Origin of the sequence: Paenibacillus sp. VTT E-133280 (assembly GCF_002264385.1) — a bacterium.
Lineage (GTDB): Bacteria > Bacillota > Bacilli > Paenibacillales > Paenibacillaceae > Paenibacillus_AQ > Paenibacillus_AQ nitricinens.
Window position 1 is genome coordinate 1 of record NZ_NFUX01000065.1, and the last position, 42,926, is coordinate 42,926.

General features: G+C 45.2%; 34 protein-coding genes and 1 pseudogene. 4 read left to right on the forward strand and 31 right to left on the reverse strand.

What is annotated here, in order from left to right; genetic code table 11:
- Window positions 1–296 precede the first annotated feature (296 nt).
- Entirely contained in the window at window positions 297–728 is a 432-nt protein-coding gene (locus CA600_RS31915) for a class I SAM-dependent methyltransferase (protein WP_256989983.1), read from the forward strand.
- Window positions 729–1,051: 323 nt separating this feature from the next.
- Here the strand turns inward: CA600_RS31915 and CA600_RS23735 are convergent, their stop codons facing one another.
- Window positions 1,052–2,275, reverse strand: coding sequence for a CynX/NimT family MFS transporter (locus CA600_RS23735; RefSeq protein WP_094873349.1), 1,224 nt, complete (start codon window positions 2,273–2,275; stop codon window positions 1,052–1,054).
- Between the two features lie 267 nt (window positions 2,276–2,542).
- On the opposite strand from CA600_RS23735, the gene CA600_RS23740 reads away from it, so the two are divergent.
- A complete protein-coding gene (locus tag CA600_RS23740) occupies window positions 2,543–4,258 on the forward strand; it encodes an ABC transporter ATP-binding protein (RefSeq protein WP_094873351.1) in 1,716 nt (571 codons plus the stop codon).
- Between the two features lie 1,126 nt (window positions 4,259–5,384).
- Here CA600_RS23740 and CA600_RS23745 read toward each other — a convergent pair.
- Both CA600_RS23745 and CA600_RS23750 read right to left on the reverse strand, forming a co-directional pair.
- The gene (locus tag CA600_RS23745) at window positions 5,385–6,830 is read right to left on the reverse strand and encodes a DEAD/DEAH box helicase (RefSeq protein ID WP_094873353.1); all 1,446 of its coding nucleotides are present in this window, start codon (window positions 6,828–6,830) and stop codon (window positions 5,385–5,387) included.
- An 85-nt stretch (window positions 6,831–6,915) separates the two neighbouring features.
- Entirely contained in the window at window positions 6,916–7,569 is a 654-nt protein-coding gene (locus CA600_RS23750; RefSeq protein WP_094873355.1) for an HD domain-containing protein, read from the reverse strand.
- A gap of 350 nt (window positions 7,570–7,919) precedes the next feature.
- Here CA600_RS23750 and CA600_RS23755 point away from each other — a divergent pair, with 350 nt between their 5' ends.
- Window positions 7,920–9,200 carry a histidine--tRNA ligase gene (locus tag CA600_RS23755; RefSeq protein ID WP_306440412.1) on the forward strand — a complete coding sequence of 427 codons (1,281 nt, stop codon included), beginning with the start codon at window positions 7,920–7,922 and terminating at the stop codon, window positions 9,198–9,200.
- Between the two features lie 150 nt (window positions 9,201–9,350).
- Here the strand turns inward: CA600_RS23755 and CA600_RS23760 are convergent, their stop codons facing one another.
- From CA600_RS23760 to CA600_RS23770, 3 genes are all read right to left on the reverse strand, one after another.
- Window positions 9,351–11,384 (reverse strand): methyl-accepting chemotaxis protein, encoded by a 2,034-nt coding sequence (locus tag CA600_RS23760; RefSeq protein ID WP_094873359.1) that lies wholly within the window; start codon window positions 11,382–11,384, stop codon window positions 9,351–9,353.
- A gap of 215 nt (window positions 11,385–11,599) precedes the next feature.
- Window positions 11,600–12,625 carry a bile acid:sodium symporter family protein gene (locus CA600_RS23765; protein WP_094873361.1) on the reverse strand — a complete coding sequence of 342 codons (1,026 nt, stop codon included), beginning with the start codon at window positions 12,623–12,625 and terminating at the stop codon, window positions 11,600–11,602.
- Window positions 12,626–12,800: 175 nt separating this feature from the next.
- Window positions 12,801–13,748 carry a radical SAM protein gene (locus CA600_RS23770; protein ID WP_094873363.1) on the reverse strand — a complete coding sequence of 316 codons (948 nt, stop codon included), beginning with the start codon at window positions 13,746–13,748 and terminating at the stop codon, window positions 12,801–12,803.
- A 725-nt stretch (window positions 13,749–14,473) separates the two neighbouring features.
- Between CA600_RS23770 and CA600_RS23775 the strand changes: the two genes are divergently transcribed.
- Window positions 14,474–15,022 carry a hypothetical protein gene (locus CA600_RS23775; RefSeq protein ID WP_256989984.1) on the forward strand — a complete coding sequence of 183 codons (549 nt, stop codon included), beginning with the start codon at window positions 14,474–14,476 and terminating at the stop codon, window positions 15,020–15,022.
- A 467-nt stretch (window positions 15,023–15,489) separates the two neighbouring features.
- Here the strand turns inward: CA600_RS23775 and CA600_RS23780 are convergent, their stop codons facing one another.
- From CA600_RS23780 to CA600_RS23895, 25 genes and pseudogenes are all read right to left on the reverse strand, one after another.
- On the reverse strand, window positions 15,490–16,743 hold the full coding sequence (locus tag CA600_RS23780) for a stalk domain-containing protein (RefSeq protein ID WP_094873366.1): 1,254 nt from the start codon (window positions 16,741–16,743) through the stop codon (window positions 15,490–15,492).
- A 158-nt stretch (window positions 16,744–16,901) separates the two neighbouring features.
- Window positions 16,902–17,852, reverse strand: a complete 951-nt coding sequence (locus CA600_RS23785) for a nucleoside hydrolase (RefSeq protein ID WP_094873368.1) — start codon at window positions 17,850–17,852, stop codon at window positions 16,902–16,904.
- Between the two features lie 42 nt (window positions 17,853–17,894).
- Entirely contained in the window at window positions 17,895–18,203 is a 309-nt protein-coding gene (locus CA600_RS23790) for a hypothetical protein (protein WP_094873370.1), read from the reverse strand.
- A gap of 117 nt (window positions 18,204–18,320) precedes the next feature.
- Window positions 18,321–19,502 (reverse strand): MalY/PatB family protein, encoded by a 1,182-nt coding sequence (locus CA600_RS23795; protein WP_094873372.1) that lies wholly within the window; start codon window positions 19,500–19,502, stop codon window positions 18,321–18,323.
- Window positions 19,503–19,628: 126 nt separating this feature from the next.
- The gene (locus tag CA600_RS23800; protein WP_094873374.1) at window positions 19,629–20,699 is read right to left on the reverse strand and encodes a dihydrodipicolinate synthase family protein; all 1,071 of its coding nucleotides are present in this window, start codon (window positions 20,697–20,699) and stop codon (window positions 19,629–19,631) included.
- A complete protein-coding gene (locus CA600_RS23805) occupies window positions 20,699–21,715 on the reverse strand; it encodes an NAD-dependent epimerase/dehydratase family protein (protein ID WP_094873376.1) in 1,017 nt (338 codons plus the stop codon). Before CA600_RS23805 ends, CA600_RS23800 begins: the two co-directional genes overlap by 1 nt.
- 479 nt (window positions 21,716–22,194) lie before the next feature.
- Complete coding sequence (locus tag CA600_RS30995) at window positions 22,195–22,392, reverse strand: hypothetical protein (protein ID WP_143812192.1); 198 nt, start codon at window positions 22,390–22,392, stop codon at window positions 22,195–22,197.
- 296 nt (window positions 22,393–22,688) lie between these two features.
- Window positions 22,689–24,458 (reverse strand): IlvD/Edd family dehydratase, encoded by a 1,770-nt coding sequence (locus CA600_RS23810; protein ID WP_094873378.1) that lies wholly within the window; start codon window positions 24,456–24,458, stop codon window positions 22,689–22,691.
- A gap of 49 nt (window positions 24,459–24,507) precedes the next feature.
- Complete coding sequence (locus tag CA600_RS23815; RefSeq protein ID WP_256989985.1) at window positions 24,508–25,350, reverse strand: amidohydrolase family protein; 843 nt, start codon at window positions 25,348–25,350, stop codon at window positions 24,508–24,510.
- Between the two features lie 9 nt (window positions 25,351–25,359).
- Complete coding sequence (locus CA600_RS23820; protein ID WP_094873382.1) at window positions 25,360–26,259, reverse strand: fumarylacetoacetate hydrolase family protein; 900 nt, start codon at window positions 26,257–26,259, stop codon at window positions 25,360–25,362.
- A gap of 20 nt (window positions 26,260–26,279) precedes the next feature.
- Window positions 26,280–27,050: an SDR family NAD(P)-dependent oxidoreductase gene (locus CA600_RS23825; RefSeq protein ID WP_094873384.1), complete on the reverse strand. Its 771-nt coding sequence runs from the start codon at window positions 27,048–27,050 to the stop codon at window positions 26,280–26,282.
- Window positions 27,051–27,067: 17 nt separating this feature from the next.
- Window positions 27,068–27,958, reverse strand: a complete 891-nt coding sequence (locus tag CA600_RS23830; RefSeq protein ID WP_256989986.1) for an SMP-30/gluconolactonase/LRE family protein — start codon at window positions 27,956–27,958, stop codon at window positions 27,068–27,070.
- 21 nt (window positions 27,959–27,979) lie between these two features.
- Window positions 27,980–28,741, reverse strand: coding sequence for an SDR family NAD(P)-dependent oxidoreductase (locus CA600_RS23835; protein WP_094873386.1), 762 nt, complete (start codon window positions 28,739–28,741; stop codon window positions 27,980–27,982).
- A gap of 24 nt (window positions 28,742–28,765) precedes the next feature.
- Window positions 28,766–29,422, reverse strand: coding sequence for an RraA family protein (locus tag CA600_RS23840; RefSeq protein WP_218832794.1), 657 nt, complete (start codon window positions 29,420–29,422; stop codon window positions 28,766–28,768).
- Between the two features lie 40 nt (window positions 29,423–29,462).
- Window positions 29,463–30,467 (reverse strand): Gfo/Idh/MocA family protein, encoded by a 1,005-nt coding sequence (locus CA600_RS23845; protein WP_094873388.1) that lies wholly within the window; start codon window positions 30,465–30,467, stop codon window positions 29,463–29,465.
- Window positions 30,464–31,465, reverse strand: coding sequence for a Gfo/Idh/MocA family protein (locus CA600_RS23850; protein WP_256989987.1), 1,002 nt, complete (start codon window positions 31,463–31,465; stop codon window positions 30,464–30,466). Before CA600_RS23850 ends, CA600_RS23845 begins: the two co-directional genes overlap by 4 nt.
- Window positions 31,466–31,497: 32 nt before the next feature.
- On the reverse strand, window positions 31,498–32,403 hold the full coding sequence (locus CA600_RS23855; RefSeq protein WP_094873390.1) for a Gfo/Idh/MocA family protein: 906 nt from the start codon (window positions 32,401–32,403) through the stop codon (window positions 31,498–31,500).
- 47 nt (window positions 32,404–32,450) lie between these two features.
- Window positions 32,451–33,518, reverse strand: a complete 1,068-nt coding sequence (locus CA600_RS23860; RefSeq protein WP_094873392.1) for a glycosyltransferase family 4 protein — start codon at window positions 33,516–33,518, stop codon at window positions 32,451–32,453.
- A gap of 34 nt (window positions 33,519–33,552) precedes the next feature.
- Window positions 33,553–35,418, reverse strand: a complete 1,866-nt coding sequence (locus CA600_RS23865) for a hypothetical protein (RefSeq protein WP_094873393.1) — start codon at window positions 35,416–35,418, stop codon at window positions 33,553–33,555.
- On the reverse strand, window positions 35,415–36,479 hold the full coding sequence (locus CA600_RS23870; protein ID WP_094873394.1) for a zinc-dependent alcohol dehydrogenase: 1,065 nt from the start codon (window positions 36,477–36,479) through the stop codon (window positions 35,415–35,417). Before CA600_RS23870 ends, CA600_RS23865 begins: the two co-directional genes overlap by 4 nt.
- Window positions 36,480–36,541: 62 nt before the next feature.
- Window positions 36,542–37,420, reverse strand: a complete 879-nt coding sequence (locus CA600_RS23875; protein WP_094873395.1) for a carbohydrate ABC transporter permease — start codon at window positions 37,418–37,420, stop codon at window positions 36,542–36,544.
- A 77-nt stretch (window positions 37,421–37,497) separates the two neighbouring features.
- The gene (locus tag CA600_RS23880; RefSeq protein WP_094873396.1) at window positions 37,498–38,463 is read right to left on the reverse strand and encodes an ABC transporter permease; all 966 of its coding nucleotides are present in this window, start codon (window positions 38,461–38,463) and stop codon (window positions 37,498–37,500) included.
- A gap of 108 nt (window positions 38,464–38,571) precedes the next feature.
- Window positions 38,572–40,227: an extracellular solute-binding protein gene (locus tag CA600_RS23885; protein ID WP_094873398.1), complete on the reverse strand. Its 1,656-nt coding sequence runs from the start codon at window positions 40,225–40,227 to the stop codon at window positions 38,572–38,574.
- Between the two features lie 567 nt (window positions 40,228–40,794).
- Window positions 40,795–42,204, reverse strand: a complete 1,410-nt coding sequence (locus tag CA600_RS23890; protein WP_094873400.1) for an extracellular solute-binding protein — start codon at window positions 42,202–42,204, stop codon at window positions 40,795–40,797.
- Between the two features lie 253 nt (window positions 42,205–42,457).
- Window positions 42,458–42,926 (reverse strand): annotated as a pseudogene (locus CA600_RS23895) (collagen-like protein); the annotation flags it as partial.

Below are 42,926 nucleotides of genomic sequence, written 5' to 3' on the forward strand. Positions count from 1 at the left end.
GCGTCTGCCAATTCCGCCACGACCGCACATTATGTACACCAATGAAATAATCACTGTACATAAGACTATACATTTTTTTCGGATAAATAGCAACTTATTTTTAAATTGTTGTACAGATGAATCCAACAACAACGATATAACCGATTTAACATATTCAAATCCCCATAGGCATAACCAATCACAGTTATTCAGTTTATATATTTCACTTATAAGAGGCTGGTATGATACAACATAATTAAAGAATGTGCTACATCAGAAATATCACTGTAATTCCAAACCAGAAAGGACGAGTACGTATGAACCACCAGTGGAATACCGGAATCTATGATGCTGATATGGCCTTTGTATCTCAGTTTGGAGAATCCTTAATTGAGCTGCTTCGCCCCCAGCCTGGTGAACAGATTATGGATTGGGGCTGTGGAACTGGCGATTTGGCAGCAGCCATCGCGGCTAGAGGTGCAATTATAACAGGAATTGATGCCTCGGACGAAATGATTCAGACTGCCCGTGACAAGCATCCTCAGCTAACCTTCATCTTAGCAGATGGGCAAAATTACACTGCGGAACAGCCGGTCGATGCTGTGTTCAGCAATGCTGCTCTACATTGGTTGACCGACGCGAATGGAGCTGCCGCTTCTATTGCAGCTAGCCTGCGGACAGGTGGACGTTTTGTCGCTGAGTTCGGTGGGCTGGGCAATATGCATCACTATTGGAACAGCATGGACTGACAGTAGACCTCGCTCTTTGTTTCGACCGTCCAACCCCGCTAGAGGCTGGAGAGCAAGGGTTCCAGCGCTGGTTGAACACTTTTGCTAATGGAATCTTAAGTGTCCTCACCCCCTCTGAACGAGAGGAAGTCCTCACTTACATGGAACAGAAACTGAAGCCCACGTTATTTCAAGCTAACCGTTGGGTGATGGATTATCGAAGAATCCGTGTGTTAGCTTACAAACGGGTCTAATTCTGAGGGGAGTTTCTTCCTATGCTACAAAAAAAAGAGTGTACCGGTGCAGTGTCGCACCCATACACTCTTTATTAATTACAATAGATGTTACCTTTTATCTCCAATATATCGATCACTACCAGCACCAAGTCCGACAACTAGCAGCAATACGCTTGCACAAAGCAATAAAACTAGCGGCATTGTCCAGCTATTCGTAACATCATGCAGCCATCCAAATAATGCCGGACCCATTGCAGCAAGCACATAGCCCACGGATTGCGCCATACCCGACAGTTCCGCGGCTTCTTGAGTGCTTCTAGTCCGTAGACTGAAGAACATCATCACAAGGCCGAAGGCGAATCCTCCGGCAATCCCAAAGCATATCGCCCAGACTGCCATTAAAGCACTGCTACCCAGCCAAATTCCACCTATTCCTATGAAATACAAAATAGCCGTGATGATTACCAGAATACGTTGGTTCTTCATCCGACCTGCCCACAACGGCACAAAGAAAGTAAACGGCAACTGCGCCATTTGCATCAGCGATAGTAACCAGCCTGCATGGCTTGATGACATTCCTCGCTCACCAAGGAGAACAGAAAACCAAGCTATAAAGACATAATAGAGCAGTGACTGTAGTCCCATAAAAATCGTTACTTTCCACGCAAGCGAAGAACGCCACATATTCCCACTGGAGACCGAGCCCTTAGCCCCAGTCCCTTGATCAAGCTTACGCATTTGCGGAATCCAGAACAAAGTTGCCAGTGCAGCGATCATAAACCAAATTGCCAAAGTCCCTCTCCAGCCAAATCCAGCATTACTGGCTAGCGGTACACTAATTCCTGAAGCGATGGCTGCACATAAATTCATAGAGACCGTATAGACACCTGTCATTAATCCAATTTTGTGGGGAAACTTCCCTTTAATAAGCCCTGGAAGCAGTACATTACACACTGCAATAGAAAGCCCGAGTATCGCCGTACCTGTGAACAACAATCCCGTTCCAGATCCAGACCGAATTAGAATCCCCATAGCAAGCATAACCATGGCAATCAATAACACATTAGCCATCCCGAAACGGCGGGCTAGCTTTGGAGCAAACGGGGACAAGATCGCAAAAGCCAACAATGGTAAAGTGGTAATAGCTCCTGTTAAAGTATTCGATAAGCCTAGATCATCCTGAATCATTTGTACCAGTGGACCAACGGAGGTGAAGGGCGCTCTAAGTGCCGCTGCGATAAACACAATCCCCAACACTAGCAGCCAGCGATCATATTTGGTGTCCGTTAAACCTCTATTCTGAATGTTTCCTTCTCGTTGCGATGCTTTCATCATGTATCCTCCTAAATTACAACAAGCATAAACGCCCTTGACATCCCTGTAAGGACGGTGAGCGATTACGCCAGAAATATAAAAATGTTTATTACATGGCATTAAGACCTATCATCCACTATTATTATAAAAGTTACAAGCCTTAAGTAATTTCATAACCCTATTATTGACAAAATCGAATGACATCTTTAGTATCCATATAATCAAGACAATTGAGAATCAATTTCATTCGATCCCTACATATTCCTATAGAAAAGAGTGAACAGAATGCTTCGAAGGTTTTTTTCCTACTATCGTCCGTATAAAAAACTATTTATATTGGACTTCTCCTGCGCTGTTTTTGCAGGTCTGCTAGAACTAGCTTTTCCGGTAGCTGTCAATAAATTTATTGATGATTTGCTCCCCGGTCAAGATTGGCCGCTGATACTCATTGCTTGTGTCGCGCTTCTAGCTATTTACGCCTTGAATACGGTAATGCAATATATCGTTACTTACTGGGGCCACATGCTTGGTATTAACATCGAGACCGATATGCGTAAAAAAATGTTCAATCACATCCAGAAACTATCCTTCCGATTTTTTGATAATAATAAAACAGGTCACCTAATCGGACGTATCACCAACGACCTAAATGATATCGGCGAGGTGGCGCACCATGGTCCTGAGGATGTATTCATTGCCATCATGACACTCGTCGGAGCTTTTATCCTGATGGCTGATATTAACCTGAAGCTGGCGATTATTACTTTTATTATCGTTCCAATTATGGCTTGGGTGATCATCTACTTCGGACGCAACATGACTTCCACCTACCGCCAGCTATTTGGGAATGTAGGTAGTTTCAATGCCCGTATCGAAGATAATGTGGGCGGAATCCGGGTTGTGCAATCTTTTGCCAATGAGCAGCATGAACAAGCGCTATTCGCCGTAGATAATCAAATGTTCCGTAAAACTAAGCTTCTTGCTTATAAAACCATGGCCAAAAGCTTATCCGTCAGCTATATGATGACCCGCCTCATTACGATCCTTGTGATGATCAGCGGTGCTTGGTTCTTCATCAATGGCGAACTTCAAATCGGTGAGTTTGTGGCATTTATTCTGTTGTCCAATATCTTTTTCCGTCCGATCGAGAAGATCAATGCCGTTATCGAGAGTTATCCTAAAGGAATTGCCGGCTTTAAACGTTATCTAGAAATTATTGATACGGAGCCGGATATCAGCGATAAGCCGGATGCCGTAGAGGTAAGCACTTTACACGGTGATATTACCTTCCAGAATGTCTTTTTCGGTTACGACGAGGACCGTCCGGTTCTACAAAATATCAGCCTGAAAGTGAAGGCTGGCGAAACGATTGCCTTTGTCGGGCCTTCTGGTGCAGGAAAAACAACCATTTGTAGCCTGCTTCCTCGTTTCTATGATGTCACTGGCGGGGCTATCACCATAGATGGCATCGATATCCGTGACATGAAGCTAGAGTCGTTACGTAAGCAGATCGGGATCGTGCAGCAGGATGTATTCCTGTTCTCCGGTACGATTCGTGAGAATATCGCCTACGGAAAGCTGGATGCGAAGCTGCCTGAAATCTGGGAAGCTGCCCGGCGTGCCCATCTGGAGGATCTCATTCAGAATCTACCCGAGGGCATGGATACAGTGATCGGAGAGCGCGGTGTGAAGCTGTCCGGTGGACAGAAGCAACGCCTAGCGATCGCCCGCATGTTCCTGAAGAATCCGCCGATCCTGATTCTGGATGAAGCTACTTCCGCACTGGATACAGAAACGGAAGCCGCGATTCAGCAATCGCTGGCGGATCTGTCCGTGGGTAGAACCACACTCGTCATCGCCCACCGATTGACGACGATTAAGAATGCCGACCGGATCATGGTCGTGAACGAAGAAGGCATTGCCGAGCAAGGCCGCCATGAAGAGTTAGTCCATGCCGGCGGCATATACAGCCGGCTGCATCAGGCGCAGTATAACGCCTAAGGACGTTATCTAGAGCTTCTGAAGAATGATTGATTCAGCTTCTGGGATTTTCAAAAAAAGCAAGCCTAGTCCCACGTCATTGGCGACTAGGCTTGCTTTTTCGTACTTCTCATCTATTTCCTGCATGAGGGCTAAATTGGTGAGTTAGGGAGTATTGGAGTTAGGAGTATTGAAGTTAGGAGTATTGGAGTTTAAGAGTTATAGGGAGTTATGGGCTTTTGGATTCGTGGGAATGAAAATTAGGGAAATCCTCCCCAATTTCATCGATATTACGGTCCTGATTTCAACAATTAGGGAATTCCTCCCCTTAAATTCACCTAATTAGCTCATTACAGTGGATTTCAGGCGATTTTCAGGGAGAAATTCCCTATAAAGCTTAAAATCCAGCGAAAATCCGCAATTTTTAGGGAGGATTTCCCTAAAATCAAAGACAACACAATCTAAACACTCGCTCAAACACAAACTATTTTCATCTGCGCCCAATTCGATAATTAATCCTCCCAAAACTAAGTTTTTTTAGGATAGAGCCTCATCGTTGCGTTTAGGGTATCAAACGACCAAACTCATCCGTCCCTTAGCATAAATAGAAACTTTTCAATGGTTTTGAAGGACGAAAAGTGAATCTCGTATTTCCAATCTTAATGTACAGATGTTAATCAATTACTGGTTTTTCCTTCGATAATATCATTATTAACATTAAAAATATTAAAATAGAATTCTCAAGCTGGGTAAAGTACTGATAACTAACCATGTAATATTGTACCTTAGCTTCCTCGTCTTTAAAGCCATCATGCAAGACATATATGTAAGAAATATTGATGCTGAATACATTAAGAACATCTGCCTTACTATTTCTTCATCCCAATCTTCAGTTTTCAGCTTATAAAATGCAAAAAAACAACAAATAGAACTTGCAGAATTGCTTTAATCCTAGTGTTCTTAAATTCACCTTTCACTCTACCACCTCTTTATTTAATAACAGTTCTGATTACCGATAGATTAATCCTCTATTTTAAATCTTTTTAAAAAAAGAAGGAGCCGTGTAATAAACACGACTCCCTCTTAGTATAAACCGCATCAAAGGCGGCATATGTGATATGATCAGCGATAGACCGCAATCCACCGTTTATTTCTTCGCAATATGCACTTTAAGCTGCTTGCCCTTTACGGTCGTCTCTCTCATCGCTTGCAGAACCATAGCACCCTTACCGTTCAAAATATCCACATATGTCACATTGTCCTGAATCGAGATAATGCCGATATCTTCGGCGGACATCCCCTCAAGCTTCGCGATAGTTCCTACAAAGTCCACGGCTCTTAGCTTCTTTTTCTTGCCGCCGTTGAAGTACAGCTTCATGATCTCTTTGTTCAAGCTTTCGCTTTTGTCCTTCTTGCGGACAGGCTGCTTGTTAATCTTCTGCTCAAACGCTTCCTTCGCGTAAGCAACGGCATCATCTGAAGGTGCTTTCATAGTTGGGATGCTGAAGCCTATATAGCCTTCAATGTCCTTCACCCACTTTTGCTCATTTGGAGTGACAAAAGTGATCGCTTTACCCGTCTTACCTGCACGAGCGGTTCTGCCTGTACGATGTACATAGCTTTCTTTTTCCAGCGGAATATCGTAATTAATCACGTGGGTGATGTTCTCGATATCAATCCCTCTAGCCGCCACATCTGTAGCGATTAGATAACGGAACTGCCCTCTTTTAAAAGCGTTCATGACCTCAAAGCGCTCGTCCTGCTCCATTCCCCCGTGGATCTTATCACAGGGATATTCCAGATCAGCCAGCCCTCTAAATACCGCATTCACCTGTTCTTGTGTGCGGCAAAAGATAATACAGCTGTCCGGATTCTCCACCGTAATAATATCGCTCAGTAGCGAGAACTTGGCAGCTTGTCTCACTTCGATCAATGCATGCTCAATTGTAGCGGTTGTAATTCCACTTGCTTGTATCTCAATTTCCACCGGATCGCTCATATATTTCCGGCACAAATTCTTAATCACTTCCGGTAATGTAGCGGAGAAAACACAAGTCACTCGTTCTTTTGGCAGCTGCTTAATGATCTTTTCGATCTGCTCAATGAACCCCATGCTCAGCATTTCGTCTGCTTCATCGATGATCAAATACTGGATCCGATTTAGCGGAAGCGTACCTCTTTCAATATGGTCGAACACACGTCCAGGCGTACCTACGACAACATGTGTTTTTTGAGTAAGCTCAATTTTTTGTGGAGCAAAGGGCTGCTTACCGAAAAGAGCCACAGCCTTAACCCGTTTAAATCGTCCAATGTTGGTGATATCCTCTTTCACTTGCATGGCAAGCTCCCGAGTAGGCGTTAGAATCAAAGCCTGCGGCTTATTCTCCACCCAATCCACCAAATCACAGACCGGGATTCCGTAAGCTGCCGTCTTTCCACTACCCGTTTGCGATTTAACGATCAGATCCTTTTGCTGAAGAGCTACAGGGATCACTTTACTTTGAACTTCTGTTGGCGTCTCATATTTCAGAACATCCAGCGCTTTAATAATGTCTTCGTTTAACTCATAATCTCTAAATTGCAATTCACTCATCGTTCAACCTCTTCTATGCCGATTGTTCTGGTTAAAGCGGAAACTCCGCGATCCTTCATCTTGTGCATACTTATCATTATAACAGCTATTGGCTCCCTTGATTCCATTCCTTATAGAACTGGTCCAGATAATTAAGCATAAAATCATGCCGTTCTTCTGCTAACTTGCGTCCATAGGTTGTATTCATCAGGAATTTTAATTTTAATAACTTTTCATAAAAATGATTGATAGCTGTTCCTTTGCTGTAATCCCTGTACTCCTTTTGAAGCGATTTATCTCTTGGAGACACTTCCGGATCATAAGCCGGACGACCTTTCGCCCCTGAGAAAATAAAGGTTCTGGCAATCCCAATGGCCCCAAGTGCATCAAGTCGATCGGCATCTTGGACGACTTGGCCTTCAAGAGTCTGCATCGGTTCTCCCCCGCCACCGCTAAAGGACATCGTCTCAATAATCATCATAATATGATTAATTTGTTCCTCATTTGTAAGAGATGAAGAAAGCCAAGTACGTACTTTATGCAAACCTTCTTCTTTAGACGGATTAAGCTTCTCGTCAGCAACATCATGCAGCAAGGCGGCCATCGTGCAGACAAATACATCTGCGCTCTCGATCTTGGCAATTTCAGCGGCGGTGTTGCGCACTCTGTCGGAATGCCACCAGTCATGACCCGTAGTATCTTGTCCCAGTTGTTCTTTAACAAAATCTTCGGTCCGAGCTATAATTAAAGATTTATCCATCGTAGAAAAACTCCCTTTCCGTAAGGAATATCGAAGCCTTATTATAGCTGATAACTTATCCATTCGCCCACTAGAAATCGAACCTAATATAAATTCTTACTTGCATGACTCGGAATGATCCGCTATAATCGGCAGTATCAAATTTTCGAAGGGAATTGGTTCTGGTGAATACAAATACAATCATGCTGAATCAACTTCATTATTATCACAAACAGCGTTAGCATTCCTGAATTTTTTCAGGGAGGCTAACGCTACTCGCGTTGGCCTCCCTGCGGCATAGATACGCGCAGGACCAAGAGGTCCTGCGCGTTTTTTATTTTCTAAACTATGCCAATTCAAAGGAGCTACTAATGATGCAAAACATTAAAGGAACTTATGACTACTTCGGTAAAGAGCAAGCGCTCAGAAAGAACATTCAAAAAACGCTGCAGGATTTGTTCGAACTCTATGATTTTGAATCTATGGACACCACATTATTAAACGAACTGGAATTATTAACCTCGAAATATGCAGGTGGAGATGAAATTCTCAAGGAAATGTACCAACTCTCGGATCAAGGCAACCGCAAGCTAGGGTTACGCTATGATCTGACGATTCCTTTTGCTAAAGTGATCGCATTAAATCCAGGGATAGAGTTCCCCTTCAAAAGGTATGAGATCGGAAAAGTGTTCCGAGATGGACCCGTAAAACGCGGGCGTCTGCGTGAATTCCTACAATGTGATGTCGATGTGGTCGGCATTTCCGGCCCTGAGGCTGAAGCTGAGCTAATGCAACTGGCTACCGAAGCTTTCCGCAAGCTGGACATTCCTATCATCCTAAAATGGAACAATCGACGTTTTCTCGGTGAGATTCTAGCATCCATCGGCGTACCTGCAGAAGCGCAACTTTCCGTTATGCTCACCCTTGATAAACTTGAGAAAATCAACATTAATGGAGTGGAGAACGAGTTAATTGGCAAGGGGCTAGAATCTGCAACCATCGCAGCGATTCTTGCGCTTATCGAAATGGACAATCCAAGCTTTGAGCAGTTATGCGACAAATACAATCTTACAACACAACCGGGTGCGTCAGAGGTTCTCGTCCTACAAAATCTAATCCACAACATTGGACTACAAGATACTTGCCGCTTCGATCCTTTCTTATCACGAGGTCTTTCATTCTACACAGGAACAGTTTACGAGATCTTTGATGCATCGGGTTCCTTTCCCTCAAGCTTGGGTGGTGGAGGCAGATATGACGCGATTATCGGACAGCTAGTGGGCAGAGAGGATATTGAATATCCTACGGTTGGGTTGTCTTTTGGTATGGAGTCAATCATGGCGCTCCTGGCAGAACGACCTACCCAAGAAAATAGTGCAGCTAATGTTATGGTCATTCCCATTGGTGAGACACTACCACAAGCTTTGATTGCAGCGGCTGAGCTGCGTGCTTGTTCTATAAGAACCACTCTCGCATCTGGTAAAAGAAAATTAAAAAAGCAACTCGCCACAGCCTCATCCAAAAACATCCGTTACGTAATACTGATCGGCGAAAGCGAAGCAAGTGATGATAAGGTGCGTTTGAAGGATATGGCGGAACAAACAGAGGTTATCGTTCCGCTGGATGAAGCTATTTACCTCATCACTGGCTAAGCTGGTATTCACTTTAAAAAGATCTCATAAAAAAAGACCCCGCCGACGGCCGGCGGGGTAAAGTTTATATTTAAGGGAGGTTATATATGTACTATAACCTTGCAAGCTTAATATTTTATGAATGACGGATAAAGATTCCCTTAATCCTTCTTAGATCTTAAACCGATCTACCAGCGCCTGTAGCTCCTTGGCACTTTGGGTATTCTCGTCAGCCACCGTAACTTCATGAAATGTCTTCTCAACGATATCAGCCGTCTTCACCGCAATATCCTGAATCCCAATAGCCCCCTCATTTACTGTAGCAGCCACTTCATTGACCGCTATAGAAATACTAGATACCGCCATACTTAGATGATCGGCCGCGGTCTCGAATTGATTCATCAGCAAATTCACTGTAGTAGCATCTCTGTTATATTGCTGACTTACCTCCGTTAACCGCTCATAATCTCCAAGAACATTCTGGTCAATAAAAGCAAGTAACGCCTCTGAATTTTCCTTCATTAGTTCAACAGAAGCATATACACCTGAAACGACCCCTTGAATCCCAGCCGCAGTCTCTGACGATTTCTCAGCCAACTTGCGGATTTCACCAGCTACAACAGCAAAACCTCTACCCGCCTCACCTGCTCTAGCCGCTTCAATCGCTGCATTCAAAGCAAGCAGATTAGTCTGACTAGTAATCGATAGAATCGTATCCGCCAGTACATTAATCTCCGAGATCGCATTCGACTGTTCAATTGCTTTTTCCATATCGATACGAACAGATTCATACACTCGCTTCGCATTATCCGTAGACTCTAACGCCTCATCTTGTAACTCCATCGCCCGCTCACTGATCTGTTTGGAAACTTCCGCGCCTTCCTTTACATTAATGGAGATCTCGGATACATTAACATCAATTTCAGTAATCGCTGCCGTCATCTCTTGTGTTGAAGCTGCTGTCTCTTCCATCCCTGCCGAAAGCTGCTGTGTTGTTGCCGAATTGTCATGAGCATTCTCCCGCACATCTATAGACAGCTTTTCAAGAGTCTCCGCATTATCAAGCACCTTGGTCGAGATCGTGATTAGACTACTCGCCATATCACGAAGAATAACCCGTGTTCGGAGCATCGCAATGGCTATCGTACCTGTTTCATCTTTGTTTTTCGTCAGATACTCGTACTGGGAGTCATACGTCAAATTCAGCTCTGCCGTTCTATTTATCAAATCTGTCAGTTTAGTAATCGGTGAAGAGATTTTTTGGGCAAAATATAAAGCAATCAACAATGCAATAATCAAACTTCCAGCACCCAGCAACAGATTAAAGCTTCTCATCTCGTTCACTGGTTTTACAATTTCATCTAAATTTGCGGTTAGCCCAAGCAACCAGTGGGTCTCAGGCATAACGGTGTAGGCTGATTTTTTATCCACATCATTATATGTATAGCTAAGTAGGCTATCTTCTACTTTTTCACCAGATTTCACACGCTTCACCACAGCCATGATCTGATCATTGGCAACAGGCTGTCCTACTTGCTTCTTATCCGGATGGTATAGTGTATTCCCATTCTCATCGAGAAGATAAGCATACGAAGTCGTTGTATTTACTACTTTTGCATCTGCTAAATACTTAATCATACTATCTGCAGAAACCGCTGAAGCAACATATCCAATCATCTTCCCGTTACTCTTAACCGGATGCACAAAAGCCACCACATAAGCCCCAGTAGATTTTGATTTTAGCGTTTCGCTAATGACCGGCGCCGCGGTATCCATAACTTTTTTTGTATAATTTCTTTCACTAAAATCCGTACCTATAAGCTTAATGTCACTATCAGCCACAGCGATGCCTTTCATATCACTGACAAAAGCATGTTCAAGGTTCCCAGCATCCTTCACAATTCCCTGAAGGCTGATATTCACCTCATTCTGTAGCTCACTCCCCTTGGCGACTCCACCATTCCCTGCTTGGAGTAATAATTCGACAATTTCCGACCTTCCGGCAATAAGCTCAATACTTCTCTGCTCCTTCGAAATCATAGACGATATGGTCTGAGCTTTATTCGTATTGACCTGCTTCATAGAATTCTCAGTAAGGCTCACAATTGCCTGAGTTGACCTTAAATATGTAAAAACCCCCATTACAGCAATACATAATAGGGTCACACCTATCATCATAAGTGATAGTTTAAGACGAATCTTCATTTTTCCTCATCCTTCCGACTACTGTTCATTAGCGAACAATGCAATTGTAAATAATACAACTACTATCGGATATGACGATAAATTAGTGAATATTGATGAAGCGAAAATACGGAAAATATCAAAAAATGTCGAATTTTTGCATATAAATGCAGGAAAAACTAGTTCTACTAGTTTGGTCGCCTTCTTCATACTAGTTATTAAGACCTGTTTTAACTCTATGATGAAATAGGCGGTTCTGACTGGGACGCCGGGGTAACTTGCGTGATTGCACCATCTGTTAAGGGGTGTTTAGTTTTGCTACGTAAAAATAGACCAGACATCGCAGCGAGAATTTGCTGAAATAACATTCCTGAAATTACGGGGAGCGCGACAGCCGGAGGGAAATATTTTACTGCGAGCACAGCTCCCGCGCTTAAATTACGCATGCCGGAATTAAATTGCACAGCCACAGAATCTTCATAGCTAAAACGGAAACGGTGTGATACTAATGCTCCGATTACATATCCAAGAACCACGGTTAAGAAGGTTACGCCAATAATAATTGCCAATTTACTATCCGGGTGTTTCAGATAACGGGCAATGCTGGCACCATTAATAGAAACGACCATGAACAACCCAATCTTTACAAATGGGGAAAGCGGAGGTCCACATACCGTATTCACCTTACCTTTTGTCCATTGATTCAGAAGCATCCCGACCACTGAAGGAATGACAACCATCCATAGGAGCCCTTTCATCATTTCCCCAAGTTGAATCTCCACACTTGCTCCCATGAGCAAATACAAGGTACCCGGAACGACAATCGGTGACAAGAGCGTATCGATCAGAATAATTGCCAAAGTTAATGCAATATTCCCGCCGTATATGGATACCCACACCAAGCTAACGACACCCGTTGGGATCGCAAACAACAGTACAAATCCAGTCACTGTGTAAGGATCTCCCGGAAAAACAGCACTTGCAACGAGCCAGCCAATGAGCGGCATCACGATATGAAGAATAATCATCAACACGATCAGCTTCTGTGGTTTCAGCAGTACGCCCAGCAGATCTTTGAGATTGGATTTCAAGCTTCCGATCAATGTCATAAAAGCGAATATCCAAGGGACGAGACCTGTGAATGGTAGCAGTCTGCTTTCATTAAGTACGCCAACGACGATGGCAGTAGGGGTTAATAATGGCATGATTTTTTCGAGTACAACATTGGATTTGATGAGTCCATTTTTTATATTCGTAAGCATGTTTCGCACACCTTATGTATGGATGTCATACATTCCTTATCCGCAAATTTATGTTGTAGCAGTCTCTATAAGCTTACAGAAATCATACAGGACTTTCCATTAATCTACTACACAAAAAAGGAACCAATTCTTTAAATTAGCTCCAAGTAGTAATTTTATAGAAATGCTTTACGACTTAAACCCCTTGCGGAAACAATGCATCCAGTGCTGGACATGGCAGTTTATCCAGAAACTGAGCCAAAGGCGCTGGCATGTTACTGTATAAGTCCTTCAGTGAGGTTCCCTGAAAAATGTTGCCAATAATAACGGGATGACATAATTCAGAGATCAGGATGTCCCCATTTCCATGTAGATGAAGCTGTTTCTTGCCCTCTATGCAATGTGGAAAATAAACGCCCTGTTGCTCCTCGAACCCAAGCATATCCATAAAACGGTCCATGCAAGTGAAATACAAGATCGTATCCTCTTTCTTCATAGCGATCAGTTCACTCACAGCATTCTTTAATTGTTCGCGGGCAGCTATAGACTTCCAGCCTGTATGATCCATGATAATACTGTTCTGAATCTCATGTGTTCTAACACCCATCGCGTAGACATGATCGCTGATTTCCTTCATGTTATCCTGAGTTTCGCTGAACAACAGCGTCTCCAGCACCGTATCTACACTAGATGCCGCGAACATAGTAATGTTCTCTCTAATTTTCTCATAGATGCTTGGATGAATATTATAATAACGAGAGAAGGCGTCCGCAGTAGTAAAATTGAATGAAATATGTATCGTCGTTAATCCTGCCGCGACCAATTGATCAATCCTTTCAGCATTTAAAAGACTGCCGTTCGAATTCAGCTGTGTCTGAATCCCTCTGGATGAGCAGTAGTTTACAATCTCCACACAGTCATCGAACTTTAATGTGACCTCGCCACCTGACAAGCGTACTCTTTTCAGATCAGGAAGCTCTTCAAGAATTCGGATAACCTCTTTAGAATTGATGCTTTGTCCATCATTTCTATTATACGCACAACAATAATCGCAGCGGAAATTACAGTTCGAGGTAACTCCTATTTCTAAGCCTTCCAGCTCATAAGTAAGCGGTTTGTCTAATTCCAATGCTTTATATCTCATACTCTAAAGTCCTCCTGAAAAATAATGATTTGATTCAAGGGCTCAATCTTAGAGATTATAAAGGTTTATGGATTAGGTTAATGTGAGGTTTATAACAGTCGAAGTGTGTTTGAGAAATCCAGGTCAGCAGCTTCAGTCGTAACTCCGGAATGTTTAGACTTCCGGAGACAGCCCATGCTTACGAAGTGAGCTTTCCTACGGAAAGCTTTCGGGCGGTCGCTATCGCTTCTACAGTTCCAAACTTCCCTTCATCACTACTTAGCTGATCTCATTTTTCGTAATGCTTTCCTTCTTCGAAAGAGTTGCCACCTGATGGTATCCACACACTCTGGTGAATTTTCTTCTCATTTACGACTGAATAAACATAAATCCAACCTTCTTCGTTTTTAAATCTAACTTGTAAATGATAAGGATTTAGTGATTGAGCTGTTCTGTTTTTCGGGATACTTGATAATCAATCCAGTAGGGGCGAATAGCGAAGGATAATAGCAGAAGTACAGTTATTGAAGATACTATAATTAAACCAGACTTCCTAATCTGACGGGGTAAAAACAAGGCTACTCCAAATATAATGAGGACAAAAACAACCGCAACATAACCCTCCTCTGAATCAGGCTTCTTTCGAAGTCCATGACTCATTTACTGGTCTGAACCATTAATTTCCAGTATAATGCTTTATTGTAAGTAAACACAACTCATGCAGAACTCTTGAAAGGAGCCAAAAGATGAGGAAAATCATCCTAAACGCACTCATTATCCTAATATTCATATTTGCTACAGGCTGTACATCTAATGCTGATACTGTTGATACACCGCTGTACTCAGGGAAAAGCTTATTTATAGGTGTTGTTGGCGAGGTCCCTAAAATAAGAGAAGAACATATCCACTTCACAAGTATTTCTTTTGAGGAGTTAGAAGATTACGATGAACTTTCATCTGATTATGATGCTGTAGTTATTATGAAGGAGCATCTGCAAGAAGCGGACGACAATAAGTATGTTAAAGTATATACTCATGCAGGGATTCCTTTTTTCTTTATACAGTCTACCAAGTCATTTATGCCATTTGTTCTTGAAGACGTATCGTATGAGCACTCTTCTTTAAAAGACTTTAATAATAATATGTATGCCACAGGATATTTTCATAATGGTGAAAAATATAGATCTTGGGAAGATGGGCTTTACAACGACAAAATAAATGAACCCAACATTAAAGATGCCTACTCGCGGATATTCACTACTATCGAGTCCATCGAGAATGGTACGTATGAATAGGCATATCGCCCTTCGTAAGAGAAAGATCATTTATGCCGTAAAATTTATAAATTCCGATCCATTTTAGATTTCATATCCCAAACTCCCCTACCTCCTGCACCCAGTAAATGAAATTGTGATGGAAGATGGCAAGGGAGATTTATAGGGAAAAACCCCCTATTTTCAGGATGATTTCTTCAAAATTACCCATTTATGCGGAATTTCTCCCTATAATACGGGGAATTTTCTAAAAAACGATGATATCCGCTGAAATATAGGGAGAAATTCCCTATATTCCACCTGTACAACCCTAAAATGCAGAATTTATAGGGAGGATTTCCCTATACTTTAATAGATCTATTCCATACTAGCTTTATGTGAGAAAGATAAGGATAATTTAATGCGTAAGCATATAATATTTTTCCTTTTAAGAAAAAAAGGCTGCCAAATGGCAGCCCTTTTCTTTTGATAACGTATCATAATCCCGCCTATAATTCCACCGACTTACCCATCTCATTCCAGACAGGCTGTCCAATCAAGCCCACACGCCAGATTGCAATTCCTTTAAGACCATAACGTTTGGCAAGTCCAACCTTGGAATTTACTGAAGTTTCATTCTCACTATAAACGGAAATACCGAGAATCAGCTTATCCTTACTCACTTGCTGAAGCGCAAGCCGGATACCTTCATCAACTAAACTCATCGGCTCTGGCATTTTTTTCTCCTGCAAATAATCATAAGCCATAATGACCAAATCGTCTGCGAGGCTGCCTAGCGTCTTGTAATCATAACCTTTATAAGAGCTGTTTAATGGATGAAGGATAACCGTGAGCTTAAGACCTGCTGCATGTGCTTTTTGAGACAGATTCTTCACAAACGCATTATAATCTGCTTGAACCTTAGCTTTATCTCCTGTGAGACCCAATCCCTCAAGATCCAGCGTGATGCCTTGGAATCCCTTTTGTGTAGCCAGATCAACGATTCCTGTAATCGTCTGCTCTTGAAGCACTTTATCTTCCAGGTTCTTCGTCAGCTCGGATGCAGTATCACCAGAAAAGACCATCAGATAAGGCGCTGTGCCCCCTGCTGCTGCATTTGAGATAATAGACTCTGGAGTTACATCCCCAGCCGCTTGAGGCCATCTAAAGTCAGTACCTGTCGTGGTGAATTGTCCGCTTTTATCAATCCCGCTCCAACCAAAAGCTACAGCATCAAAGCTAGGAAGCAAGGAAATTTCGCTGTATGAGCTAAGCGCATAGAAGCCCAGCTTGTACATATCCGTCTTGGGTGAAGTGATGGATACCGTCTTCGTCGCTTGATCCCAAGCTACCCCCGCACCAAACTGCTGGCCGAAGAAGCTAAGCGGAATCATCGTGTTATTGCGGATCGTTTGCGGGGCAACCCCTAGCTTCACAACTTCGCCGTTTACGCCTGCATTTTTGCTGCCAAGGGTCAACGTTACCACTTTAGTACCCGCTGTATCCGTCTTGGTCGCGGTAATTTTCTTAAGCGCTTGATTCCACTCTACGTTGATCCCCAGCGCTTCAGAGATCGCCCGGAATGGAACCATCGTGGTTCCGTTCATCACAACAGGTTCTACTGGAAATGGTAGTGCATAACCGTCCAGCACAATACTAACTCCACCTGCTGGTGCTGCTTGTGTAGTATTTTGGAGTAATGCCGTGGTGCCACCTAGCGATATCGCCAGACATAAGACCAATTTACCAATCCGTTTGTTCATGACTGTTAAGTCTCCCATCTTCCATAATATGAAGTGTAATCTCTTAAACTCTTTATATGTCTTCTACCATTTTACCAAAGATTATCCAATTGTAAAATTAATAGATTGTCATTTATGAGCTTCGAAATTATTTTTCATATTAGTAGAGGTCGACAAAATTACATAAACACACTCAAAAAGGTACCCACCGCTCGTTCAACATCTACATCCACAGCAACTTGTATGGGCTTACCCACTTTTGGCTGAGCCCGCAAATCCGCTACGACCATTCCAGATGTAAACTCACCTTTGTGCTCCACACGAACATTCATTTCTTTATAGGTTACTAGATCTGGTTGCAGCGCAACCATAAGCGCGAGTGGATCATGCAGCGGTGCACTGTTAATCAAAAAGTTCGCTTCACGATAGAAGTTAAAATAATGAGTGAGCGATTGTTCCATAAACGAAATGATCGCTTTATTCTCTTCACGTCCAAAACGGTTTAATAAATCGATATGCTCTTGGGTAATCCGCGTCTTAAGCGTAACGTCTAAACCCACCATCAGAACGGGAAGTCCAGATGTAAATACATGATCAGCAGCTTCCGGATCTCCAGCAATATTCGCTTCTGCAACCGGTGTTCTATTGCCGGGATTAAAGATCGCACCGCCCATCACCACTACTTTTTTCAAAGTATTCCTAATACCAGGGTCCAAATCAAGCGCCATCGAAAGATTGGTTAGATGTGCCAGTGTAACTAATACAATTTCTCCGGGATTCTCATTAGCCATCCGAACAATAAACTCAGACGCAGTCTCGCTAATGGGACGCTGGCTGGATGGAGCAATTTCCACATTACCAATACCGTTCTCACCATGCACATGAGTGGCGTAGCCTGAGTGCTCACGAACGAGTGCCTTGGATGCTCCGATGGCTACAGGAATCTCATACCCAGGCTTAGCAAGCTCAATCAGTCGCAGAGAATTGTCCGCCGCCTTTTCGACATCAATATTCCCAAAAACGGTTGTAATTCCTTCTACAATGACATTTGGAGCACGTAAGGCATATAGAATTGCCAGTGCGTCATCAATACCTGTGTCTGCATCAATAATAATTCGTGTTTTGCTCATTTATTTTCTCTCCCACCCTGTAATGTCGTATGGATTATCATATCACGGCCTACCAGTACGCTCAATTTTATTCCTTTGCTGTTTTTTAAAAGTATGAATAAAGCTTTCAGGATCACACTCTACCAAATAAGTATATACACCTTTACTCGTGTACAGATAGAACATCCCCTCTGAACCTCCCATTGAGCGATAGGACATATCTAAAATATCTTTTATTGGAAATTCACGATGACGAGTCACAACTCTATCTTTGTACAAATACATAAAGCGATTGCATGTAATACTTCGTTGTTCTCCATCCTTAATTTCTCGCTGTATCTTATAGTACGGAAGCTGAGCTACCCATTTCATTTGAAGTCCTCCTGCTTGACGTAATGGACTCCATTTTATTATTCTTTTTACCTTTTTGCAAAATAAAGAAGCTCGACGATCCCCTTAGAAGGAATCATCAAGCTTCAGGAATACCTTTTATTTCGCAGTATAAGCTACAGCTGCCTGGCAAAAGCGTTCTAACGCTTCAACTAGAGTAGATCTAGGACAAGCTAGATTGATCCGCAGATGACCTTGTCCCTCAGTTCCAAAGACAGAGCCTTCATTAAAAGCAACTTTAGCCTCTTTGTACATTAGCTGTTTAAGTCCATCAATATCCAGATTCAGACCGCGGCAGTCAACCCATAGGAGGTATGTGCCTTGCGGATGCATCACTTGGACCTGTGGCAAATGCTCTGACAGATAGCTAATCGCATAGTCCACATTGCCTGACACGTACTCTAAAAGCTCATCCAACCATTCTTCACCATCATTATAAGCAGCTTCTACTGCACCTTGGGCGAAGAAGCTAGCCATATGTAAACTCAAGGCTTTCATTTTTCGATCAAATTTAAGCTTTAATTCCGGATTGGAAGACACGATAAAAGAAGATTGTAACCCCGGTAGATTGAAGGTTTTGGTCGCAGCAAGTGTGGTCAGTGTAATATTCGCAATTTCCTCAGATAAGGATGCAAAAGGGATATGCTCATAACCTGGAAGCGCCAAATCACAATGAATCTCATCAGAGATTACGGTCACTCCATAACGCAGACAGAGCTCACCAAGCTTCAGCAGCTCTTCTCTTTCCCATACTCTACCACCCGGATTATGCGGACTGCATAAAAGCAGCAGCTTGGCTCCACCTTGCATCAGCCCTTCCAATTGCTCATAATCCATCTCGAAGCGTCCATTACGAATAACAAGCGGATTCTTGGCGACCTTGCGATCATTCATTTGGATGACATCATAGAAGGGATAATAGACTGGCGACTGTAAAATAACCTCGTCCCCTGGCTCAGTAAACAGCTCTACAGAAAAACTTAAGGAGGTTACGATTCCTGGAGAATCCGAAATCCATTCCGGTTTAATTTCCCAATCATGCCGTCTTCTGAACCACGAGGTGATAGCTTCTTTATAAGAGTCACTAGGTACACTGTATCCGTAAACCCCTTGTTCTGCGCGGCGCAGAATCGCTTCCTTCACTGCAGGAGGACTTTCAAAATCCATGTCTGCCACCCAAAGTGGCATTATATCCTTCTCACCAAACAACTTCTCGGACTGGTCCCACTTGTAAGAACGTGTATTACGGCGGTCAATTACGCGATCGAAATCATACTTCAATTAAAGTCACCTCATCCTTATAAACTTGTCCCTTATTGTATCATGAGGCGGAGGATATCGCACTCTGGATAAGAAAGAACGCACTTGTCGAAAGTGCGCCCTCTTTAACTCTTATACAACTTCATGTTATTGCAGCCACTCATCCAAATGCGATGCCACGAATCCATCATCCACCAGATGGGGATAGTCTCTGCGCACTCTGTTGATTTCCTCCAATTGCCCCGGAGATAATCGTTCCTCCGAATTTAGACACCATAAGCCTTCAAGCAATCCTTGTTGGCGAAGCACCTCATGAATACCCGGGATACAGCCATGAAAATGATGCGCGGGATCAAATATCGCCGCATTGCTATCCGTCACTTCAGCCCCAAGCGTCAACCAATTGGTTGCCAACGAGGGTTCACTTCTAACCTTTTTAATCTCATTAAACAGCTGTACTGCTTTGCTCGTCCAAACTGCCCAGTGACCGAGTAGACCGCCGACTATTTTTTTCTCAACGGGCTTGCCGTTCACCATAAATCGGAAGGTCGTGAGCAGATCGCTGATAATATTATCGTCATTTCCTGTGTAAAGAGCAATTTCTTCACGGCGGCTGGATTCAAGCACGGCTCTGACTACATCCAGCGTCTGATAACGATTAAACGGTGCCATTTTGATGGCGATTACGCCTTCAATTTCAGCGAATGCCTTCCAAAAATCAAAGCTTAAAATCCGTCCTCCCACCGATGGCTGAAGGTAGAAACCAAATACCGGAATCAAATCCGCCACTCTGCGTGTTCGTTCCAATAATTCGTCCTCGTTTAAGTCTTGCAGGCCCCCCATGCTAAGCAGTCCTGCTTCGTAACCAAAACTTGCAGCAAGGCGCGCTTCAAGAACAGCCTGCTCCGTCCCACCGCATATACCGGCTACTTTCATGAATGGCCGATTTAGCAGGGCAAGTTCCACCTCTTCCGCAGCTAGACGTAACACAGGTTCCAGCAGCCCTACTTCTGGATTCCTGATCTCGAATTGAGTGGAATGTACTGCAACCGCGATCCCTCCAGCTCCGGAAGCAAGATAATAGCGTGTAAGTGCCCGCTGGCGTCGTTCATCTAACTTACGTTCTTTAGTTAAGGCGAGCGGATGCGCGGGAATAGCCAACCCATCATGAAGCGCGGCATGTAATTCCGAAGTCAAAGGTACTCTTGTCAGTGTCATTAATATTTGCCCTCCCGCTCCTGAAAATGCGTCGGTTTATTCCAGGTTTCTCCGCCTTGTCCTACCCAATCGCCAATCCAGTCGATCATTTCGGCCAGCGATACCTTCGGGTAGCCGAAGGTGGCGGCGGCTTTTGCCGCGTTACTTAGGAGCGCAGTTGATGCTTCTTCTCCTGTAAAGATCGGCTCAACCCCCAACTTTCGACCGAATTCATTCGCTGCCCAGCGCAGGGACAATGTCTCAGGCCCGGTAATGTTCATGACATTAGGCGGCGAACTGCAACGTAGCAGTGCTCGCAATGCGATTTCATTCGCATCCCCTTGCCAGATCACATTGGCATGACCCATTGTGATATCAATGGGAATACCTTCCTTCACCGACCGAGCCAGCTCCTGCAACACACCATACCGCAGATCAATGGCGTAATTCAGCCGATAAATGAACATCGGCGTTCCATTTTTATGAGAGAAATGTTCAAAAATACGCTCACGCCCCAGACAAGATTGCCCATACTCACCGTTCGCGTTCGGAGAAGTTCTTTCCGTTGCGCCTCCTTGGTTGACCGGAGTAAAAGGGTACACGTTGCCTGTCGAGAATACAACCATTCGTGAATTAGGGAATCTTTCCGCTACGCGTCCCGGCAGATAGGCATTCATCATCCAAGTAAAATGCTCATTCCCTGTCGTGCCAAATTTATTCCCGGCCATATAGAGAATATTTTGAGTTTCAGGGAGTGCCTGCAGCGCCTTATCGTCAGACAAATCGGTGGAGATAATCTCGACCCCGGTCTCTTCAAGCTCTCGACTCAGCTCCTTATTCGAGAAGCGGGAAACGCCGATAACTTTCTTGTCTAGCCCCGCTTGGCGAATTGCATTCACCGCTAGCCTTGCGAGACTGGGGCCCATCTTGCCCCCCACGCCTAGCAGCATAATATCCCCATCAAGCTGGCTCAGTTCCTCAATCAGTGCTGCCGATGGACTTGCCAAGCGCTTCTCCAACTCTTGAACGGTTCGCATCATTGAACTCTCCTCTCCATTGACTCAAGTTTGTTGCTTTTACCACAAAAGACCTCATAGCTTGGTGTAATCGGACACGATGCTAGTTATAATTGAAAGCCGGCTATCTGAGATTAGAAGCTAGCTTGCTGTGATCGGAAACCAAGCTAACTACAATCGAAAACTAACTACATTCGCAAACCAGCTTGCTACAATCGAAAACTAACTCTCTGGTTGCAGAATGTACAATAGAATTTCCAAATTCATTGCTAAAAAAAGAATCTATTGCACTTCATACACCAGATTCCTGCTATAAGCTCGTTTAGTGGTGATTATCTGAAATTTCATTGCACAAAGTGCAATAGAATCAAAATCCAGCCTCTCTTGAGCGGAATCTATTGCATAAAATGCAATCACTCAAAGCAAAGCAATCATCTCATTCAAATCAATCAAAGCAATAAACCAAGCTCAGTTCAGTCAGACAATCTAGTAAACTCATACTAACTCTTGTCGTTGTATAGCTTAGGCGCTTGCCTTGTAATCCGACGTTTGGCCTCATTCTCTTCCAACACCTTCAGCCCTAAGCGCCTCGCGGAAGTCCAACTCAATTTCATCGCCATCCTGCACAAGGTCGCAATTCCTCCGATAGCCGCTTCCGGAGTCGCAAATACGTACGATTCGTGAGATATTTGCGACATGCGCGACACTTGCGATCCGTGCAATTCGTGCAATTCGTGCGATACGTGCGATTCGTACAATTCGTGCGATATAAGTGTATTTCGTACACTTATATCAACTCCTGTTCCCGTAGATGGCAATTTAGTTGTACTATCTGCAATTAAAAATCCAAAATGAGCCTACAAGCAGCGATTTGATAAGATTTAACTGTATGAAGTGCAGTTAAAGTCCAAATGAGACGATTACGATATAACTGTAGTTGTATAAAGTGCAGCTATTTCATCTTACAAGCATTAGATTATTTCAGTCTCGGCTATTATTTGATGTGCACCGATTCTATCGCGCTCAGCAACTCTTCTCTAAGCTCAACAGGGAGAAGAAAGTCAAAGTCACAACCAAGATTCGCCTGAAGCACACGCTCATGAAACAGCAAGCCATACCCTCTGTCATAGTGCGGCTTGGGTGCTTGCCATGAGACCCTACGTCGTGCCAATTCTGCATCCGACACCTTCAGCTCCAAGCGCCTCGCGGAAATATCCAGCTCAATTTCGTCGCCATCCTGTACAAGCGCCAGCGTACCACCGACAGCAGCTTCCGGCGCCGCATGTACAATCAATGCGCCATAGGAAGTACCGCTAATCCGCGCGTCAGAGATGCGGACCATGTCGCGTATGCCCTGCTTCAGCAGCTTTTGTGGAATCGGGATTTGCCCGATCTCCGGCATCGCTGGAGCACCCTTCGGACCTGCGTTTTTAAGCACTAGCACACTGTTCTCATCCACGACCAGATTAGGATCATCGATCCGCTCATTTAGATCGGCCGGGCTCTCGAACACTACAGCGCGTCCGATATGCTTTTTGAGATAAGCGGATACAGCAGTTTGCTTGATCAGCGCCCCATCCGGTGCCAGATTCCCGCGCAACACAGCAATTCCACCTTGGCTGTCCAGCGGCTCCTCCAAGGTACGAATCACATCTCCGTCAAGTATTGCCGCCTGAACCAGATTTTCTGTAACCGTTCTGCCAGTTACAGTCAAACAATCCCCATGCAGCAGCGGCTCCAGCTCCTTCATCAGCGCGGGTACACCACCTGCCTCGAAATACTCCTCCATCTGATATTTGCCCGAAGGACGCAGGTTCAAGATAAACGGGGTCTGGCTACTGATCCGGTCAAATGTCTCTAAAGGCAGCTTCATCCCCAGCCGCTGGGAGATCGCTATAAGATGGATGATAGCGTTCGTCGATCCGCCGCTCGCCATCGTAACTGTGATCGCATTTTCGATCGCCGCTGCAGTCATGATGTCGCGGGGACGAATGCCCTGGCGAACCAGCTCTACGATCTGCTTGCCCGTTCGCTCAGACATATGCCTGCGTCTGCTGTCCGGCGCCGGGATAGCCGCACAGCCCGGTAACGCCATGCCGATCGCTTCAGCGATCGAGGCCATCGTGCTGGCTGTGCCCATCACCATGCAGTGACCGTCACTACGGCAAATTGCATTCTCTGCAACAGCCAGCTCTTCGTCACTTATATTTCCGGCTTTATGCTCCAGCGTAAAGCCGTAACAATCCGTGCACGCTCCAAGACTACGCCCGCCCAATCTGCCATTTAGCATAGGACCACCTGTCAGCACAATGGCTGGAATATTGGCGCTAGCGGCTGCCATCAGCTGAGCGGGTACTGTTTTATCGCAACCCCCAAGCAGTACTACCCCGTCAATGGGATGCCCCTTCATCATTTCTTCCGTATCCATCGCCATCAAATTACGCAGCAGCATCGTTGTTGGCTTCAAATAAGGTTCACCGATCGAAATCGTCGGGAATTCCATCGGTACGCCTCCTGCCTGCCAAACACCACGCTTCACATAATCCACCAGTTCATTAAAATGGGAATGGCATTTATTCAGCTCACTAAACGTGTTGCAAATGCCGATTACGGGCTTGCGGAGATCTTCTTCGGTGTAGCCCATAGACTTAGTGAAGGAACGATGGATAAATCCCCACAGATCTTTTTCCTGAAAATAAGCCTCACTCTTCAACTTACCGCCTGATTCAGCCACACTCTCCTCGCTGTCCCAGCACTCCGTCATGACCCCATCTCCTTTTAACAACCTCGCTTATAGAACAAGCATAAATGTTTCAGATAAAACCAAGAATTTGCGGTGTTAGACGATTTATGATGTTTTCAATAAACTCCTCCGATACTCGCGGAAGCTTCGTTCCCTCCACTAGATCATTGATATGGTATAGAGCATCTAGCATCTTCTGCGTCCCAAAGAACGGATAATCTGATCCAAACAATAGTTTGTCTTGCACCCCATATTCCATAGCAGATACCAGTGCATTGTAGAATTGCCAAGGTCTACTTCCTAACGCAGACACATCCATATACAGATTAGGATGCTTGCGTACCAATGAAATACATTCATCAATCCAGGGATGACCCATATGCGCTACAATCATCTTCAGCTTCGGAAAAGTTCGAGCAATCGGGTCCAGCATCGCTGGTCTAGAAGCATCCAGATAACCCTCCGGTACAAAAGAGGTTCCTTGATGCCATAGAATAGGTACATCAAGCTGTTCTGCTTTGGCATAGAGGGCATAATGCTTGGGATCATCAGGATAAAAATTCTGATAGATAGGCGCAAGCTTCAACCCTTTTAATCCCATCTCACGGATCGCCGTCTCAAATTCAGCAACACAATCCAGATGATTGGGATCTACACTTGCAAAACCGAATAACCGATCTGGATCCGTGCGACAGTAATCTGCGACATAAGCATTCGGCACAACCAGTCCCGTTGCATGCGCTGCCATGGCCAGTACAATAGCACCAGAGAATCCTTCTAAATTATTACGATGCTGCTCGGGGGTTGCTTCGATATTCATATCCGTTCCCCAAGCCCGTTTGATCGCCTCATCCGTAGGTCCTGAGACCATTCCCGGTCCAAACAAATGGGTATGACAATCGAAGATCATCATTACGCCCTCCTATTCGCTAACCATCGTATTTGTAATGGCACCAAGCTTCTCAATCTGCACCGTGACCACATCACCATCTTGCAAATAGAACTGATTCTCTGGAGCGTAGCCCATCACTACGCCTTCTGGTGTTCCAGTCAAGATAATATCCCCCGGCGAAAGCGTCATACACTGGGATACATAGCTGACAATCTGTTTGCAATTAAAAATCATGTCCGAAGTGTTGGAGTTCTGACGTAGTTCACCATTCACTGTGCACTGAATATCGAGCTGATTGGGATCGCCTACTTCATCCGTAGTGACTAAGTAAGGGCCAATGGGTGAAAATTTATCGCAAGACTTTCCCGCTAGCCATTGACTCGTCCGCATCTGTAAATCTCGCGCCGACAAATCATTAGCTGTACAATACCCGAGGACATAATCCAATGCCTCTTCCTCAGCTACATATTTCGCGGTTCGGCCAATGACAATACCAAGCTCTGCTTCGTAGTCCACCTTGTGGCTGGTCTTCGGAAGTGGAACCTCAGAGCCATGTCCGGTTAGTGTATTGTTAAATTTATTGAACAGAATGGGAAATTCGGGAATGGCCATTCCCGTCTCTTCTGCATGTCGGCGGTAATTGAGACCGATACAGATGATTTTGCCTGGATCAGTCACACAAGGACCGAAGGTCAATTCCTCTTCCTGCTTCAACCAGGATGGATTCCCTTCTCGGATAGGTAGCTCATCGACAAAAGTTCTCAGTTGGTGAAATGCATCCTCCCCACCATCAAGTAATTGCCTAACCGTTACTGGAACTTCGGCCCGAATGGATAATGCAGCCTGTGCCGCCTCAATATCCACCACACCACGGGCGGTTAGAACGCCCATATGATCATTCTCTTTTTGCAAAAAGGTCATTAGCTTCATCTATTCAACTCTCCTTCACTCTATGTTTTTTTGCCGAAGACAAGGCCACCATCCACATATAGCGGCGAACCCATTACAAATTCGGATTCATCGGAAGCGAGAAAAAGTGCCGCTCTTGCCACATCCTCAGGTTTACCAAGCTCACCGCCAAGCTGTCTACGCTTAATGGCCGCAACCGAAGCCTCTGGATCCAGAGAAGTCTTCAAATAACCTTCTACAAACGGTGTCATAATCGTACCCGGCAGCAGCGCATTTACACGAATGCCGTAAGGTGCATAATCAACCTGCATCGCTTTCGTTAAAGATAGAACAGCTCCTTTAGAAGCGCTGTAAGAAGCCCGCTCTGCGACTCCGATTTCGGCGATGCCAGAGGACATATTAATGATAGAACCCTTCTTGGTCTTCATCATATAAGGGAGGACAGCCTTGCAGGTTAAGAACACACCCGTCACATTAACCCGCATGACCCTCTCCCATACTTCCTCTGAAACCTCATGTACCGCACCCACGCCACTGATTCCTGCATTATTAAAAAGCACATCGATACGCCCAAAAGTATTAACGACTTGATCAGCCATCACGGTAGTACTGCTAGCATCGGTTACATCACAGGGTATGAACACCGCATTTCCACCCGTCGCCTCTATTTCAGTGACAGCGGCTTTTCCTGTATCCTTATGGACATCGGCAATGATTACTGTCGCTCCTTCTGAAGCGAATAAAGCAGCCGTGCTTTTTCCAATTCCCGAGCCAGCTCCGGTTATTATGACGATCTTATCTTTAAGTCGCATCGCTTAACCTCCTCTTCCTACTTCTTAGCCTGAAAGTTTCCCGGCAACAAGCCAGTCACCCCCGGCTTAGCCATAAACAAACCGCCTGCAAACGGATAATCACGTAACTCTTTCTCGTGCATCCCTATTCTTGCAGTTGTAATATAGAGTTCCGTTAGATCACTGCCTCCAAAAGTACACGAGGTCACCAGCGGTGCTGGAACTCGAATGAGTCCAAGCTGCTCGCCCGACTCCGGATTCCATCGTGATACACAGCCGCCGCCCCAATGGGCGACCCAAAGCATGCCTTCACTATCTATGGTCATTCCGTCCGGATAGCCAGTCGTTGTAGGGATTCGGAACGCTAATCTTCGGTTACTTATCCTTCCAGATTCTTCTTCGTAATCAAAGATATCCACCTGCCTTGTCGGTGTATCAATGTAATACATCTTGCTGCGTGAATAATCCCAAGCCATTCCGTTCGAGCAGCCGATGCCAGATAACACTTGGCGAGTGAAGCCACCCGAATCCACGACATAGAAGCCACCAGCTTTCGGCTCATCGTCCATACTCATCGTTCCTACCCACAGTCTGCCTTGTCGGTCGCATTTCGCATCATTTGCTCTGTTATGTGGAAGATCCGCTTCTATTGAAGTCAGCAGGACCGGAGATCCTTCAGGTTGAGAGAGATAGACCCCTTCTTCCATAGCCAATAGAATTCCTCCTGTTGTCGTAGGTATAACTGCACTGACCATTTGTTCAAAAGAGCGAACGACTTCACCACCAGTCCTCTGGTCGTATATTCTAAGCTTCCTACCCGTTATATCGACCCAATACAACTGATTGGATTCAGCATCCCAATGCGGACCTTCACCAAGCTCAGCCTGAGCATCAATCATCAATTCTGCCTGAAATTCTGTAATTTCCAAAACATTCACCCCTTCTTCGATTTACAGCTCACTACCATTAGCCAAATGGCCACCATCCACACGAATGGTTTCTCCTGTCACATAGGAGGCTTCATCAGATGCCAGAAAAAGAAATACATTAGCAGCCTCTCGTATGGTTCCCGCCCGTTTCATCGGTGTATGTTCCGAACACGCCGGAAGCTTAGAAGCCTCACGCAGCTTGCGGTCAAGGGGTGTATCCACAAATCCCGGGGCTACTGCGTTTACCCGGATTCCATAAGCCGCCAGCTCCACTGCCATAGATTCGGTTAGCAGTATAACAGCAGCCTTAGAAGCATTGTAATGCGCGAGCTCAGAGCTTGCCGCCAGACCATTTTTGGAGCTCATATTAATAATGACGCCTCCGCCACCCTGAGAAATCATTTGCCTTGCCGCAAGCTGACCAATTAAAAAAACAGCCTTTACATTGATATCAAATACTGCATTCCAGTGCTCTGCCGAGATATCGAGAAAGTGTTCACGAAAGGCGATGCCGGCGTTGTTCACAACAATATCTATACCACCAAACCTTTCGAAGGCTCGGGCAATGGATTGTTCCAGCTGTGCCACATCGCGAAGATCACACACCTCCACTGCAGCTTTTTCCCCATATGCCTTTAAGGTTTCCAGCGCAGTAAGAAGCTCCTCTTCCCTACGGTCCAACAAGACAACCTGAGCACCCTCTTCCAGAAATCGAAGGGCAATTCCCAGTCCAATTCCTCTTGCTGCACCTGTGACCAGCGCTCTTTTGCCAGCCAGCCTCATGTTTATCACTCCCTCAATTCTTGATCAGAGCACCCCGTATTTATCGTAGACCTGCCGCAAGGTATATCCTTCGAGCAGTTCATCCCGTGTATGATTCTCGCGAGTCACCTTATCCATAGCCAATTGAAACACTTCATCGATGATGGCGCCCGGAATCACGACAATACCATCACGATCACCAAAAATTACATCTCCGGGATGGACCATTACGCCACCGCATAGCACCGGAATATCATAGTCGATAACAATTCCACGCCCTTGAGAATCAACAGGTTTGGTCCCGGTAGCAAAGACAGGAAAACCAAGTTCCAGAATTTTGGCAGTATCACGGATTAGTCCATCTACAATGGCTCCGCGGCCGCCTCTCATTTTGGAAGCCGTAGACAATAACTCACCCCACAGACCGTTCTGCCGTGATTCATTCGTACAACCGATAACAATCTCTCCGGGCTTAACACTGTCTACCGCCTCAATCTCCTTCGTGTAAGGATCATCCGGCAAATGATGAATATCCACAGACAAAATGGTCTTTGCTCTTCCGGCGACGATCCATTTAGGATCTATCGGGTTAATATTTTCACGCATCACCTGATTACGATAGCCCAATTGATCCAACGTATCAGAGATGACCGCAGCGTAGAGCTTCTCACACATACTGTCGAACAATTTCTGATCCTTCATAGCGGTACCACCCTCATCAAAGTTTTCTGCTTACAGTTTCTCATTTATTTAAGTGGATCGGTTGGCCTGCATGAACAGATTGATAAGCGGAAAGTGCGACCTCTGTAGATCGGAGCCCATCTAATCCCGAGATCGGCACCTCCACCCCAGCTCGAAGCGCCTCTACAAAAGCCTTGAGCATCAGTTCATTCATGTCATCCCCCCAGAAGGACCAGCTCCCTTTACCAGATGCTCTTCCGTATACATTGTTTTTTTGGTTGAAAGCATCAATGGAAATGACACCTTTTGTGCCGATGATTTCTAAGGTTACATCTCCCCAAGTCGGGAAGCCAGGATTGCGTGACCAGCTCGGATCGAGTACTCCGAACACACCGTTCTCAAAAGTTACATGCACCATTCCAGCATCATCGATGGTCCGCTTGCGCTCTGGATCAAACAAAGTATCCGCATAAGCATACACCTGTTCTACAGAAGAACCAGAGAACCAGTTCATCAGATCCATCACATGTACGGTGTGATCAAACACAGCACCGCCCCCCGATAGGGCTTCCTCAGCGAACCATTTGGGTCCCGGAAAAGAACCCCGATTCGTTCCTTTAAAAGCAATGATTTCACCAATATCACCACGATCTAGCGCTTCTTTAGCCCGCACAACCGGGGTCAGGTAGCGGCAAGGAAAGGCTGTCATAAGCTGTACTCCCTCTTCAGAGCAGACTGAAATCATCCGTTGCATTTCTTCCACAGACAGACCTAGAGGCTTCTCGCATAGTACATGTTTGCCCGCTTGGGCCGAAGCGATGGTTAGCTCCGCATGATAGACATTTTCCGAGCAAATAATTACGGCATCTATCTTCGCATCAGCCAGAAGTTCCTTGTAGTCAGAATAATAGGGAATCGAATGACGTTCTGCGAGCGCCTGTGTGCGCTCCGGCACCTCATCAGCAATTCCACCGACCGTCACTTCAGACATGGACAATAAACTTGTCAAATAGTCAAAAGCATGGGCATGCGCGAAACTGATCATACCAATATTCAAACGGCTCATGAAATATCCCCCTTCACTTCAAGCTTCACGGGTTGATGGGTCATCGCCGATTGCTGAGCAGCTTCAGCCCAGCGTACAGCTTCCAGAGCATCCTGAGCCGTTACTATCGGCTTTCCCCCACTTGTCAGGCAGCCTAGAAAATGTTCCAGTTCCTCATAATATGGATCCTTCAGCAGCACACTCGAAGGCGTCTCCACAAATCCCGATGTAGTGCCCGTCGTAATTAACTTGCGAATATGCAGACTTTCGCCATCACCGGTCCCGTCTGAGATGATGCCTTCCGCATCCGCATATTCAAAAGAGGAATGGAACGAACCGGGATAACCCCAAAATGCTTCAAGCTGGGCAATGGTTCCATTCTTAAAACGGAAAGTGGCTGAGGCATAATTTATATCTTCCGACTGGTGCTGGAACGCATATACTTCACGCGCTTCACCAAAGGTTCCACGGATGTAATCAATATCATGAATCATTAAATCCATAATGACACCCCCACTAAGGAGAGGGTCTCGAAACCATGCTTGCACGTTTCCGGGATGCGAACCCGCCCGTTTAGCATGGTATATTCCGCCTTGCTCACTGCCGAGCTGTTGTATCCCCTCCGCAAGCTGTCTGTAAGAAGGAAAGAATCGGACAACATGGCCCACAAATAAACGCACTCCACGCTCGTTGCAATAGCGAATCGCTTCTTCCGCTTCCTGCGAAGTGAGTGCGAGCGGCTTCTCACAGATTACATGCGCGCCATGGTCAGCTGCAATTCGTACCAGTGATACATGTAAATAGGTCGGCACAGCAATACTAACCACCTCTGGCTTCACTTGCTCCAGCATCTCTTGTACGGATGTAAAATAGCTGACGCCTACTAAATTCCCTAGCACCTCAGCGGTTTTTTCAACGATGTCACAAACAGCGACAAGCTCAGCTTCGGGCATGGACTTGTAACGATCCGCATGAACCGTTCCCATGCCACCACATCCGATTACGGCTGTCCTAATCAATACACTACACTCCCCTCAGATTGAGCTTTCCTTTACAGAAGAACATCAGCACCGCTTACCCGACTTTCGTTGGCCGCTTCAAGGAAACGAATCAACTCCAGTGTTAGAGAAGGTCGTACCGGTGGAGATTCCCCTCGCGTCATAGCTATAAATTTCTTCAGTAATTGCTGATGTCCTGTGTTGTAATTTGCTCCGAGTGCGTTAATTCCGATACTGCTCCGTTCTCGGTGCAATACGATATAGAAATCAGAGCCACCTGTACGGTTTCCGCGGATCGTCCCCATTCGCCCGTCCTTCCACTGGCCAACTACCCATTCTTGCGCATCGTTACTGACGGCACGAACGGAATGACAGCCTTCTCCAAGTGCTGCATATAACATCTCGGCAGTGTGAATGCCATACCAGAACAACCCTGGTTGTGTCGGCTGGAAATCTAACGGTCCTGTGCAATCCGCTCCAAGGATAGCACCTGCACTTTCATCCTCTAAGAGGGATGCTAGCGGTCCACCGAAACGTAGCATAGAGCTGGAGAAAAATGGCGTTCCATACCTCTCCGCTAACTCCACAATCACCCTAGCATCTTCAGTAGTAACCGCTAACGGCTTGTCAATGAATACCGGCTTACCGTAAGGAGCCAGTACCGCAAATTGTTCCTTGTGCAATCTCCCATCTACAGAAGTCAATAGAATCGCATGGGATCTCTCCGCAACTTCTTCTATAGAATCGAGCAGTTCAACGCCATAACGCTCCTGCAATTCACTGCTAATCGGTCTCACACGTGAATAGCTTAGCTCGAAATCAGGAGAACCCCCCGGATAACCGTAGTGTAGTCTGCCACCCGGAATATACAATGGATTGGATTCATCATTAAGCAGCACCGCGAAAATCCTGCTATGTGAAGTGTCCATTCCTACCATACCGATCTGCAGCTCTTCCATTTCAACAACACCTCTTATTCGGTTGACAGACCCATGGAGTGATCCACTTATTTAGAAATTAAACGTTCTTCTCTAAAACGCTCAAGCAATGCCATGTAATCTTTCCCCACTTGCTCTATACTGTAAGTGGTTCTGGCCTTCTGTTCTCCCAATGACTTCAAGCTTTCCCTCAGGCTGTTCTGCTCCAGCAGTGCGCTTAATCTGTCCACACACTCCGCTTCATTGCCTGATTCGTATAGGGAGGCACTTAACGGACCTTCCAATAATTCCGGCAACGCCCCTACCCTCGGAACCACTACCGGACATCTGCAAGCCATCGCCTCCAGTACAGTCATCCCAAAAGACTCATTGATTGTCGTACTTACATATAACCCGCCACTTTGTGCAACCGATGAATAATAGCTGTGCATCTCTTCGTAATTCACTTTGGGAATCCACTTAAAATGTTTAATCCCCATCAGTTCTACCTTTACCATTAGCTGTTTCTTGATCTCTTCGGCAGCAGTATATCCCCCAACCAGCATAAATTGCAGCTCTGGCATTCTGGCATTCAGCCTGCCAGCAATGTTCAAATAGGACGACCAATTCTTGTGATCATCCAGCTTACCTACCCACAAAATCTTCGCAGGCTCCTGCTCCATCTCCGCTTCATATCGGAACAAATCGATGTCCAGGCAATTATTAATATGATAAGCGCCCGCTATGCCGATATTGTCCAAATAATCCTTCATGTAAGCAGAGGGAGTGATCACATAGTGAAAAGGCAGACTATCTTTTGTTGCGGCCAACTTCTGCAGGGGTTCGGAATAGGTGGTATGTACCTCATGAATAATCACCTTTCCCTCTTGTACAGGCCCAAGCGCTTCATACAGTTCGTAAGTATCAATCGTTATTATGACATCGAAATCATAAGCTTCAATGTAGCTCTTAATTTCTTCAACCGTCCCCAGAATTCGGACAAGCTCATATCCTTCAAAAGCGCTCGCCCCGCCGTAATCCTCAAGAAAGGCAAAATGCACTTCCGAGTGATGCCGCAAAAATTTAAGTCGATTCGCAAGTTGAGTAGTTACCCCACCCAGAATACAGAATTTATAAAAATATAAGATTCTCATCATCCCTCACCCTTCGCCAAGGCTCGTGCAGACCTTACTAGCGCATCCGGTACAATTCTGTAGTTCTTGCAAAATATAGACCGCCCTTATGGTCCATCGTCAGCAGCCGCGCATCGTCATTAAGCTCCTCAAGTTCCTCACTCAGCACATCGAACTTAAATAAGTGATTCATCGACACGCCGTAAAGCATGCCTTCCTTATAAAGCAGTTCATTACCACTACGCCAAAAATGAGTCACTGCCTTCCAGTTCATCGGAAACAATGTGTAAGTCTTTACAGTTTGCTTCTGTTGTGGATCGAAACGAAATAACAGCCCTGCGGTCAACCCCCATAGATGCCCTACATCATCTAAAACCAAAGCAGAAATAGCCCTTTCCCCTTGCACTGGTACACCTTCCCATACTTTACAGCGCTTCTCTATATCCCAAATCATTAGAGATGCATCCGCTCGCTGTGGAGCAATCCCGAGCCCACCCCACACAGACCCTCCAGCGAACAACAGCTCATCGCTACTTGCCAAGGACACTACACTTTGCTGCGGCAAAAGGTTTTTGAACACCTCACGCGCACCACTTACAGGATGGTACAGCGTCAGAGCTCCTCCATGCCGGCCATAAGAAGGAACCGTACCAATGACCAGCTCTTCACCTGCCCAAGCCCAAGCAAAAGGCCGGTCTTGCTCCTCTTCCTGTAGGGAAAACAGTAGTTCTGGATTCTCACCCGGCTTCCAAACTTTGTTCGGATCGTACTTAAAAATATTCGCTCGCGGATAAACGCCTAGATATAGACAACCCCTTCCAGCGAGCATCCCTTCCGTCTGACCTATCCCCCGATAAGAAGTGATCTCATCGGCTATCAGATCGAATCTGGCCAGCCCACCTGCGAAATATCCTCCGAGATAGAGAGCATCATCAGGTCCGTAGGTCATGGACTGCAAATGGACCGATTGACCCTGCAGCTCGAAGTCCATAACCATATGTCGATCAGTCGCCGGATCGTAAATCCAGCAACTCCCATCCCTATGCACACCAGTTAAACAGCGCGCTTTCAGATTTAGAGGATGGTTATTCAGCCAGCCATAATCTCCTGCTGGCTCCTGCATGACTAATGAGGTAACGAATAAACTTCCAGTCTGGATATCATATCGCTGCAAATAGTCATCTTTAATGAAATACACATTTCCCAGCTCATCCGGCGGCGAAACACTAAGTCCACTCACATGATCCAAAGTGTCGCCCCACTCCTGCAGTTCCAGATCATAAATGTACAACCGTGCAGAAGGTGTAATTCGAACAAAAAGCTTGTCATGAATGATATTCAAGTCATAAACTAACTGCTCACCTTGACATTCATCTGGCAACCCAATTTCCGAGCGTCCTCCCGTATCCGTATCCAGTACAACAATATGCGGGGTTTGTGTACCAACTCCCACATAGAGCTTACCGTTCCACGCTTCCATAGAACGTGCATACTGTTCTCCAGCTACCATAGCACCGTAATCCCTAAACACTCCTGTCGCTGGGTCATACTGGAACACTTTCCCTCCAGGATAACATCCCCCATAGATCCTACCTTGCTGATCTGTTGCCAACCGCCACGTATAGAATTCACCGGAAATCATCTCACCCAGGTTCTCCACACCAGCCTCATGGGTGTATCTATACAAGATGCCGCTTCCTCCGATATACACCCCACTTACCGTTAAGACTACACCCCAGCAATGATCTGAGCCTTCCAGCGCATATCGTTCCGCAGCCTGTTCACCACTGGGATCCAGTACAAATAAGATACATGGACTTCCGGAAGAAACAGCGTAAATCCGGTCTGCTCCTTGCCATGTTCCATAAGCCGAAGCCCAAACCGCCAGACCGTTTAGTGGCTCACCGATCCGCAGCGCCTTCATCTGCTCCCGCCTTCTTTCGTCAGCTGCTCCTTAACCTTCGCTTCACATCCAGAGACTGCTGCAGGATAAGCTAAGACCGCTCCCAACAGATCCACGGGGTCCTCTGCATAACGCCGAAAGGCTTCTTCACAACGCTCGACCGGGAATATCGCGCTAATCAACGGCTTCACCTGAATATCCCCTTCAGAGATTAAGCGAATATATTCAGCCATATTACGCCCTTCTGTCCACCGCACGTAGCCGTAAGGATAGTCAATCCCCCTCCGCTCATAGATCGGATCATATCGTCCGGGACCTCCGGCTCTAGAAATCAGCACTTGGGCTTCCTTTCCGAACATCAGATCACGGGAGAAATCCGGCTTAACATCTCCAACTAACAGTACCTTGCCGCGATCCCGTACCCATTCTAACGATTGATCAATAAGGTCTCCGGTTTTACCGCCGGCGCATACAATGACTGCATCTGCTCCCAGGCCCTCCGTCAGGTTAGCAAGATGTTCCTTAACCTTCTCTGGACTGGTAGCGATATGTCTAATTCCAAGGCGCTCAGCCATCTCACAGCGCTCTACAAGCAAATCATAGACGATCACACGGCATCCTGCCGCCTTAGCAATCTGAGCAATCAACTGCCCAAGAATTCCGGCACCGATCAACACAAGCGTCTCCCCAAACTGCGGAGCTACCTGCCTTACCGCATGTACTGCAATGGCTCCAAGCCCTACTGTCGATGCTTCCTCCGAACTAACATGGTCAGGAATGGACACCATCAGATGCTGAGGCATTAGCAGCCATTCTGCATGCTTTGCATAAGGTCCGCCGTAACAGGCTACCCGAAGACCCTCAGGCCAGTGCTCCATTCCTTTTCCACGCGTTCGGATTACACCCGCTGCACTGTATCCAAGCACAATTTGTTGCGTACGGTGCAGACCATTCATCATCATTTCCGTTCCGGGGCTAATCGCCGAATATTCAGTCTGGACTAGAACAAATCCATCTTCAATGACTGGTGTCAGAACATCCGACATGCGAATCTGTCCTTCCTGAGATATTACTGCCTTCATATGTCTTCTCCTCCCGACTGCTTCAGAAACGTTTCTGTCATAAAATATCTTCTCTAGGGCTGTTACTCCTTCAGCGCACCGATCATTACACCTTTTACAAAATATTTTTGCAAAAATGGATAGATCATCAAAATCGGCACGGTAGCAATGATAATCGTAGCGAATTTAATAGATTCACTGATCCGAAACACCTCATCTTGTGTAACGCCGGCCAGCATATTTTGCGCAGAGGATTGAATCAGAATTTCCCTCAAAATCAATTGAAGCGGGAACAAATTCCGGTCCTGTAAATAAATCATGGCCGAGAACCAGCTATTCCAGTGGCCTACCGCATAGAAGAGGGTCATAACCGCCAGAACCGGCATGGAGAGCGGAAGCACGATCCGCAGCAGAATTCTGAAATCATGGGCGCCGTCTATTTTGGCAGACTCTATCAAACTATCAGGGATAGATTGAAAGAACGTCCGCATTACGATCAAATTAAAGGCACTAACCGCACCAGGCAACAGCAGCGCCCACCGTGTATCATACAAGCCAAGCTCACGGACATTCAGATACGCCGGAATTAGACCCCCACTGAAAAACATCGTGAACACGATGAAAGCCATAATGATATTTCTCCCCTCCAGATTCTTTCTGGACAGAGGATAAGCACCAAGTGTAGTTAGCACCAGATTAATCAACGTACCGACAATGACATAAAAGAAGGTATTTCCGTAAGCCGTCCATACCCGCGTGTCCTCAAATACCAGCTTGTAAGCATCCAGATTAAAGCCAATTGGAAAGAAGCTTACCTTCCCCGCAGCAATTGCATGTGCATCGCTGAATGAGGAGACCAGCACGTACCACATCGGGTACAAGAACAGGAAAGAACACAAGATTAGAAACAGCACATTGCAGCTGTCGAAAATGATTTCGCCTATACTGCGTTTCACAACCATTGTCTACCCTCCTAAAAGTTTTGTTAGCAATACTACTTTGAATCTGTTTCGACAAAACTCGCATCGAAAGCATTTTTTTACCATAAGCTGCTATCCGTTGTTTTTCGGCTGATGCGGTTCGCTATAACGAGCAATGTGAAGTTAATTATGGAATTAAATAATCCTACTGCCGCAGAAAAACTGTAATTCGCCTCCATCACCCCTCGTCTATAGACAAATGTTGAAATCACATCCGCAGTGACGTACGTTCCAGGATTGTAAAGCAATATAATTTTGTCCCAGCCCACATTCAGCAGGGTACCCACATTCAGAATCAAGAGAATTAACACTGTAGGCAGAATCCCGGGCAGCGTTATATTCGTTAACTGTTTCCATCGCCCTGCTCCATCGACAACTGCCGCCTCGTACAAGCTCGGATTGATGCCGGATAACGCTGCTAAGTAGATAATTGAATTCCAACCTAGGCTCTGCCACATGCCAGAACCCACATAGATTGTTCGAAACCATTCCGGCAGAATCAGGAACTGAATGGGCTCCGAAATTAGGCCGATGCTAAGCAGCAGGCTGTTAATAATGCCTCCTGGCTTAGTAAAATCAATAATCATCCCGCAAATGACGATCAGCGAAATAAAATGAGGTAAATAAGACACGGTCTGCAGAAAGGACTTTAGCTTCTTGAGCCGCAACTCATTGAGCAAGAGAGCAAAAGCAAGTGAAGCAGGAAAAATGAAGATCAGAGAGTAGAAACTCATTAAGAAGGTATTTTTAAGCAGTCTGAAAAAATAATAGCTTTCGAAAAACTTCTCAAAATTCTTAAAGCCCACCCAAGGACTATCCGTGATCCCCAAGTAAGGGTTGAAATTCTTAAAGGCAATGATCGCCCCATACATCGGCTTATATTCAAAAATCAGAAAATACAAAACCGTAGGAAGGAGCATTAGATACAGATAGCGATTGGAGGCTATCCGTTTCCAGGGAATCGGACTTCTCTTGACCGGAAGCTTCCTGCTTTCAACTTTAGCGACTTTTACAGGTATAGCCATATCGTTCTCCTCTCCCGGACACTGGCGTTAGTTATAGCGGTCATAAGGCGAGCGGTCACCAAGCAATCTAAAAGCCGCTCACCTATGACAACCTTGTCACTAGCTGAATCATTTCCCTTTAAATCGCTCGTATGCAACCTGATACTCTTTTAGCACATCATTAATGCCCATCTTCTCAAGCTGCTTCATTACTTTGTCATAGTCTTCAATCTTTTGACGCCCCATGATCATGGCATTGATGGTTTCCGCTACATAAGTCTGAATATCGGCCATCAACGGAACAACTACATCATTTTCCTCTGTTGTGAATTGGACTGGAGGCAGCTTGCTATCGAAATCAATATAGTCACTGTATAGCTCAAGTGGATTCTCCGTCTGCCCGTTAGCTTCTCGGATTTGTTCAGCATATCTGGTATCCGCTACTGTAGCCCAGCTTCCGCCCCCAATCGTATGATTCAAGAGTTCTTGCGTATTCGTGAGACCATTGGTCGGGTGAGTGACTTCTTTCTTATAAATAGGTTCACCGTTTACCAGATCATAGGACTTGCCTTCAACCCCAAAGTTGTTCAGCAGAATACCTTCCTCTGAGTATTGATAATCCAGCCATTTCATCACTTCCTCAGGATGCTCAGTCCGCGAGGAGACCGCCAAACCATGAGCTGCTGCCTGCCAGCGGAAGGAGACATGACGTTGATCACCGTTTGGCCCTTTAGGTGGAATTGCCGGTGCAATTTTGAATGTTGGATGTTTACCCTCCATTAGAGTAGTAAAGTTCCCCATGTAGGAGCCAGACCAACCAAACCATGCCCCTGCCACATCGGTGGTCACCTTCTCAGTCAGAGTCTGGAATGTGGTATCTACCAGATAGTTCGGGTCGAGCAATTGTTCGTCGTAAAGACGGTGCAGATAGGATACGACATCCTTGAATCTTGGATCGTTCGGTCCATATTTTACTTGGCCATTATCCACGAAGAATCCGTAGTCAACACCAAAGGCTGGAGCGAATAACATCATGATATTTTCCAAGTTCACTGTGACTAGTGGAATTTCATCCTTCTTACCATTTCCGTTAGCATCCTGCTCCCTAAATGCCTTGAGCATGTTATACCAATCTTCTGTAGTTTCCGGCATAGATAGACCTAACTTCTCTATCCAATCTTTCCGCACTTGCGGGAACATTTGAGTGAGATCCTGTGAATCAAGAACGAGATTAGGCAGGTAAAAAATGTGGCCTTCAGGCGAAGTGATTTGTCCCCGGATATCCGGGTTGTCGTCGAGGATTTTCTTGAAGTTTGGCGCATTTTTCTCAATTAAATCTTCCAGAGGAAGCAACGCTCCTTGCGTACCATATTTCCCGGAATCCGAACCCCATAGATCATTGTAAATAATGTCTGGCAGCTTACCAGATGACATCAATAAGCTGAAGGCTTCCGCACTAGCTTCTGTACTATGTTGAAAGTCGATATGAATGTTAGTGTTCTTTTCCATTTGCTGAAAGGATAATTTCTCATTAAAATTAGTTCCTCTGAAATTGCCGCCGCTTGGTGACCAAAGTGACAGATCAAGCTTATCTGAAACAATAGGAAGCTGAAGACCACCCACTGATTTACCTTCCTGAGCGGGGGCTTCCGTAGCTTTCTGAACCTCCGCAGTAGGATCTGCAGTATTGCCCGCATTTGTATTCGAGCCACCGCAAGCAGATACGAGTGTAACTAGTGACAATAGGACAGGCAGCAGAACTAATTTCCTTTTAGCAACATTCATAATTCAACCCCCTATTAATAACTAAAAAATAAGATAATCATTATGATATATTCACTAACATCAACTAGAAGGAATCAACGATACATTAATAAATTTTTAAATGAGTATTTTTTCTGTAAATCACCTTTTTAAGAGGAAACCCTCCTTCCTCCAGCCTATTTTCTACTAAAATTAGACGAAAACATCTGTTCTGACTTCTTTTTGATTTATATATCAGCGTATCAGACTTTCAATCCTTCTAAATCTGATATATATCTGATGTATTTTATTATATTTTCCAGCCTATACGATGTCAATATAATAATAAGAAATATCTCTAATATGTGTAATCTTATATAACATGTACCTGTCGTAAAATGTTGAAACCTCTCAAATTTAATAGAAAACGCTTACAAAAATACTCGTATTTAGATACTTTAAATAAACCAACTTTGACTTAAAAAGATTAAGTATTACATCCAGCTTTACATTCTTTTATTGAAAAAAATGCGCAATAACGGCCGAACAGCACCATTATCACGCTTTTCATTTATTTTCACAGACAACATCAATCGTAGAAAAAGACTTTTAAACCTTCCGATCCCTATCATCTTGTTCCGAAATTAAGACACTCAGCTCCTCTTGTAGCGTAGCCTCATCTATCATCTTTGACCAATAAGCGTTCAGCAATTTACGAAAGCTTTTTAGAACGGCTATGGGAAGTCCTAAATCTTTAAGGTAGGAGAAGGTTGGAAATAGCTCTCTGTACATCAGATATCTCGAAGGTCGATTCAAATGATCCGCCGTGCTCATCTCAGCGATCCGCTTTCGAGCTGGAATACTTACGGTGCGTTCCCGTATAATTTTTTGTGCTTCTACGGAAGCAAGAAAGTTAACGAATTGACGAGCCGCTTCCTTTTGTCTCGAATTTCCGACCACAGCCGCTCCGATTGTGACCAGTAATGTCTTCTGTGGATCTTTTGTTTTCAGCCTAGGTAATGGAGCAAGATCATAATCCAGCGTTAAGGCCTTGAATTCATTTAAATTAAAAAATGTCGTCAGAATCATAGAAACTTGTTCTTGGACAAACAAAGAAATCGTCTCATCTTCATGATTGCCAGCAAGATATTTAGGGAAAATCTGATGGTTGTTCACAAGCCGACTATACACACTGAGACTATTTGCCGTCTCTGGACTAAGTGTACGGCGCTCGGTCCCGTCTGCCACGGTTTGAATCCCGCTCTGGAGCAGGAATACAGAATAACGGTTCTCGGAAGCAGGCACAAAATAAATGGCATGACGTCCACGTTTCTCTGCCAACTGACGAGCCGCCTCAATCAAGTCATCCCAGGTCCAATAGCTATCTGGCTCTGGCAGATCTGCTTCCCGAAAATGAGCCTTATTGTAGCACAGCACCACAGGGGAGAAGGAAATTGGATAGGCATACAACTGATTTTCATGATAAAATGCTTCCGTCGCAATTGGATATAATTCAGGATCAGGGTCAAGCGATTCCAAGAGCTCAGCCGAGCCATTTTCGGCCAGTTCCTGAAATTGCGTGCTATTCAGGGATACGGCATCAAGCATCCCATTATTGATCATCTCTACCGCAGAATTCACATGGTCAAAATCATTCAGCGCCAGTGGAAGAATATGAATACCGGGATGCAGTCGATGAAATTCACCAATTAGATCATCCAGCAGAAAGTCCTTGGACAGCGAGGCACTGCAGCCAAAATGAATACGGATTCTCTCCTGCACGGATTCCATAACCTTGCTTCCGACACGGTCGATTTTGACGATAAGGCCTTCTTGGACTAACACATCCAGCCCTCTTCTGACCGATTTATTACTTAACTCAAATTGCTTGGCTAGCATACTCTCTGCTGGCAGATAAGCGCCAGGCTGTAGAACTCCACTTAGGATATCCGTACGAAGCTTACCCACCATATGATCCAGTCGCTCTCGGAAGGAATGGCGACCTGATTTATTATTCATGTACAATTCTCCCCGAAAATTTCAAGTTTACATCATCTCCCTCTTATTTTGCGTCAACTCCGATTTGAAGTCAAATGAAAATTCCGAATTTTCCCATAATTTAAGTTAAGTAAATAGCCCCCCGCTTCAGCCGAGAGATGCCATGGGTGAAGGGCAGGGAGTTCGTGTGCGCCTTCCCTTTAATTCAATAATTAGAAAAGCCACCTGATTAGAGGTGGCAAACTTCCAAATTATCTATGCTTAAGAGATTTCGCTATGCTAATTGTGTAATAACGAGATGTGCTGAAACAGATCTTGTTCCTCCAGCGAGAGGAGTAATAGTAAGTGCAGTGGAATTACCAGCAGGATTCCGAACTGTCAGTATGGAGTTAATGACTGTTGTTTGCACTATAGCCATTTCTACGATTTCTGATGTACCTGTCGCACGCCCAACTACCGTATAGGCCAGATCTGCGCCATTAAGAGTCAAGATGAGTTGGCCTGCTTCGGTTACACTAACCTGAAATAATATCTGATAAGTCCCTATTGCTGCTAAGTTAAAAGAACTAGGCCCCGTTCGTGCAATCGTTGTCCCGCTGGTAGGGCCATCTTGAGGAAAACTCACGTCTGTGCCCGGTGCTACAGTTGCTGCATTATCAGGAGGCATCAGGGCAAAAAAATCAGCAAAACCTAATACCCCTCCTACTGCTCCAGTTGCTCCTGCGACTCCTGTCGCACCGGTT

What these genes read in the sequence shown, in the direction of transcription:
- CA600_RS31915 (WP_256989983.1), top strand. Translation starts at nt 297, where the DNA reads ATGAACCACCAGTGGAATACCGGAATCTATGATGCTGATATGGCCTTT.
- CA600_RS23735 (WP_094873349.1), bottom strand. Translation starts at nt 2,275, where the DNA reads ATGAAAGCATCGCAACGAGAAGGAAACATTCAGAATAGAGGTTTAACG.
- CA600_RS23740 (WP_094873351.1), top strand. Translation starts at nt 2,543, where the DNA reads ATGCTTCGAAGGTTTTTTTCCTACTATCGTCCGTATAAAAAACTATTT.
- CA600_RS23745 (WP_094873353.1), bottom strand. Translation starts at nt 6,830, where the DNA reads ATGAGTGAATTGCAATTTAGAGATTATGAGTTAAACGAAGACATTATT.
- CA600_RS23750 (WP_094873355.1), bottom strand. Translation starts at nt 7,569, where the DNA reads ATGGATAAATCTTTAATTATAGCTCGGACCGAAGATTTTGTTAAAGAA.
- CA600_RS23755 (WP_306440412.1), top strand. Translation starts at nt 7,920, where the DNA reads ATGATGCAAAACATTAAAGGAACTTATGACTACTTCGGTAAAGAGCAA.
- CA600_RS23760 (WP_094873359.1), bottom strand. Translation starts at nt 11,384, where the DNA reads ATGAAGATTCGTCTTAAACTATCACTTATGATGATAGGTGTGACCCTA.
- CA600_RS23765 (WP_094873361.1), bottom strand. Translation starts at nt 12,625, where the DNA reads ATGCTTACGAATATAAAAAATGGACTCATCAAATCCAATGTTGTACTC.
- CA600_RS23770 (WP_094873363.1), bottom strand. Translation starts at nt 13,748, where the DNA reads ATGAGATATAAAGCATTGGAATTAGACAAACCGCTTACTTATGAGCTG.
- CA600_RS23775 (WP_256989984.1), top strand. Translation starts at nt 14,474, where the DNA reads ATGAGGAAAATCATCCTAAACGCACTCATTATCCTAATATTCATATTT.
- CA600_RS23780 (WP_094873366.1), bottom strand. Translation starts at nt 16,743, where the DNA reads ATGAACAAACGGATTGGTAAATTGGTCTTATGTCTGGCGATATCGCTA.
- CA600_RS23785 (WP_094873368.1), bottom strand. Translation starts at nt 17,852, where the DNA reads ATGAGCAAAACACGAATTATTATTGATGCAGACACAGGTATTGATGAC.
- CA600_RS23790 (WP_094873370.1), bottom strand. Translation starts at nt 18,203, where the DNA reads ATGAAATGGGTAGCTCAGCTTCCGTACTATAAGATACAGCGAGAAATT.
- CA600_RS23800 (WP_094873374.1), bottom strand. Translation starts at nt 20,699, where the DNA reads ATGACACTGACAAGAGTACCTTTGACTTCGGAATTACATGCCGCGCTT.
- CA600_RS23805 (WP_094873376.1), bottom strand. Translation starts at nt 21,715, where the DNA reads ATGCGAACCGTTCAAGAGTTGGAGAAGCGCTTGGCAAGTCCATCGGCA.
- CA600_RS30995 (WP_143812192.1), bottom strand. Translation starts at nt 22,392, where the DNA reads ATGTCGCAAATATCTCACGAATCGTACGTATTTGCGACTCCGGAAGCG.
- CA600_RS23810 (WP_094873378.1), bottom strand. Translation starts at nt 24,458, where the DNA reads ATGACGGAGTGCTGGGACAGCGAGGAGAGTGTGGCTGAATCAGGCGGT.
- CA600_RS23815 (WP_256989985.1), bottom strand. Translation starts at nt 25,350, where the DNA reads ATGATGATCTTCGATTGTCATACCCATTTGTTTGGACCGGGAATGGTC.
- CA600_RS23820 (WP_094873382.1), bottom strand. Translation starts at nt 26,259, where the DNA reads ATGAAGCTAATGACCTTTTTGCAAAAAGAGAATGATCATATGGGCGTT.
- CA600_RS23825 (WP_094873384.1), bottom strand. Translation starts at nt 27,050, where the DNA reads ATGCGACTTAAAGATAAGATCGTCATAATAACCGGAGCTGGCTCGGGA.
- CA600_RS23835 (WP_094873386.1), bottom strand. Translation starts at nt 28,741, where the DNA reads ATGAGGCTGGCTGGCAAAAGAGCGCTGGTCACAGGTGCAGCAAGAGGA.
- CA600_RS23840 (WP_218832794.1), bottom strand. Translation starts at nt 29,422, where the DNA reads ATGAAGGATCAGAAATTGTTCGACAGTATGTGTGAGAAGCTCTACGCT.
- CA600_RS23845 (WP_094873388.1), bottom strand. Translation starts at nt 30,467, where the DNA reads ATGAGCCGTTTGAATATTGGTATGATCAGTTTCGCGCATGCCCATGCT.
- CA600_RS23855 (WP_094873390.1), bottom strand. Translation starts at nt 32,403, where the DNA reads ATGGAAGAGCTGCAGATCGGTATGGTAGGAATGGACACTTCACATAGC.
- CA600_RS23860 (WP_094873392.1), bottom strand. Translation starts at nt 33,518, where the DNA reads ATGATGAGAATCTTATATTTTTATAAATTCTGTATTCTGGGTGGGGTA.
- CA600_RS23865 (WP_094873393.1), bottom strand. Translation starts at nt 35,418, where the DNA reads ATGAAGGCGCTGCGGATCGGTGAGCCACTAAACGGTCTGGCGGTTTGG.
- CA600_RS23870 (WP_094873394.1), bottom strand. Translation starts at nt 36,479, where the DNA reads ATGAAGGCAGTAATATCTCAGGAAGGACAGATTCGCATGTCGGATGTT.
- CA600_RS23875 (WP_094873395.1), bottom strand. Translation starts at nt 37,420, where the DNA reads ATGGTTGTGAAACGCAGTATAGGCGAAATCATTTTCGACAGCTGCAAT.
- CA600_RS23880 (WP_094873396.1), bottom strand. Translation starts at nt 38,463, where the DNA reads ATGGCTATACCTGTAAAAGTCGCTAAAGTTGAAAGCAGGAAGCTTCCG.
- CA600_RS23885 (WP_094873398.1), bottom strand. Translation starts at nt 40,227, where the DNA reads ATGAATGTTGCTAAAAGGAAATTAGTTCTGCTGCCTGTCCTATTGTCA.
- CA600_RS23890 (WP_094873400.1), bottom strand. Translation starts at nt 42,204, where the DNA reads ATGAATAATAAATCAGGTCGCCATTCCTTCCGAGAGCGACTGGATCAT.